Raw genomic sequence first — 55707 nt, 5'->3', positions numbered from 1 at the left:
ACCAGCGCGAAGAGCGCAAGGGCGCAGAACACGGCGGCCCGCACATCCGCCGCCCAGCGCCGGTCGGACACCACACCGTCCACGCCCACGCCCACGCCCCCTCCCCGGCCCCGCAGCACGTATCCACCACCCCTGTCATGTCGCATGTGCGGCACCGTAGGACGGACTCGCCGCGGAGTCAGCAGCGTTGACGTACCGCTGACGCCCCACGTCAAAGACGCGTGAAGATCCGCACCCCACGCGCCAAGGAGCCGCCAAAAGGGCCCGCGGCCGGCTCGGGGCACACCCACGCTGGGCATCGCTCAAGCGAACGAACCCGCCTGGAGGGGCCCACCCATGACCACCGTCTCCGAGTCCCCGGACAGCCTCACCGACGTCGCCGTCGAGGAACCCCCGGATACCGGGGGCGCGGCACACCCCGAGGACCGCCACCGGCTCACCGCCGTGCAGGGCCTCGCCGCACTCTCCCTCGACGCGATGGCCTCGGTCGCCTACGGGCCCGAGGCCATCGTCCTGGTCCTCGCGGCGGCCGGCGGCCACGGGCTCGGGTTCACCCTGCCGGTGACCCTGGGAATCGCCGCGCTGCTCGCCGTGCTCGTCGCCTCCTACCGCCAGGTCATCGCCGCCTTCCCCGACGGCGGCGGCAGTTACGCCGCCGCCAAGACCCACCTGGGCCGCAGGGCGGGCCTGGTCGCGGCGGCTTCGCTCGTCCTCGACTACGTCCTGAACGTCGCCGTCGCCGTCACCGCGGGCGTCGCGGCGCTCACCTCCGCCTTCCCCGAGCTGTACGGCGACCGGGTGTGGATCTGCCTGGCCGTCCTCGTCCTGGTCACGGCCGTCAATCTGCGCGGCATCGTCGACTCGGCGCGCGTCTTCATCGCCCCGACCGCGATATTCGTCGGCGCCATCCTGACCATGATCGTGGTCGGTCTGTTCCGCGAGGGGCCGGTCAGCACGGCCGCCGCCGAGGGCCACGCCTCGGTCCTCGCCTCCAACGCCACGACCGTCGGCGCGCTGCTCCTCCTGAAGGCGTTCGCGTCCGGCTGCTCCGCCCTCACCGGCGTCGAGGCGATCGCCAACGCCGTGCCGTCCTTCCGCGCACCGCGCGTCAAGCGCGCCCAGCACGCGGAGGTCGCGCTCGGCGCGCTGCTGGGTGTGATGCTGATCGGCCTGTCCGTGCTGATCTCGCGCTTCGGGCTCCAGCCGGTCGAGGGCGTCACCGTCCTTGCCCAGCTCGCGGACGCCTCGCTCGGCCACAACTGGGCTTTCTACGTGGTGCAGTTCGCGACGATGGTCCTGCTCGCCCTCTCCGCGAACACGTCCTTCGGCGGCCTGCCCGTCCTCATGAGCCTGCTGGCCCGGGACAACTACCTGCCCCACGTCTTCGCCCTGAAGGCCGACCGCCAGGTCCACCGGCACGGCGTCCTCGCGCTCGCCGCCGTGTCGGCCGCGCTGCTCGTCTTCTCCGGCGGCGACACCAACACGCTCGTGCCGCTCTTCGCGATCGGCGTCTTCGTCGGCTTCACGCTCTGCCAGACGGGGATGGTGCTCCACTGGCGCGCGGCGGGCAGACCCGCGAAGGCACTCCTCAACGGCTTCGGCGCGCTGCTGACCGGCATCTCGGCGGTGGTCGTCACGGCCACCAAGTTCACCGAGGGCGCCTGGCTGATCGTGCTCGCGCTGCCCGCGATCGTGCTCTGCTTCGAGGCCGTGCACCGCGCCTACCGCCGGATCGGCGACGACCTGGGCCTCGGCCGCGTCCCGGAGCCCCCGCACCGCGACCACTCCCTGGTGATCGTCCCGGTGTCGAACCTGTCCCGCCTGACCTGCGAGGCACTGAACGCGGCCGTCTCCCTCGGCGACGAGGTCCGCGCGGTGACGGTCACCCACCAGGACGCCGACGACCGGCGCGCGTCGGAGGCGCTGCGCCGCGACTGGGAGCTGTGGAACCCGGGCATCGACCTGGTGGAGCTGCCCTCGCTGACGCGCACGGTCGGGCGCCCGGTGTCGGAGTACGTGCGGAGGATCTACACGTACCACCCCACCACCCGTGTCACCGTCCTGATCCCCGAGGTGGAGCCCGCCCACGTCTGGCAGCGCCTGCTCCAGAACCAGCGCGGCTCGGTCCTCGCGCACGCCGTACGCCGGGACACGGACGCGGTCATCTGCCGCCTGCGGTTCCGCCTTGCGGCGGGGCGGAGCCGGTCCTAGCGTCGGCGCCATGAGGTCCACGAGGACCACGCCGGCGACGGCTGGTACGCCCAGTCCGACGTACGCCGCCGCCGGCTCCCCGGCGTCGACTTCAGGTGGCGGCGTACAAGGTGTTCCGGCGGGAACGCCTGACCGAGCTCAAGTCGCTGCTGGAGCGTTCCGGCCCGTCCGGCGTCTGAGGACGGCTACGCCCGCACCTCGAACCGGTGGAGCGAATACCCGTACGTCGTCTGGCGCTTCACCCCCGACATACGCACGTGCCGCGCCGCCACCGGTTCGACGACGACGGAGTCGACGCCGGCCGTGGTCCGCCCCCTGCGTTCGGCGACCGTCCGCCACCCCGACACGCCGTCCGCGTCCTCGGTGACCTGGATGTCGTAGTCCCGCCCTGCCGCGGCCTCCCAGTCGAGGAGCACGCGCCGCACGGTGCGCACCTCCCCCAGATCGACGGCGAGCCACTCGCCGTCGGTGTACTTCGAGGCCCACCGCGTGGCCGAATCCCCGTCGACGGCGTTCTCGGGACCCAGTGACGCGGTCTCCGCGGACGATGCCGTCGCCTTCCTCCCCCGCGCCAGATCAGGGGCGTCGAAGACCTGCGCCGACCACAGCGTCCACCGAACGCGCCCGCTCTCCCGCCCGCGCACCCGCACAAACCGCGCCTTGGCGGCACTGAACTCCAGCTCGTCCCAGCCGGGTTGGGCGCGTCCGCGTCGGGAAGCGACCTTCCGCCAGCCCGCATCCCCGGCCCCGTCCTCCGACACCTCGATGTCGTACGAACGCCCGTGCTCACGCCCCCAGTCGAGCCGCACCCGCGCCACGTCCCGCACCTCCCCGAGGTCGACCCGCAGCCAGGGGCCGCCCCGTTCGAGGCCGCTGGTCCAGGCGGTGACGGGGTTGCCGTCGGACGCGTACGAGGCGTGCGCGCCGGAGGACGCGGTGGCGGGGGCGCCGAAGGCGAGCTGGTCGGGCTCGGCGAGGGTGGGGGTGACCGTCGTCAGGCCGGGCCCCAGCGAGCCGCGCCGCAGCAGCGCGGTGAACTCCCCGTACGCCAGGCCCTGTCCGGCGCCGCTCCACATCTTCTGGGCGAGGGTGCCGTACGTCGTCTCGATGAGCCCGTGGACGTCCTGCTGGGTGTACGTGGCGTGGACGAGGTCGTTCCAGACGGCGGACATCGCGCCGCGCAGGGCGGGGTCGCCGGGCGCGAGACTCTCCTTCCCCGGGAAGACGTGCGGCTCCCAACTGTCGTACAGATAACGGCCGTCGAGCCCGTGACCGTGGTAGTAGTCGGCGAACGGGACGACGTACAGCAGCCCGTCGTTCGTGTTGACGATCTCGTATCCGTCGGCCTTGGCGGCCTGCGGCCCGTACCAGCCGTTGTTCCAGCTGTGGACGGTGACGTCCCGGTCGTACCCCTCGGCCGATCCGGCCATCTCGGTCAGGCTCCCCCAGGCGCGCGGATGCTTGCCGAGCGAGCGCACGTGGGCGGCCATGTCGTTGAAGTAGGCGCGGTACTGGGCCTCGGGTCCGGTGTACTCGTCGGCCCCGTAGTGCACTTCGGGGCTGCGGAACCACGGCACGAACTCCTCGAAGACCTCCTTCATGAAGGCCGTCGTCTCGGGCTTGGCGAGGTCGAGGTGGTCGGAGTTGCCGCCGTCGAGCCCGAGGGAGGGGCGGAAGCGCACGAAGGAGCGCGAGTGCGCCGGGGCGTCGATCTCGGGGGTGAGCTGGACGGCGTGCAGGGCGGCGGTGTCCTCGAAGGAGTCCCAGTCGGCACGGGAGTACGACCCGTCGGGCGCGGCGAGCCCCGCCCACTCGGGGGCGTCGCTCCGCAGCCGGAAGGCGTCGTAGGCCTTGCTCCAGTCGCCGTCCGGGGCCTTGATCTCGTTGTCGTTGAGGTGCAGCTGGAGGTCGTTGAGCTTGAACCACCCCATGATGCGGAGGTAGTCCCGCACGAAACCGGGCGTGAAGAAGCGCCGCCCGACGTCCAGCATGAAGCCGCGCAGCCGGTAGTTGGGCCAGTCCTGGGCGGTCCCGGCAGGCACGCGGGAGCGCTGCTCGTCGTGGAGGAGGATCTGGAGGAGGGAGCGGGTGCCGTAGTAGGCGCCGCTGTAGGCGGGCGCGGTGACGGTCACGGACGCGCCCGTGACGGCGAGCTCGTACCCCTCGCGAACGTAGAGCGCACCGCCCTTGCCGTGCCGGGCCGCCGGGTCGAGCCGCAGCAGGATCTCGCCCTGGGCGGCCCGGGAGCGCCGGGTGGTGCGGGGCGGGGCGATGGTCACTCCGGTGACATCGGTGATGTCACGGCTCAACTGCCGGGCAAGAGGGAGGAGTTGGTCAGCATCCCGGGCCAGGACGACGACACGTGAGTCCTGGGTGAGCCGATACGCCCCGTCGCCGCCTTCCCACTCCTGGAGGGCGGGGATGACGGTGGGGCGGGGATTGCCGCGGGCGGCCGCATGGGCAGTTTCCTGGGCAGCCGCCTGAGCGGCCGACGGCAGGCGCAACGGCAGGGCGACGGCGGCTCCCGCGACAGCTGTCGCGGTGATGAGAGTGCGACGGGAGAGGTTCGTCATGGCAGTGGACTACACCACTCGACTCCCCAACCTCACAAGAGAATCAACAGAATCAACCGCCGACGCCGGCCCCCGAGTGGCGCACCCCGGTCGACGGGCAGACGATGGAGTGAAGGGGTCGGCTGGTGATGACGTCGGCCGTGGACCCCGCGGCGACGACTACTGACTCCGAGATCGTGGGCAAGGCCCGGACGGAGGAAGTCGTCATGATCGAGGTCAAGGCGGTCGAGAAGCCGGACGAACGACGTGATTTCCCTCGAGGTCACCTCGAGGCCGTCCATCTCTCAGGGCTGGACTTCGCCGTGGGCACCTTCGAGCCAGGCTGGCGCTGGTCCGAGTCCGTGGCCCCGCTCGCGGGGACCGAGAGCTGCCAGATCCACCACAACGGCTATGTCGTCGAGGGGCGGATGCACATCCGCATGGACGACGGCGCCGAGTCCGAAGTGGGGCCGGGCGATGTGTTCGTGTGCTCGCCCGGACATGACGCGTGGGTCGTGGGTGACGAGCCGGTCATCGTGTACGACTTCGCGGGCGGCATGGCACAGGAGTACGCGAAGGCGGCGGAGGGATGACGACTCAAGCGTGACGGGTCGACGGGCACCAGGCACCAGGCACCTGCGGCGGAACATCGACGTCGAGACGCTGGACGGATTCTCCAACTCGGCATAGGAATAGCCTGGTTCACCCACGCAGGGGGGCACGAAGCCATGCCGTCGAACTCCAAGATCCTCGTCGTCGACGACCATGAGGACACCCTCTTCGCCCTGGAGAGCGCACTGGCCCCTCTCGACTACCCACTGGCATGTGCGACCAGCGGTGACGACGCCCTGAAGCAGATACTGCGCGGGCAGATCGGGCTCGTCCTGCTCGACTTACGCATGCCGGACGTCAGCGGCCTCGATGTCGCGCGCTACATGCGCGGCCTGGACCAGACGCGTTCCATCCCGATCGTCCTGCTGACCGGGTACGACGTCAGCCGCGAGTTGGCCGCCACGGCCTTTCTGCTCGGAGTGGCCGACGTCGTCCTGAAGCCCATCGACCCGCTGACCCTGCGGACCAAGGTCCGCTACCTCTTCGAGACCCATCAGCGACTGCAGTCGATGCAACAGGAGATCGACGAGCTGCGCGCCCAACTGAAGGGCGGCTCCGTAGTCCCCATGAACAGCAGACTTCCAGCCCCACAACGCACACACGACAAGCGCGGCCACCCCTGACAGACTGAACAGATGATCGATGACCTTCCCGCCGGCCTGACGGCTCGGCACCTTGCAGGCGAAGACCATCTCCGGGTGCTAGCCGTACTGGACACTTGGTGGGGTGGCCTGAAAGGGAAGGCAGGGTCGACGGAACGGGCGCTGCTTCTGCCCCGGTTGTACTTCCAGCACTTCACCACGACCAGTTTCCTGGTCGAGCGCGACAGTGGAGAGGTGGCCGCCTTCCTGGTCGGCTTCCTGTCGCCGACCCTGCCCGACACCGCCTATGTGCACTTCGTCGGCGTCGACCCGGCACTGCACGGCCACGGCATCGGGCGCACCCTCTACCGGGCCTTCTTCGGACTCGCCCAGTCCCATGGGCGGCGTTACGTGCACTGCATCACCAGCCCGGAGAACGCCGCGTCGCAGGCGTTTCACGCTCGGCTCGGCTTCGAGGCCTCAGCCGTGCAGCCGGACTACGACGGCCCCGGACTCGACCGGGTGGCGTTCACCCTCGACCTCTGCGCTGATCCGGCGGCCACGCCCTAGCGGGACGATCGCGCCTTACGCGGTCGGTCTCATGCCCACGGATCAGTGAACGACCGTCCGGGCACCGGCTTGGCGATGAGCGCTACGGGAATGAAGAAGTTGACCTGGCCGATCGCGAACATCAGCGTGGCGAGCGCCTTGCCCTCATAGTGGGCGGCTGCCTGCGCATACAGCTCATCGGAGACCCTCTCGCCGCTTGCGGACGGCTGAAGCGCGGCTTCCACCAGTGCCAGCGCGGCACGCTCGGCACCGGTGAAGTACGGCGAATCCTGCCAGGACGCCACCGACGTGATCCGCTCCTCCGGCTCCCCGGCCTTGCGCAGGAAGCCCGTGTGCAGAACGGTCAGGTAGGTGCTGCCGACGATCTGACCGGCACGCAGCTGGACCAGGCTGATCGTGGAGCGCGGTACCGAACCGTTGCCGGTGACCCTGAACAGCGCCGCCGAAACCTCCGCCAGCTCGGGGACGAGCTCCGCGGGGTCCTCGGGCATGCGCGGAACCATCGGGATCTCCGCCGTGATCGAACGTGTTTCCATCGTCGTCTCCTCCACATCGCGGGCGGCCTGCGCGCTTGTCGCGCGGGCCCGTTGACGTCAGTCACTGCGTTGACGGATCGCGGCGCGAGGATGTGACAGGTGAGCGAGAACGAATTTCCGGCACAGGAGCCCGTGCGGCAGGCAGGCCCACTGTCAGCCGAGTAGTCACCGGTGGCGGGGGGCGCAAGAAACCTGCAAGTAGGGAGGAAGCGATGACCATGCATTCCGATGTGGCCGAGTTGCTGGCGGAGGCCGGCATCATCGACGTGGACGTCGACGAGGCAGTCGCGGACGATCACGTCCGAACATCCGTGTACCTACGCGTCCTCTCGGTGATCGCTTCCTCCCGGAGCCGCGACCGGGACCGTGCGATCGTGGCCACGATCCTGCGCGACCCCGACGAGTCGGGGGCCAAGACGGCGGTGGTCGCCCTCGTGGACGAGATCGCGGGCAAGGTGACCGGCCCTGCCGAGTTCCGGCGGTGGTCGGCCGAACTGCTCCCGGAGGTCGACCGGCTCAAGACAGAGGCGTTCCGCGAGTTCATCCGCCGCCGCGTCGACGACTGGCTGCTCCAGCTGTCCGTCGAGGACGGTCACGTGCCGACACCGGCCGAGCTGGCGGGGGTCACGGACTGGATGCAGCGCCACCTCGCCGAGTGGTCGAGGTCGCCGGCGGTACTCGCCGTGGTCGCCGATTCGGCCCGCACCAAGAAGACACGCAACATCGCGAAGAACCGGGCAGGAAGCCGCGAGCTGAGAACGGAATGAGCCGGTAGCGGCCGTCGGCAGGCTCCACCGACCATGACCGAAGGGGCAGCTCCCCCGCACAGGGAACTGCCCCTTCTTGGTGAACCGGAGCCGATGCCGCATCGGTGAGGGTCGGGGACACGGCGTCGGCCCCGGAGTTCAGCCGGTGGCCCGAGGGCCTACCGGTGGTCGCTGCCCGCCGACTCGGATGCCGCGCGGCCTGCCTCAAGGCGGGCCACCGGGATCCGGAACGGGGAGCAGGAGACGTAGTCCAGGCCCACCTCGTGGAAGAAGTGGACGGACTCCGGGTCGCCGCCGTGCTCGCCGCAGACGCCGAGCTTCAGGTCGGGGCGGGTGGCGCGGCCGGCCTTGACGGCGTCCTTGACCAGCTTGCCGACGCCGTCCTTGTCGATGGTCTCGAAGGGGGAGACCCCGAAGATGCCCTTCTCCAGGTACGCGGTGAAGAAGCTCGCCTCCACGTCGTCCCGCGAGAAGCCCCAGACCGTCTGCGTGAGGTCGTTCGTGCCGAAGGAGAAGAACTCGGCGGCCTCCGCGATCTGGTCCGCCGTCAGGGCGGCACGCGGCAGCTCGATCATGGTGCCGAGCGCCAGCTTCAGCGCCACGCCGGTCGTCGCCTCGACCTCGGCGATGACCTGCTCGGCCTCCTCGCGGACGATCTCCAGCTCCTGGACCGTGCCGACGAGCGGAATCATGATCTCCGCGCGCGGGTCGCCCTTGGCGTTCTTGCGCTCGGCCGCGGCCTCGGCGATCGCCCGTACCTGCATGGTGAACAGGCCGGGGATGACCAGGCCCAGGCGTACGCCGCGCAGGCCCAGCATCGGGTTCTGCTCGTGCAGGCGGTGCACGGCCTGGAGGAGGCGCAGGTCGTTCTCGTTGGAGTCCTTGCGGGACTCGGCGAGGGCCACCCGGACGGACAGCTCCGTGATGTCCGGGAGGAACTCGTGCAGCGGCGGGTCGAGCAGACGCACCGTCACCGGGAGCCCGTCCATGGCCTCGAACAGCTCCACGAAGTCGCGCTTCTGGAGCGGGAGCAGCTCCTTCAGGGCCTCCTCGCGTGCCTCGTCCGCGTCGGCGAGGATCAGGCGCTCGACCATCTCGCGGCGCTCACCGAGGAACATGTGCTCGGTGCGGCACAGGCCGATGCCCTGGGCGCCGAAGCGGCGGGCGCGCAGTGCGTCTTCCGCGTTGTCCGCGTTGGCGCGGACCCGCAGGCGGCGTACCCGGTCCGCGTACGCCATGATCCGGTGCACGGCGCCGACCAGTTCGTCGGCGTCGTCGGCACCCGCGTGCATCCGGCCCTCGAAGTACTCGACGACCGGCGAGGGGACCACGGGCACCTCGCCCAGGTAGACCTTGCCCGTCGAGCCGTCGATGGAGACGACGTCGCCCTCCTCGACGACGGTGCCGCCCACGGTCATGCGGCGCCGCTTGGTGTCGACCTCCAGGTCCTCGGCGCCGCAGACACAGGTCTTGCCCATGCCGCGGGCGACGACGGCGGCGTGCGAGGTCTTGCCGCCGCGGGAGGTGAGGATGCCCTCGCAGGCGATCATGCCGTCGAGGTCGTCGGGGTTGGTCTCACGGCGGATGAGGATGACCTTCTCGCCGGAACGCGACCACTTGATGGCGGTGTACGAGTCGAAGACCGCCTTGCCGACCGCGGCACCGGGTGACGCGGCGATGCCGCGGCCGAGCTGCGTCACCTTCGCGTCCTCGTCGAAGCGCGGGAACATCAGCTGGGCGAGCTGGGCGCCGTTGACGCGCTGGAGCGCCTCGGCCTCGTCGATCAGGCCCTGGTCGACGAGCTGCGTCGCGATGCGGAAGGCGGCACCGGCGGTGCGCTTGCCGACGCGGGTCTGGAGCATCCACAGCTGGCCGCGCTCGATGGTGAACTCGATGTCGCACAGGTCCTTGTAGTGCGTTTCGAGGGTCTCCATGATCTGCATGAGCTGGTCGTACGACTTCTTGTCGATCTGCTCAAGATCGGCGAGCGCGACGGTGTTGCGGATGCCCGCCACCACGTCCTCGCCCTGCGCGTTCGTCAGGTAGTCGCCGTACACGCCCTGGTGGCCGCTGGCCGGGTCGCGGGTGAACGCGACGCCCGTGCCGGAGTCCGGGCCGAGGTTGCCGAAGACCATGGAGCAGATGTTGACCGCGGTGCCCAGGTCGCCGGGGATGCGCTCCTGGCGGCGGTAGAGCTTGGCGCGGTCGGTGTTCCAGGACTCGAAGACCGAGCGGATCGCGAGGTCCATCTGCTCGCGCGGGTCCTGCGGGAAGTCGCGCCCGGCCTCGGTCTTGACGATCTTCTTGAACTTGGTGACCAGCTTCTTCAGGTCCGCGGCCTCCAGGTCGGTGTCGACCGTGACCTTCTTGGCGGCCTTGGCGGCCTCCAGGGCGTCCTCGAAGAGCTCGCCGTCGACGTCCATGACGGTCTTGCCGAACATCTGGATGAGGCGGCGGTAGGAGTCCCACGCGAAGCGGTCGTCGCCGGACTGCTTGGCCAGGCCCGTCACCGACTTGTCGGAGAGCCCGATGTTCAGGACGGTGTCCATCATCCCGGGCATCGAGAACTTGGCGCCCGAGCGGACCGAGACGAGCAGCGGGTCATTGGCCTGACCGAGCTTCTTGCCCATCTTCTGCTCGAGGGCGTCGAGGTGCGCACTGACCTCGTCGCGCAGCTCGACCGGCTCCTCGCCGCTGGCGAGGTAGGTCTTGCAGGCCTCTGTGGTGATCGTGAAGCCCGGAGGGACGGGCAGCCCGAGGTTGGTCATCTCGGCGAGGTTCGCGCCCTTCCCACCGAGAAGGTCCTTGAGGTCCCTGTTGCCCTCGGTGAAGTCGTAGACGAACTTCACGGCCGCATCGCTCTGCGCTACGTGGGGATCTTTGTTTTCCGACACGGGTCTCGACTCCTCGAGGACTCGGTGGCTGCCCTGACGGCGAGGAACATACCCAGATCGAAGGCGCCTGGGTACGTCCACTTGTGCGTCATACGGCTGTAACCACCCGTCCGCCAGTAGATCGAAAGTAACTCGGTGGTAGCTCGACGCGAGGCCATTCGTTCAACTCTTGAAGACGCAACCCCCGTAGACCCGGTGATTCGCTCGAATGAGCGGCCCATACTCAGATGTGAGTTCACCTCATGAATGATCGAGCAGTGGCACTGAGTGCCACCCCTTGGAGAAGTGCAGTCGCCCTCGATCCGCTCATCTGAGCGCAACCCCTATCAGGGGTGGCGAGAATCACGCCGTTTGAAGCGGCCGGATGTCAGTATCCGGACGCGCAACGAGACGGTCGCACGCCCGTCACACGCCGAGCGCGGCGAGCCGCTCCTCCGCCCGCCTGGGCGCGTACAAGTGCTCCACCACGAGTGTTCCCGCACCTATGAGGGCCGCGCGCTCGCCGAGCCGCGAGGTGACGACCTCCAGATGAGCGGTGGAGCGGGGCAGGGCCCGCTGATAGAGCAGTTCGCGCACCCCGGTCAGGAAAGGTGTTCCGGCCAGATCTCCGGCGATCATGAGAACGCCCGGATTCAGGAGCGTGACGACGGTGGCGAGGACCTCGCCGACGTGCCGCCCCGCCTCGCGCGCGAAGCCCGTCGCATCGGGGTTCCCCGCCTCCAGGAGCCGCCGCACATCCGCCCCCGACGCCGCGGGGACGCCCGCGTCCGTCAGCCGGCGGGCCACCGCACGGCCGCTGGCCACGGCGGCGAGACAGCCGTAGGAACCGCACTTGCACAGGGCCTCCGCGCCCTCCGGCACCCTGATGTGGCCGATGTCCCCTGCGCCGCCGTCGATGCCGCGGTAGACCGCGCCGTCGACCACGACGCCCGCGCCGATGCCGGTGGAGACCTTGACCAGGGCGAAGGCCGAGCACTGGGGATACGCGGCGCGCTGTTCGCCGTACGCCATGAGGTTCGCGTCGTTGTCCACCAGGACCGGGATGCCCGCGGGGCCGCCCGTCCGCTCGGCGAAGGCGCGGCGCAGGCGGCCTCTTATGTCGTAGCCGTCCCAGCCCGGCATGATCGGCGGCTGGACGACGCGGCCCGTCTCGCTGTCCACGGGGCCCGGCACCGCGAGCCCGATGCCGCAGACCGACTCGGGGGCGCGGTCGGCCTTGCCCAGCAGCTCGGCGAAGCGGACGCCCAGTTCGCCGAGGACCGCGTCCGGGCCCTCCTCGATCGCCAGGGGGCCCGCGTGCTCGGCGACGATCTCGCCGGTGAGGCCGAGCAGGGCGGTGCGGGCATGCCGGGTCTCCAGGTCGGCGGCGAGGACGACCGCGTGGGCGTCGTCGAACTCCAGACGGACGGCCGGGCGCCCGCCGAGCGGTGAGCCCGCCCTGTCAGGGGCGCCTCCCGCACCCTCCCGCAGCCAGCCCGCGCGGAAGAGCCGGTCGAGGCGCTGGCCGACCGTGGCGCGGGAGAGACCGGTGGCCTGTTGCAGGGCGCCGCGCGTGGTGGCCCGCCCGCTGCGCACCAGGTGGAGCAGGTCGCCTGCACCGGCGTGCTGACCGCCCACGCGCCCGCCCGTCGCCTGCTCGTCACGATCCAGTCCGTCCGGCATCCACTCTCCCCTTGCGCTCATCAACTCCACGTTACATATTGAGTTTTGCGTGTTAAGTAGGCGTAACCCTAAGGTGGATAGCACCGAACTGACAGGGCGTCGAGGCCCTCGGGGAGAACCGCGTGGACCGCACGAACGTGGGCCGTACGGCCCAGCTGACCGCCCGCCGCGTCACGACCTCGCTGCGCGAGCGTGCCGCCGAGGCCCTGCGGGCCAACTGGACGGGCACGTCGACGGTCCCTTCCCGGCAGCTCTATCCGCACCAGTGGTCCTGGGACTCGGCGTTCATCGCGATCGGGCTGCGTCATCTCTCCCCCTTACGGGCGCAGTTGGAGCTGGAGACGCTCTTCCGTGCCCAGTGGGGCGACGGCCGCGTCCCGCACATCGTGTTCAACCCTGCCGTCCCCCTGGACGCCTACTTTCCCAGCCCCGACTTCTGGCGCTCCACCACGGCAGGCCGTGCGGCCGGTGCACCCGGTGCCGTGCAGACCTCCGGCATCGTGCAGCCGCCGGTCCACGCGCTCGCCGTCTGGCTGGTCCACCGCGCCGACCCCGGCCTCTCCCGCGCCCGTTCGTTCCTGGCCCGCGCCCACCCGCGGCTCGCCGCCTGGCACCGCTATCTCCTTGACCGCAGGGACGCGGGCGGCGCGGGACTCGCCTCCGTCGTCCACCCCTGGGAGCAGGGCATGGACAACAGCCCTTGCTGGGACGCCCCGTTGAGCCGCGTGACGCCGACGGACCCGGCCGCGTACCGCCGCGCCGACCTGGACCACGGCGCCCCGGAGGATCGGCCTACCGATCTCGACTACGGCAGATATGTGCGCCTCGCCGCCGCCTACCGGGATCGTCGGTACGCCGACGGGGCGGGCGAGTTCGCCGTCGAGGACCCCTCCTTCAACGCGCTCCTGATCTCCTCCGAGTACGCACTGGCCCGTATCGAGGCCGAGTTGGGCCTGCACGAGGCGTCCAGCGCGCGGGAGGCCCGAGCGCAGGCGCTGACGTGGACCCTCGTGGAGCGCCTGTGGGACCCGGCGGAGGGGCTCTTCTTCAGCCGTGACCTGCGGTCCGGGCACGGAGACGGGGAGCTGGTGCCGGAGCGCGGGGTCGGCGGCCTCGTCCCACTGATCCTGCCCGCACTGCCACACCGCGTCGCCACCGCACTCGTACGGACCGCGTGCGGACCGCACTTCGGCCTCGGCGGCCCCGCCCGGCTCGTGCCGAGCTACGACCTCACGGGCAGCGCCTTCGACCCGCGCCGGTACTGGCGCGGGCCCGCGTGGTTCAACACCAACTGGCTGCTGGAGCGGGGACTTCGGCTGCACGGCGAGCGCGCGCGGGCGGACGGTCTGCGCCGAGCGCTGCTCGACGTGGCCGGTGAGTCCGGGTTCGCGGAGTACGTGGACCCGTACACAGGGCGGGGCTGCGGTGCGCGCGGCTTCGGCTGGAGCGCCGCGCTCGCCCTGGATCTGCTGCTCGACGATCCCGCCGGGCGTGACGAGGAGCCGCACGGGAGGTCCGCTGACGTGGCTTCCGTGGCGGTGAAGAGGGAGGGGTTCAGGGATGTCTGATCGGCGTCAACCACTGGTGCGGGGCGGCACGTTCGCGGCGATCGGCTCGGGCGGCGACATCAGCGGGGTGCGCGGCGGCACGGCCCCGGACGGCCTGTTCGTGCGCGACGCACGGCACCTGAGCCGCTGGCAGCTGACGGTCGACGGGGCAGTGCCGGAGATCCTCGCGCCGGTGTCGGACGCCGACGCGGACGCGGGCGTGGCCCGGTGCGTCCTCGTCCCGCGCGGCGGCAGGCAGGAGCCGGCCTCCTGCACGATCTTCCGCGAACAGGCCGTCGCAGAAGGCGCGTTCGTGGAGTCGCTGCGCGTCACGTGCAATCGCGTGGTGCCGACGACCGTGCTCATCGCGCTGACCGTGGACGCCGACTTCACCGACCAGTTCGAGCTGCGCTCCGACCACCGTACGTACGCGAAGACGGGCGCCGTCAGGTCGCGCAAGGTCATCGGCGGCGGTGAGGGCGAGGAGATCCGGGGCATCGAGTTCGCCTACCGGCGCCGCGAGTGGTGCTCCCGCACGACCGTGACCGCCGAGCCCGCCCCGGACGCGGTCGAGGAGACCGGGACAGGGGCGCGGCGGCTCGTCTGGACCCTCGACCTCGACGCGCACGGCACGGCGGAGGTGGCACTGCGTGTCGCGGCGCACCCGCACGGCGCGCCGGAGCCACGAGTCCCTGCGGGCCCGGCGGAAGCAGCCGAGCAACTGGCCGCCCTGGAGAGCGAGTTCGCATCGGGCATCGAGATCCCCGGCGGCTGGCCCGAGCTCGCGGCGGCGTGCGAGCGGGGCCTGGCGGACCTCGCCGTGCTCCAGGTGCCCGCGACCGGTCCTGACGGCGAGACGCTGAGCGTCCCCGCGGCGGGCGTCCCCTGGTTCGTGACGCTCCTGGGCCGCGACGCCCTCCTGACCTCGCTCTTCGCCCTGCCCTATCTGCCGCGCCTGGCAGCGGCGACGCTGCCCGCACTCGCCGCCGCCCAGGCGACGGAGGCCACCGAAGGGGCGGTCGCCCAGCCGGGCAAGATCGTGCACGAGGTGCGGCACGGGGAGCTCGCCCACTTCGAGCAGGTGCCGTACGGGCGCTACTACGGCTCGGTCGACGCGACCCCGCTCTTCCTCGTGCTGCTCGGCGCGTACACGGAGCAGACCGGCGACACGGCCCTGGCCCGCCGCCTGGAGCCGCACGCGCGGGCCGCTGTCGGCTGGATCCTCGACCACGGCGGCCTCACCTCGCGCGGCTATCTCGTCTACCGCGCGGACGAGGGCGGCCTCGCCAACCAGAACTGGAAGGACTCCCCCGGCGCGATCTGCTCCGCCGACGGCAGCCGCGCCACGGGCCCCGTGATGGCGGCGGGCGCGCAGGGCTACGCGTACGACGCCCTTGGCCGTACGGCGTGGCTGGCGCGCACGGTCTGGGGCGACACGGTGTACGCCGACCTCCTGACGCAGGCGGCGGCCGACCTGCGGGACCGCTTCCAGCGCGACTTCTGGATGCCGTCACGGGGCTTCCCCGCGCTGGCCCTGGACGGCAACGGCCACCAGGTCGACGCGCTCGCCTCGGACGCGGGGCACCTGCTGTGGTCCGGGCTCCTGGACAAGGAGTACGGGGAGACGGTGGGCCGCCGCCTCCTGGAACCGGACTTCTTCTCGGGCTGGGGAGTCCGCACCCTGGCCGCGGGCCAGCCCGCGTACCACCCGCTCTCCTACCACCGGGGGTCGGTGTGGCCGCACGACAACGCCCTGATCACCCTGGGCCTCGCACGCTACGGCCTGCACGACGAGGCGCGGGCGGTGGCGAGGGGCCTGGTCGCGGCGGCGTCACGGGGCGGCGACCGCCTGCCGGAGGTGCTCGCGGGCTACGGACGGGAGTCCTACCCGGGCCCCGTCCCCTACCCGCACGCGTGCGTACGGGAGTCACGGTCGGCGGCGGCGCCGTTGGCGTTGCTGAGTGCGGTGGGGGGATAGCGGGGTTCGGCGCTCCGGGGCTCCGGGGCTCCGGAGCTCCGAGCCCCGTCTACACCTGCTGAGTGCGTCCGCACCCTCCCCCAAGCTCTCAAAGAGCAGGGAGGGACCCCCACGACGGGCTGAGGTCCAGCCCGTCCGGCAGCTCCATCAGATCCGCCCGGTAACGCCCGGCCAGCGCGACGGCCTTGGAACCTCCCAGTGCGACGACCCCCACCAACCGCTCGCCCCCGTAGTACCCGTACACCACATCCCCCTCCACCGACTCCGCATCCCCCTCCAACAGCTCCGCCCGGTCCCCCACCCCCGGCAGCCCGAACGACTGCACCCGCAGATCGAACTGATCGCTCCAGAAGGACGGCAGCGGCGCGAACGGCGCCAAGCCGTGGGCCTCGCCCCGCAGCCCCGCCACCAGCACCCGCGCCGCATGCCGCGCACAGTCCGCCGGCATCGACCAGTGCTCGACCCGTCGCGCGAGCGCCCCGTACCGAGGGTTCGGGAAGCGTGCCACGTCCCCCACGGCCACCGCGTGCGGCAGACCCCCGATGCGCAGATGCGCGTCGCAGAGGATGCCGTCCGTCAGGTCCGGGCCGAGGCCTGGGGTGCCCCCCTCGCTCGCCCCCAGCCACTCCACATTCGGCAGCGAGCCGACCGCCTCGACGACGACATCGGCGGCGCACTCGCTCCCGTCGTCCAACACCGCGCACTCGTCGCCCAGTTCCGCCACGAGCCGCCCCATCCGGAACCGCACGCCCCGCGCCTCGTGCCGCCGCCGCAGCGCCCGCCCCAGCTCCTCCCCCACGGCGAGCGTCATCGGCTCGGCCTCCGGTGCGACGACCGTGACCTCGCAGCCCACCTTGCGGGCCGTGGCCGCCACCTCGCAGCCGATGAAACCCGCGCCGATCACCAACACCCTTACGCCGTCACCCAGTTCGGCGCGCAGCGCCACCGAGTCCTCCAGCGTCCGTACGACATGCCGTGGCGGACCCCCTGGCAGCGGAAGCCTGCGTGGTCGCACCCCTGTGGCGGCCACCAAGCCCTCGTACGCGTGGACCGAACCGTCGGCGAGCGTCAGCGTGCGTGCGGTCAGGTCGGCGGATTCGACCGCCGCGCCGAGCCGCCAGGTGACGTCGTCGATGCTGGGGCGGTGACGCAGCGCCGTGGCGGCGGCGGTGGCCTCGCCCGCGAGCACCTCCTTCGACAACGGGGGGCGGTTGTAGGGGCGGTGGGGCTCGTCCCCGTACACCGTGACGGGCCCCTCCCACCCCGCCGCCCGTAGCTGTTCCGCCGCCCGCAGCCCGCCGAGCGACGCGCCGACCACTGCGATTCCGGCCGATGCCTCCGATGCCGCCGATTCCACTGATGCCATGCCCGGTCAGCCCTCGACCCGGATGGCCTGCAGCGGGCAGACGTCGGCGGCGTCCTCCGCGTCGGCCCGCAGGGCTTCGTCGGGCGATGCGACGTATGCGAGACGGCCGTTGTCGTCGAGCGTGAAGACGTCAGGCGCGGCGAAGACGCACTGCCCGTGGTCCTGGCAGACGTCCAGGTCGACGGTGACCTTGAGCATGTGAACTCCCTTGGCGAGTGGGGGACTCAGCGGCGCGGTGCCCGGACTCCACGGAACTCCCAGTCGCCCCCGAAAGCCGTCGAGACGACCTCCTCGGACTCCGTGGGCTGCGCGCCGATGTCGGGGCGGATGGCCGTCGGTCCTGTGACGATGTGGTTCGTGAGGCGGCCGAGACCCTCGGCCTCGACCTCGACGACGTCTCCCGGACGCACGGGGCGCGAGCCCGCGGGGGTTCCGGAGAGGAGTACGTCGCCGGGCTCCAAGGTGATCGTGCGGGCGATGTCGGCGACGAGATAGTGCATGTCCCACTCCATCTCGTCCGTCGAACCGTCCTGCACCAGCGTCCCGTTGACGTACGTCCGCAGGTACTTGGCGCGGAAGTCCCACCCGGTGACGAGGCCGGGACCCAGCGGGCAGAGCGTGTCGGAGCCCTTGACCCGCAGCATCGAACCGGCGTCGGTGTCGCGGAAGTCGTGCAGGCCGTAGTCGTTGGCGACGGTGTAGCCCGCGATGTACGCGGCGGCATCGGCCGGGGCGATGTTGCGGCAGGTCCGGCCGATGACGATGCCGATCTCGCCCTCGTAGTTGAGGTACTTGCAGCCCTCGGGGCGGACGACCGCACCGCCGTGCGCGTTCAGCGCCGAGACCGGCTTGTGGAAGTAGGTGGGCGCGGGCGGCAGGGAGACTCCGAACTCGGCCACTCTGCTGCGGTGGTTGAGGTGGACGGCGATCACCTTGGAGGGCCGTACGGGAGGGAGATGGCTCGCCTCCGCCGCCTTCACACGGCGTCCGTCCGCGGCGACGAGCTCGTCCCCCTCCCGCACGACCTGGACTGCGGCGCCTTCGAGGAGGATGCGGCGGTATTCGACGGTGGATGTCATGCGAGGGAGGCCTCACTCCTGTCGGGCGTGGCGGTCCAGCCATCGGCGGGGCGGTCGAACCACAGGTGCATCTGGCCGGTGCCGACCGAGTTCTCGTACGAGCTGTAGGCGCGCCCCGGCGCAGAGCACCGCTCTTCTCCGAGAGCACCGATCATCATCAGATAGTGGCCGAAGCGGGCCTCGGGCTTGTGGGTGAGGAACTCCGGCATCGTGCGCAGGACTTCGGCGTGCTCTCCGCGTTCGAGCCGCTCGACGCACTCCTCGTCCGCGGCCCGCGCCTCGGGCGTACGGATGTGGGACGGCTCGCTCGACTCGTGGGCACGCAGCTGCCGCAGCGGCCAGAAGGTGTGCGAGAGCGCGCCGGACGCGACGAGGACGACCTTGCGGTCGGGCAACGCGGCGATCCCGTCGGCGAGCGCGCGGCCGAGCCGCAGGTGGTCCTCGGTGTCGCCGGTCTGGCAGACGCCGATCGAGAGCCACTTCTTGTCCGGGAGGCCTTCGCCCAGGTACTTCCAGAGGTTGATCGTGGCGTAGTGGACCGGCAGGTACGGGTCGTCGATCGGAGTGATCCATGTGCCGTGCCGATCGCCGAACTGTGCGATGGCGGAGGCGAGTTCGGGGTCGCCGGGGTAGTCGTACGGCATCCGGCACATGCCGCGCGGCAGCTCCTCCGAGGTGAAGAGCCCGGCGCGGCGCGCGTGCGCGGAGACGACGAACTCGACCGTGGTGGCCCAGTGCGAGTCGAGGACGACGACGGTGTCGTGGTCGAGCGTCTCGAAGATCTCCTCGCGCAGCCGCCGCAGCCCGGGCACCAGGCTGATCTCGCGGCCTTCGTTGAGCTCTTTGCGGGTCTCTTCGGGCAGCACGATGGTGGGCACGTGGGCGAGGAGTCCCGCCCCGACGATCTCACCCATGGCGGGCCCATCCCTTCGGCGCGGTCACGGTGTTCTTCAGGTCGCAGTAGAAGTCGAAGGACCAGTCGCCGCCCTCGCGCCCGATGCCCGACGCGCGGGAGCCGCCGAAGGGCGCCGAAAGGTCGCGTACGAAGAAGCAGTTGACCCAGACCGTGCCGGCGACGAGCCGTGCGGTGACCCGGTCGGCGCGCTCGCGGTCGCCGGTGGCGAGGGTCGCGGCGAGGCCGAAGCGGGTGTCGTTGGCGAGGCGCACGGCCTCGTCCTCGTCGCCGTCGGGGAAGGTCTGGAGGGTGAGGACGGGCCCGAAGACCTCTTCCTGCACGATCTCGGAGTCCTGGGCGACGTCGGTGAGGAGGGTGGGGAGGTAGTAGTTCCCACCGAGCCCACCGAGCCCACCGAGCCCGCCGAGTCCCGCGAGTCCGGCGAGTCCGGTGTTGCGGCCGCCGCCGGTGATCGCCGTGGCGCCCGCGTCCAGGGCGCGCCGCACGAATCCGTCGACGCGCTCGACGTGCCGGGGGTGGATGTTGGGCCCGATGTCGGTGGCTTCGTCGCGCGGATCTCCCTGGGTCAACTTCGCCACCCGGTCGAGAAAGTGACCGAGGAAGGCCTCCCGCGCCGACTCCTCGACCAGGATCCGGGTGGCGGCCAGGCAGACCTGCCCCGCGTTGTCGAACTGCTCGACGGCGAGGTCGGCCGCAAGCTCCAGGTCGGCGTCCGCGAAGACGAGCAGCGGGGACTTGCCGCCCAGCTCGAAGCTGCACGGCACGAGGTGCGCGCCCGCGGTCGCGGCGATCCGCCGCGCGGTGGGCACGGACCCGGTGAAGCTGATCCGCCGCACGTCGGGATCGGCGACGAGCGGCTCGCCCACCTCCGCCCCGTACCCCTGCACCACGTTGAGGACCCCGGCGGGAAGCCCCGCCTCGTGCGCGATGTCCGCGAAGAGCGACGCGGTCAGCGGGGTCCACTCGGCGGGCTTGAGGACGACGGTGCTCCCGGCGGCAAGGGCGGGTGCGATCTTCCAACTGGCCAGCATCAGGGGCGCGTTCCACGGCGTGATGAGCACGGCAGGCCCCGCCGGGTCCCAGGTCACGTGGTTCGTGTGGCCCCGGGTCTCGAAGTCGTCGTGGGCCAGGGCGAGGAGGCGGTCGGCGAAGTAGCGGAGGTTGTGGGCGACGCGGGGCATGACGCCGCGGCGGTGGGAGCGCAGGAGTGCGCCGTTGTCGGCGGTCTCGACGGCGGCGAGGTCCTCGATGCGGGCCTCGACCCCGTCGGCGACGGCGTGCAGGAGCCTGGCGCGCTCGGCGGGCGGGGTGGCGGCCCAGGCGGGAAAGGCCGCGCGGGCCGCGGCCACGGCCGCCCGCGCCTCCGCGGCGCCGCCGCGGGCGATCTCGGCGAGCGGGGCTCCGTCGAGGGGTGAGTGGTCGGTGAAGGTGGCGGCGGTCGCCGACGCGGGGGAAGCGGCGGAGGCGATGCGCTCTCCGCCGATCCAGTGCCGGGTGTCGACGGGGACACCGGCGACGGTCGCGGTGTGCGGGGGGTGCGACGGTGGCGCGGGGGCGGGGGGAGCCATGACTTCCTCCAGTTCGTTTGAACCCAAACAATATTATGAGCGGCGAGGCAGTGGGGTCAACCCCTCGATGGGACCGCCTCGTTCGGCTACCGTTTGAACTCAAACAAAATCTTGAGCACCGTCGTTCGCGAGACGCCCGGCGGCACCCCAGGAGGCATCCATGCCGGACGACGCCCTGGCCACCAGCAGTCATCACGCGGACGACTCGGGGACCCGTCGGCCGTTGATCGCCTTGCCGCAGCGGTACTCGGCGGCGACCTCCGCTCTTCGGTACGAGGCCGTGGTGACGGCCCGTGCGCTGGCGGAGGCGGTGTTCCGCGCGGGCGGAGAGCCGTTCATGATGCTGCCGGGCCCGGCCGACGAGGCCGCGGCGCGGCTGGCGCGGTGCGACGGGCTGCTGCTGCCCGGGGGCGGTGACCTGGCGCCCTGGCGGTACGCGGGGAACGGCTCCGAGGTGCACGGATCCGTGTACGACGTGGATGACGCCCAGGACGCGTTCGACCTCGCCCTCGCGCGGTGCGCCGTGGGACAGGGACTGCCGGTGCTCGCGGTGTGCCGGGGGCTACAGGTGGTGAACGTCGCGCTGGGCGGGTCGCTTCGGCAGGACATGGGCGGTCCGGAGTCGGAGCATCGTCACAAGGTGCACCGGGTGCGGGTGGACCCCGGCTCCGTGGTGGCCCGCGCGCTGGGCGCCCAGTCGACGTCCGTCTCCTGCTTCCACCACCAGTGCGTGGAGAGGCTCGGGCGGGGGCTCGTGGCCACCGGGTGGGCGGAGGACGACGGAACGGTGGAGGCGCTTGAACTGCCGGGTGGGGGTGGGTGGTTCGCGGCCGTGCAGTGGCATCCGGAGGACACGGCCGGCTCGGATGCGGGGCAGCAGGGGCTGTTCGGGGGGCTGGTTCGGGCGGCTGGTTCGGGCGACGCAGCCGATGGAGTTCAGCTGGTCCGGCGACGCACTCGGCGAAGCACTCGGCGAAGCCGGTGACCAACGGCGCTCAAGGCTCCGGCTCGCCCCTCTCAGCCCTTGGCCCGCCTGCCACTCCGGCGAGGAGCAGGCTCGGCGCCGTCCAGCAGCTCGACCCTCCGCTCCTCACCCTTCTCCTCCGTCTGCACCACGATCTTCCGCAGGAGATCGGCCAGCGTCCGGCACTCCTCGTCCGTCAGGCCGTCGGCGACGAACGCCTCCTCCGCGTTGAAGGCGGGGAACACCTTCTCCATCAGCCGCTCCCCCTCCCCCGTCAGACGCAGCAGCGCGAGCCGCCCGTCGTCCGGGTGGCCGCGCCGCTCCAGCAGGCCCCGGCCCGCCAGCGTCCGGGCGACCCCGGTCAGCGTGCCCTTGGAGATGCCCGCCTCCTCGGCGACGTACCGCGTCTCCATCTCTCCCCAGATCCAGACCACGTAGAGGACCACGAACGACGTCCACGTCAGCTCGGCCCCGCGCAGCACGGAGTTCTCGAAGTGCTGCCGGACGGCGGACGCCGCGCGGTAGATGTTCGAGACGGCGGCCATCTGCTCGTACTTGACGGGGGTGCCGCCGAGCTTGGCCCGGACCGCCTTCTCGGTCTCGCGGATGGAGCGGTAGCCCGTCACGTACATGTCCCCTCGTTCTCGTGTGTCCGGCCGTCGTTCCTGTGGTTCCGGTCGGCGGGTCCAGTCTCCCAAGACCTTGCCGGGGCGCATACGCGTCCGTACCATCAGCGCCACTCGAATTTCGTACGGGCTCAAACGATAACGCGTTTCCAGTGGATACGCCCTCCCTCTCCGGAGTCCCGGCATGACCATCGACCACCCCGGCACGCCCACGCCCGCTCCCACTCCCACTGCCTCTCCCGTGGCGCACCTCTCCTCCGCCGCCGCGCCCGAGCGCCGCATCGGCGTCACCGGCATCGTCTTCTTCGTCGTCGCGGCATCGGCCCCGCTGACCGTGGCCGCCGGTGGCATACCGCAGTCCCTCGGCGTCACGGGAATCCTCGGCATACCCCTCCTCTACCTCCTCGTCGGCGTCGTCCTCGCCCTCTTCAGCGCGGGGTACGCGGCGATGAGCCGGCACATCACGGGGGCCGGGGCGTTCTACGCGTACACCGCGCAGGGGCTCGGCCGCACGGCCGGTGTCGGTGCGGCCTTCGTCGCGCTGCTCGCGTACAACGCCATGCAGATCGGCATCGCCGGGCTCTTCGGGGCGACGACCGCGCAGTTCATCGAATCCAAGACCGGTGCCGACATCCCCTGGTGGGCGCTCGTGTTCGCGTGCACGGCCGTCGTGGGCGTGCTCGGCCATCTGCGCGTGGACCTGGGCGTGAAGGTGCTCGCCGTGCTGCTCGTGCTGGAATTCGGCACCGTATTCGTCTTCGACATCGGCCAGTTCGCCGACGCCCCGCAGGGCATCTCCACCACGCCCCTCACCTGGGGCGCCGCCACGGACGGCTCGCTCGGGGTCGCGCTGTGCTGCGTGTTCGCCGCGTACATGGGCTTCGAGTCGGCGGCGCTCTACAGCGAGGAGTGCCGGGATCCTCGCCGTACCGTGGCGCGCGCCACCTACATCGCCGTCGGGCTCATCGGTGTCTTCTACGCTGTCACCGCGTGGGCGATGATCAGCGGGGCCGGGACGGGGCGGGCCACGCGGGTCGCCGCCGAGCAGGGACCGGAGATGCTGTTCTTCCTCAGTGACCGGAGCAGCGGCCTGGGGACCGCCTTCTCCGACTTCGCCCAGCTCTTCCTCATCACCAGCCTGCTGGCGGCGCTGCTCTCCTTCCACAACGCCGTTGCGCGGTACGTCCGTTCGCTGGGCCGGGAGGGTGTACTGCCGCGCGGACTCGGGGCGCTCCACCCGCGGTACGGGTCGCCGTATCGGGGCTCGCTGCTCCAGACGGTGGTTAGCGTCGTCGTCATCGGGGTGTTCGCGCTGGCGGGGCGCGATCCGGTGATGGACGTCTTCACGTGGCTGACCAACCTCGGCGCACTCGGCGTGATCCTGCTTCTGCTCGCCACGTCGGCGTCGGTCATCGCCTACTTCGCGCGGCGCGGTGAGATGGACGAGGAGGCGGTCGAGTCTGTGTGGCACCGGCTGATCGCGCCGCTGCTCTCGGGCGTCGCGCTCGCGGTCTTCTTCTGGCTGGCGCTGACCAACTTCAGCGTTCAGTTGGGGGTTTCGGAGGGCAATCCGCTGCGGTGGGCGCTGCCTTGCCTCATCCTCATCGCGGCTGCGGCGGGTGTGGTGTGGGGGCTTTGGCTGCGGAGGGCTCGGCCGGAGGTCCATGCGGGGATCGGATCGGCGGCGGGGAGCTAGCCGCCGCCCCCCGCGCGACGCTCCTGCGCGATGCCCCTGCGCGATGCCCCTGCGCGCCCCGCCCCTACAGGCCCGTCTCCAGAAGGGTCCCACCATTCCACGTCACGCCCACCTGGCGGTAGTACGCGCCGATCGGCTCCTCGATCGTCAGCGCGGCCAGCTCTTCCGTGGGCGCGTCGAAGAGGTCGAGGTCGGCCTCGCCCGACCAGGCCTGGCCCCCCTCGAAGGAGGCGGCACCGGACGCGACGAGCTCGTCGAGAGCCAGGCCCTTGCCCTCGATGGAGGGGAGTTGACGATGATGGGCCATGGGATGGGCGTTGACGAAGCCGTTCGTCTCGGAGGGTTCGCGCAGGGTCACCACGGCCTGGGCGATGCGGCGGTCGGCGGCGGCGAGCGTGGCCCCGAAGGCGGCGCCCTGCGCGATGCGGGGCGCGGGGCCGTAGGGGTGCGGCCGGGTCATGTGGATGGACCCGAGCTTCTTCGGATAGCCCTGGTGGATGCCGCGGGCGATGGCGAAGTCCTTGTCGACCCAGATGTAGACGCAGCGCGAGTAGGTACGGCCACGGTGACCGCAGCGCACGACGGCGAAGCACTCCTTGTACTGGGCCCGGACAGGATCGAGCAGCTCGGCCTTGCCGCCCGAGCAGGACTGCCAGTCGGCCCAGATGAGGGCGACGGCGCCGGGGTCGTCCGCCGCCAGGTCGAGCGGGGCGGGGAGGAGTTCGCGGACGCGGGCGGGGTCGGTGCGGTACTCGACGGTGAGCAGGTCGCCCGAGTAGTGCCAGGGCGGGGCCGGGATGAGGGAGGAGCGGCCCGTCGCGGTCCTGGGCGGGAAGAATCCTTGAACTCCGGTCATGGCCTGACTCCTTCGGCGACGGACGGCTCCGCTTTTTCTTTCGTTTGGGTCCGTACGATATGCCCCACGCGACGGGACCGCTACGGGCCGGGGCGGGGCCGGGGCGGTGCAGGGCGGGACTGGTCCGTCCTGGGGGCGGGGCCGCGCCGGTATGTCCGTCCTCGCTATCGTCCGGTGACCGCGGTGCTGCTGCGCCGCCGGAGCGCCGCGAACCGTGCTCCGGGCGGACATACCGGCCCGTCCCCTCACGAGCGCTGCCGACTACAGGTAAGCGAGGGCCGAGCTCCCGAGGCAGGATCGCGTCGCACCTCACCCACCCTGGCCTCCACGGGTCACCCACCCCCATCGCCACACTCACCCCCGCCCACGCCACCGCGCGGATCCCCCACCCATGCCCGTTCCCACCCCACCCGCCTTCGGTACGGAGCCCCACCCCCACCCCCACCCACTCTCATCACCACGAGGCAATCGGGCGGGTGAGCAGGAAAGGCCTGTTCGGGCAGGGTCGGATGCGGGGTTGCGGGCGGGTGGGCGGGAGAGGCCTGTTCGGGCAGAGGCGGATGCGGGGTGACGGGCGGGTGGGTGGGAGGGGTCCCTGCGGGAGTCAAGGCCGAGCGACACCAAGCCAGTTACCCCGCAATACCCCCCGTAGGGCTTGCGCAGCCCCCAAGAGCTTCCTATCGTTTGGTCTCAAACGATAACCCCGATCCGCCCCGCGGAAAGGCTGGAACCCGGGTGACTGAAGCACGCGCAACCCCGAGGAACGACCAAGCCGCAGAGACAGTCGAAGCCCTGCGAACCCAAGGCACCGACGTGGTCCGCGTCATCTACCCCGACCTCATCGGAGCCGACCGCGGCCGGGACATCCTCGTAGGACACCTGCCGAGCGCCTGCACCCACGGCCTCTCCTTCTGCCGCGCCGTCTACCACACCAGTCCCCAGGGCGACGTGGTCCCCGTCGCAGGCGGCCTCGACGCCGGGCTCCCCGACGTCTCCGTACGGCCCGATCTGTCCACCCTCCAGGCGCTGCCCTGGGAACCCGGCGTCGCCTGGTGCCTCGGGGACACCTTCGATCCCGCCACCGGCGAGCCCGCCCCGGAGTCGCCACGCGCCCTGCTGCGGCGGGTACTTGCGCGCGCCGAGGAGTACGCCGGCAGCCCCGTCACCCCTGTCGTCGGCCCCGAGCTCGAGTACTTTCTGTGCGAGGCCGACCCCACCACCCCCTCGGGGTGGTCCCTGTACGGCGGCGCCACCGGCAACGTATACAGCGCGGGGCGACGCGGCGACCCGGACGGCCACCTCCTGCGCACCCTGCGCAGCCTGGACGGTCTCGGCATCGGCGTCATCGCGGGCAACCACGAATTCGACGGCGGGCAGTTCGAGATCAACCTCGGCCACTCCGACGCCCTGGACGCCGCCGACCGCGCCTTCCGCTTCAAGGCCGCCGTCAAGGAGACGGCCCGCCGCGAGGGGCGGCTCGCGACCTTCATGGCCAAGCCGTTCAACGGACTCGGCGGATCCGGCTTCCATCTGCACATCTCACTGGTCGACGGCGCCGGACTCAACGTGTTCGAGGACCCGGGGGCATCCGACGGTCTCTCCGCCACCGCTCGGCACGCCATCGCCGGACTCCTGCGGCACGCGCCCGCGCTCAGCGCCCTGCTCAACCCCACCATCAACTCCTACAAGCGCTTCGGCCCCGACACCCTCGCCCCCTGGCTGATCGACTGGGGGCTGGACAACCGCAGCGCCATGCTCCGGATACCGCCCGAGAGGGGCGCCGGGACCCGGCTCGAACTGCGGCTCGGCGACGCCTCCGCCAATCCCTATCTCGTCGTCGCCGGGACCGTCGCCGCCCTGCTCCTCGGCATCCGCGACAAGTCGGAGCCGCCCGCCCCGCTGGAGGGCTACGGCTACCAGGAGGACTCCGCGCCCCGCCTCCCCGCCACGCTCGGCGCCGCGCTCGACGCCCTGGAGGCCGACGAGGCGCTGACCGGGCTCCTGGGCGAGGCGTTCACCGACGCCTTCCTCACGTACAAGCGCAACGAGATCGAACGCTTCCAACAGCACGTCACCGACTGGGAGTTCACGGAGTACGCCTTTCTTATCTGATGCCTCAGAGGAGTACGTCCCATGAGTACGGTCACGGGCCCCGCGGCCCTCTCCCTGGCCGAGGTCGACCTCGCCGACAACGACAAGTTCACCGACGGCACGCTGCCCTGGCGGATGTTCGACGTGCTGCGCCGGGAGGACCCCGTCCACTGGCAGCCCGAGCCCGCGCCCAACTCCGGCTTCTGGGCGGTCACCCGGCACGAGGACATCGTGCGCGTGGACCGCGACCCGGAGACCTTCACCTCGATGCGGTTCACGAATCTCGAAGAGGTCGACGAGGACTACATCGCCCTGCGCCGCTCCCTCCTGGAGACCGACGGCATGCGGCACCGGGCGATGCGGCTGATCCTGCAGAAGCAGTTCACTCCGCGCGCGGTCGCGACGTACGAGACGTTCCTGCGTGGGCTGACCGCCCGCACCCTGGACGCGGCGCTCCCCAAGGGCACCTTCGACTTCGTGAAGGAGGTCTCGGCGGACTTCCCGATCAACGTGCTCGCCCGGATGCTCGACGTCCCCGAGGAGGACACCCAGCAGCTCATCGACTGGGGCAACCGCATCATCGGCAACACGGATCCCGACTACGCCGATGTGCTCCTTGAGAGTGCGGAGAGCGAGCAGTATCGCGATCTGCCGTTCCGTTCGCCCGCCGCGCTCGAAGTCTTCGAGTACGGGCGGAAGTTGGCCGCCAAGCGGCGCGGGGGCGGCGGGACCGACCTCGTGAGTACGTTGGTCAACAGCTCGCCCAGGGACGGTGTCCCGCTCTCCGACACCGACTTCGACAACTACTTCCTGCTGCTCGTCGTCGCGGGCAACGAGACGACACGCCACGCCATTTCGCACTCCATGCTCGCGCTGATCGACCACCCGGACGAGCGCGCCAGGCTCACCGCCGATCCCTCGCTCATCCCCGGCGGCGTCGAGGAGTGTCTGCGCTGGGCCTCGCCCGTCTACCACTTCCGGCGGACGGCGACCCGTGACGTATCGCTCGGCGGCAAGCTGATCAAGGAGGGCGACAAGGTGGTGCTGTGGTTCGCCTCGGGGAATCGTGACGCGGACGTCTTCCCGGATCCGTACCGCTTCGACGTGACGCGCGAGAACATCGACCACGTCACCTTCGGCAAGGGCAGCCCACACTTCTGCCTGGGCAACTCCCTGGCCCGCCTGGAGATGCGGATCATGTTCGAGGAGCTGCTGCCGCGGCTCGCGGACATCCGGGTGGCCGGTGAGGTGCGGCGCGTCCGCTCCAACTTCGTGAACGGGATCAAGGAGCTGCCAGTCGCAGTGACGCTGCGGTGAAGGTCAGCCGCCGGAGGTGTCCAGCTCCGCGTCCTCGCTGATGCCCGCACAGTCGTAGGGGTCCTTCAGCCAGCCGTCCGGCAGGACCACGCGGTTGTTGCCCGACGTACGGCCGCGCGGTCCGTCCGCGCCCGTCGGCCATCCCTGGTCGAGGTCCAACTCGCCGAGCCCGTCCTCCAGTTCGGCCAGGGACGAGGTGATCGCGAGGCGCTTTCGCATCTCGGAGCCGACCGCGAAGCCCTTCAGGTACCAGGCCACGTGCTTGCGGAAGTCGATGACACCGCGCGCCTCGTCGCCGATCCACTCGCCGAGCAGTGTCGCGTGGCGGATCATGACCTTGGAGACCTCGCGCAGGTCCGGGGCCTTGGGCGCGCCCGTGCCCTCGAACGCGGCCACCAGGTCGCCGAAGAGCCAGGGGCGGCCGAGGCAGCCGCGGCCCACGACGACTCCGTCGCAGCCGGTCTCCTTCATCATGCGGACCGCGTCGGCCGCCGACCAGATGTCGCCGTTGCCGAGCACCGGGATCTCGGGGACGTGCTCCTTGAGGCGGGCGATGGCGTCCCAGTCGGCGGTGCCGCCGTAGTGCTGGGCGGCCGTGCGGCCGTGCAGCGCGATGGCCGTGACGCCCTCCTCGACGGCGATGCGGCCCGCGTCGAGGAAGGTGATGTGCTCGTCGTTGATGCCCTTGCGCATCTTCATCGTGACCGGCAGGTCACCGGCCCCGGCGACCGCCTCGCGCAGGATCGCGCGCAGCAGGGGCCTCTTGTACGGGAGCGCGGAGCCGCCGCCCTTGCGGGTGACCTTGGGGACGGGGCAGCCGAAGTTCAGGTCGATGTGGTCGGCGAGGTCCTCCTCGGCGATCATGCGGACCGCCTTGCCGACCGTCGCGGGGTCGACGCCGTACAGCTGGATGGACCGGGGCTTCTCGGTCTCGTCGAAGTGGATCAGCTGCATGGTCTTCTCGTTGCGCTCGACCAGGGCGCGCGTCGTGATCATCTCGCTGACGAAGAGGCCCTTGCCGCCGGAGAACTCCCTGCACAGGGTGCGGAACGGCGCATTCGTAATGCCCGCCATGGGGGCGAGCACGACGGGCGGCCGCACGGCGTGCGGGCCGATCTGAAGCTGGGGCTCCATGGCGCGGGATTCCTCCGGGACGAGTGGGGCTGAGGCGGGGGCAGACCTCCTATTGTCCCCCATCCGCGCGACTGCCCACGCGCCCGGCTCGTCCCTCGTCCCCGCGACTGCCCACGCGCCCGGCCTTCACCAGGCGGTGCAGCTCCTCCGTGGCCGCCTGCGAGCGCGCGTCCGCCGGGACGTACGTACCGAGGCGCGGGCCCTCGGCCGGGCCGAGCCACAGCCCGTGGTACGTGAAGTGCAGCGGGCCCACGAGCGAATTGTTGAACCGTTTCGACTGGTCCACCGCCTGCATGACCTCGTGCCGCTCCCACAGTTCGCAGAAGGTGGGCGATGCCTTGCGCATCCTCCTGAGCAGCGTCTTCCACGCCGGGTCCGCGAGATGCCCGGCCATCCGCGCCCGGAACCTCGCGACCATCCGGCGCATCGTCTCCTCGCGGTCCTCCATGGCGGCCTGCCAGGCGGGGTGCGTGAAGGTCAGCCACATGCAGTTGCGGTCCTCGGGCGGCAGCACGTCGAGGTCGGTGAGGAGGTTGCCGTACGTCGCGTTGTAGGCGAGGACGTCGTAGCGGGAGTTCTGCACGCACGCCGGGTACGGCTCCAGCTGGGTGACGATCCGCAGCAGGCCCTGCGGGACCGACGCGATCTCGGCGGCCGGTGAGGGGTCGGCGGTGCCCGCGAGCTGGAAGAGGTGGGCGCGCTCACCTGCGTCCAGCATCAGGGCGCGGCAGAGCGCGTCGAGCACCTGGGCCGAGACGTGGATGGCGCGGCCCTGCTCGAGCCACGTGTACCAGGTGACGCCGACCGTCGAGAGGTGCGCGACCTCCTCGCGGCGCAGGCCGGGCGTGCGGCGGCGCGGGCCGCGGGGCAGGCCCGCCTGCTCCGGCGTGATGCGCTCGCGGCGGCTGCGCAGGAAGTCGGCGAGCTCACTGCGTCGGATACGGTCGGTCTTCGCCGGCGCTGCGGTGTCCATGGGACCAGCTTGCCCGTACGCCGACCCTGTTTCCAGGTAGTACGGGTACCAGGATAAACAGACTCTGGTACCTGGCTGATGGTTCGACGACCGTCGTACTCGTGAACCTCACAAACTCCACGGCCAACGTCCTCAAGCCCACATCAGCCACATCAGCCACATCGGCCACGGCAGACACGGCGGACACCGGGGCCGGGTCCGGCCCCCCGGTCCCTGCCGCCCTGACCCCGCTCGGCCTCGTCACCATCCTGCTCGGCGCCGCGCTCCCGATGATCGACTTCTTCATCGTCAACGTCGCCCTGCCCAGCATCGAACACGACCTGCGCGCCTCCCCCGCGACCCTGGAGATGGTCGTCGCGGGCTACGCCGTCGCGTACGCCGTGCTGCTCGTGCTCGGCGGACGGCTCGGCGACACGTACGGGCGCCGCAGGCTCTTCCTCTGGGGCGTCGCCGCCTTCGGCGTGACCTCGCTGGCCTGCGGGCTCGCGCCCGGCGCCTGGTGGCTGGTGGCCGCGCGCGTCGCCCAGGGCGCGGCATCGGCGCTGATGCTGCCGCAGGTGCTCGCCACCATCCACGCGACGACGCGGGGCGAGCGGCGGACGAAGGCGGTCGCCCTCTACGGCTCGGTGGGCGGCATCTCCATCGTCCTCGGCCAGGTGCTCGGCGGGGTCCTCGTCTCCGCCGACCTCGCGGGCACCGGCTGGCGCGCGGTGTTCCTGGTGAACGCGCCCGTCGCCGTCGCCGCCCTGCTCTGCGCGGTGCGCTCCGTGCCGGACAGCCGCGCCGAGCAGCCGGGCCGCAGCGACATCGGCGGCGCGCTCCTGCTCGCCGCGTCCCTCATCGCGCTGCTGCTGCCCCTGACCGAGGGACGGGCGGCGGGCTGGCCCCTGTGGTCGGTGCTGCTCCTGGTCGCCTCACCGTTCCTGGCCTGGGCGTTCGCCCGCGTCGAGCTGCGCGCCGAACGCACCGGCGGCAGCCCGCTGCTGCCTCCGTCGCTGCTGCGCGAACCCGGCGTACGCAGGGGGCTGACCATCGGCCTGCCCATCTTCACCGGCTTCGCGGGCTGGATGTTCGTCAGTGCGGTGACGCTCCAGCAGTGGCTGGGATTCAGCCCCTTGAAGTCCGGGCTGACCCTGATCCCCATGGGCGTCGCGCAGTTCGCGGCGTCGATGCTCGCCCCGCGCCTGGTGACGTGGCTCGGCAGCCGCGCGCTGACGGTCTGCGCCCTGGTGCACGCCGTCGGCCTGGCGATCCTCGCGCTCACGGTGCTGTGGACGCCGTGGTCGGCGCTGAGCCCGCTCGTCCTGGCTCCCGGCCTCGCCCTGTGCGGGCTCGGCCAGGGTGTGCAGCTCGCCCTCTACTACCGCATCGTGCTCGCCGCGGTGCCGGCCGCGAAGGCGGGCGCGGGCAGCGGTCTCGCGGCGACGGTCCAGCAGTCCTGCCTTGCCATGGGCGTCGCCACGCTCGGCTCGCTCTTCCTGGCCATGGTGCCGGGCCTGGGCATGCGGAACGCGTTCGCGATCGCCCTCGCGGTGCAACTGGCCGGGCTCGTCGGCCTCGGGCTGCTGAGCCTGCGGCTGCCGCGCAGGCTCGGCTGAGGGGCGGGTGGGGCGAGTGGGACGAGCGGGGCCCGGGGGGGCGACCGCAGGAGCACCGCCGTACGCCCCGCGGCCCACGGGAGCGACGCACAGCCCACGCCCCACGACCCACGCGACCCCCACGGCCCCCAAAGCCCCCACAGCCCACAGGAGCGACCCACAGCCGACCGGGATACCGTCGAACCCATGCCCCAGCAAGAGCTGACGCACCGCCGACGCATGCTCGTCCTCGCGATCTGCTGCATGAGCCTGCTCATCGTCAGCCTCGACAACACCGTCCTGAACGTCGCCCTGCCCACCATGGCGCGGGAGTTCGACACCAGCATCTCGGGCATGCAGTGGACGATCGACGCCTACACCCTCGTCCTCGCCGCGCTCCTCATGCTCGCGGGGTCCACGGCGGACCGCGTGGGGCGCCGGAAGATCTTCAAGGTGGGCCTGGTGATCTTCACGGTCGCCTCGGTGGCCTGTTCCCTCGCGCCCGATCTGGAATCCCTCGTGGCCTTCCGGATGCTCCAGGCGGTCGGTGGCTCCATGCTCAACCCGGTCGCGATGTCGATCATCACCAACACCTTCACCGAGCCCGCCGAACGCGCCCGCGCCATCGGTGTCTGGGGCGGGGTGGTCGGCATCTCCATGGCGGCGGGCCCCTTGATCGGGGGCCTCCTGGTGGACACCGTCGGCTGGCGCTCCATCTTCTGGATCAACCTGCCGGTGGGCCTCGCGGCGCTGCTCCTCACCATCCGGTACGTCCCCGAGTCCCGCGCCCCCAAGCCGCGCCGCGCCGACCCCGTGGGCCAGCTCCTGGTCATGGTGCTGCTCGGCGCCCTGACGTACGCGATCATCGAGGCCCCGACGGCGGGCTGGACGTCCCCGCTGATCATCACGTTCGCGGCGGCGGCGCTCCTGACCCTGCTCGGCCTCCTCGCATACGAGCCGCGCCGCACCGACCCCCTCATCGACCTGCGCTTCTTCGGCTCGGCGCCGTTCAGCGGCGCGACGGTGATCGCGATCAGCGCCTTCGCCGCGCTGGGCGGCTTCCTCTTCCTGTCCACGCTCTACCTCCAGAACGTACGGGGCCTGAACGCCCTGCACGCGGGCGTCTGGATGCTGCCGATGGCCGCGATGACGCTGATCTGCGCCCCGCTGTCGGGCCGCCTGGTGGGCAGCCGGGGCCCGCGCCTTCCGCTCCTGGTCGCGGGGGTCACGATGACGGCGTCCGGAGTCCTCTTCGCCGCCTTCGACGCGGAGACGACGAACGCGACGCTGCTCCTCGGCTACGTCCTCTTCGGCCTCGGCTTCGGCTTCGTGAACGCCCCCATCACCAACACCGCCGTCTCCGGGATGCCGCGCTCCCAGGCGGGCGTCGCCGCAGCCGTCGCCTCCACGAGCCGCCAGATCGGCCAGACCCTGGGCGTCGCGGTCATCGGCGCGGTCCTGGCATCGGGGGTGGGCTCTTCGTCGTACGCGGCCGTCTTCACCGAGGCGAGCCGCCCCGCCTGGTGGATCATCGCGGGCTGCGGCCTCGCGGTCCTGCTCCTCGGGGCCCTGACCAGCGGCCACTGGGCGAGGGAGACGGCACGGCGGACGGCGGAGCGCCTTGAGGCCATGCCGCAGGGACCGCGCGCGGACACGGCACGCCCGGACCGGCGCTCGGCACGGCCCTGAATTCAGGCGGCACCCGCCCGCCGCCGGAAACTACCCTCACGCCATGACTGCGACTTGGGCCCCCACCGCATCAGGCGTACTACGCCTCCCCTCGGGCCGCCTCATCCGCGGCCGAGGCCTCCGCCACCCGCTCCCGGAAGGCCCGACCCCGGACTTCGCCCTGTACCTCCTGGGCAAGGAACCCCCCGCCGTCGACTGGCAGTCCCAGTGGATCCACTGGCCGGACTTCCGCCTCCCCAAGGACCGCCGGGCGACGGCCACCGCCCTGCGCGAGGCGCTGGAGCGATCGGAGAAGGAACGGGTCGAGATCGCATGCGGCGGCGGCCTGGGACGCACGGGCACGGCACTGGCCTGCATGGCGGTACTGGACGACGTGCCGAGCACCGAGGCGGTCGCGTACGTCCGGGAGCACTATGCGCCACGGGCGGTGGAGACACCGTGGCAGAAGAGGTTCGTGCGGCGGTTCGCGCCGGCGCAGGGCGCGGAATGACGGATCTACGGCTGATCACGGGGGCTCCGGGCGCGGGCAAGTCGACGCTCCTGGCACACCTGCGTCACGGCCGTCACGGCCCTTTCACCGTCGTCGACTTCGATGAACTGCCCGATCCCGACGGCCACTTGCTGGGCATCGAGATCACCTCCCCTGCCGCGAGCGCCGTATGGCCGGCCTACAACCGCCTGTGGGTGCGCGTCGCGAGCATGCTGACGCGTGGCGGCCGACCCGTCCTGGTGACCTGCCCGCTCACCCCGGCCGAATGGGAGGCCGCGGCAGCAGGTGTGACCGATGCGCCCAAGCCCCAGTGGGCGCGCCTGGACTGCGAGGACCGGGACCGCCGCGCACGTCTGACGGCCCGCGGCTGGCACGACGCGGAGATCGAGGAGGCCCTCCAGGACGCGCGGGAACTGCGCGACCTCATCGGCACGGAGTTCTCCACCTCCGGCCGGGCCCCGTCCGACACCGCATCGGCTGTCGCGGCGTGGCTCAGGGACGGGTCCGCGCCGTGACGAGCTCGCCACGATCATCCAAGGGGGCGCCACCCAGGGCACGTTCACGACAGTGGTCGACCTGGTCGTACGCGGTCTGCGCCGCTAGCAGGGCGTCTCCTGCTGCTCCTCTGCCTGCTGCTCCTCTTCCTGCTGCTCCTCCGCCTCGTCCGCCCGCGTACGACGGCTGCGGAGGCGTTCCAGGACGATCGTGCCGAGGAGTACGAGGCCGATGGCGACGATCTTGCTGCTCTGGTAGCCCGCCATCGGGCCGCCCGCGACGCCGGACCCCAGGAACGCCCACAGCGCCCAGGCGATCCCGGCGGCGATGAGAAGGACGGCCCCGGCCGGTCCCATGCCCCACCACCACGGCGCCTGGGGGTGATGGGCGGGCCGGTCGCGTTCGTCGTCGTGCGCCAAGGCTGCTCTCCGGGTCATGAAGCGGGGGACGGTGCCCGACGCCGTCACGGGCCGGGGAAAGGAGAGACGGTGGCGCGGACCACCTGGTTGCCTGCGGCGCGGATCCGTCCCAAGTGCCGCCGCGGACCGCGGGGTTCAGGGCACCGAGGGATCCACCGTCGCCTGGTGCTCCTCGGCGAGATGTTCCTCCGCCTTCAGCCACGGCAGGAACTGCACCCGCTTCCTCCAGTCGCACGTGTCGCAGCTCAACTGCCGCTGGACGCCTGACTTCTGCACGTGCACGACATGCTCGCGCCCGTGCTGGTCCCATCTAGAGACCTTGCTCGTGGTCATCGAAGGCATGGCGAACAGTGTGCAGCAGAAGCCCCCGGATCCGTATGCGGATCCGGGGGCTTCTTTCAAGCTTCACTCAGCCAACGCCGAGCGGGGGCAGCGATCAGCAGCCCACCAGGCGCGAAGCGAGGTAGCCCTCGATCTGGTCGAGGGAGACCCGCTCCTGCTTCATCGAGTCGCGCTCGCGCACCGTGACCGCGTTGTCGTCCAGGGTGTCGAAGTCGACCGTCACGCAGTACGGCGTGCCGATCTCGTCCTGGCGGCGGTAGCGGCGGCCGATGGCACCCGCGTCGTCGAAGTCGATGTTCCAGTTCTGCCGCAGGGCCGTCGCGAGGCCCTTGGCCTTGGGCGAGAGCTCCGGGTTGCGGGAGAGCGGGAGCACCGCGACCTTCACCGGCGCGATGCGGTGGTCGAAGCGCATGACCGTCCGCTTCTCCAGCTTGCCCTTGGCGTTCGGGGCCTCGTCCTCGATGTAGGAGTCGAGCAGGAACGCCAGCATGGTGCGGCCGACGCCCGCCGCGGGCTCGATGACGTACGGAGTCCAGCGCTCGCCGGCCTCCTGGTCGAAGTAGGACAGGTCCTGGCCCGAGGCCTTGGAGTGCGCGGAGAGGTCGTAGTCCGTGCGGTTGGCGACACCCTCCAGCTCGCCCCACTCGCTGCCGCCGAAGCGGAAGCGGTACTCGATGTCAGCGGTGCGCTTCGAGTAGTGGGAGAGCTTCTCCTTCGGGTGCTCGAACCACCGCATGTTCTCCTCGCGCAGGCCCAGGCCGGTGTACCAGTTCCAGCGCTGCTCCATCCAGTACTCCTGCCACTTCTCGTCCTCGCCCGGCTTGACGAAGAACTCCATCTCCATCTGCTCGAACTCGCGGGTCCGGAAGATGAAGTTGCCGGGCGTGATCTCGTTGCGGAAGGACTTGCCCATCTGCGCGATGCCGAACGGCGGCTTCTTGCGCGAAGTCTGCTGGACCTGGCCGAAGTTGGTGAAGATGCCCTGCGCGGTCTCGGGGCGCAGGTACGCGATGGAGCCGCTGTCCTGCGTGGGGCCGAGGTGCGTGGAGAGCATGCCGGAGAACTGCTTGGGCTCGGTGAACTGGCCCTTGGTGCCGCAGTTGGGGCAGTTGACGTCGGCCAGGCTCTCGGGCGGACGGTTGTGCTTGGCCTCGTACGCCTCTTCCAGGTGGTCGGCGCGGTGGCGCTTGTGGCAGGACAGGCACTCGGTCAGCGGGTCGGAGAACGTCGCGACGTGACCCGAGGCCTGCCAGACCTCCGTGGCCAGGATCACCGACGAGTCGATGCCGACTACGTCCTCGCGCGAGGTGACCATGTAGCGCCACCACTGGCGCTTGAGGTTCTCCTTGAGCTCGACGCCGAGCGGCCCGTAATCCCAGGCGGCACGCTGGCCGCCGTAGATCTCACTGCACGGGTAAACAAAGCCACGGCGCTTGCTCAGGCTGACGATGCTGTCGATCTTGTCGGCGGCCACGGTGCTCTCTTCATTACGACGGTGGGCGAAGCGAATGCTTCAGGTTACCGGCGGCCTTACCCCCCTAATCAAATCGGTTCCCGGTCCGCCCCGGATCCGCGGCGCATCCACCGCACATCCAGCACAGATCGGACGACTAGTTGACAATCGTTTCCAGATTTGTTGAAAATGAGTGTCATGAACGTACGTCGCCTCATACCCACCGCCGCCGTCGCCACCGCCACGGTTCTCGGCCTCACGGCCCTGTCCGCCTGCTCCTCATCCAGTGCCGCGGACAAGAACGGCGACGGCAAGCTGAACGTGACGGCGTCGTTCTACCCCATGCAGTACCTGGCCCAGGAGATCGGTGGGGACCACGTCTCCGTGGACACCCTGACCAAGCCGGGCGTCGAGCCGCACGACCTGGAGCTCAGCCCGAAGCAGACCGCCCATCTCGGCGAATCGGACTTCATCCTCTACCTCAAGGGCATCCAGCCCGCCGTCGACGACGCCATCGGCCAGTCCGGCGTGAAGAACACCGTGGATGCCGCGACCCTCACCAAGCTGGAGAAGCACGGCACCGGGGTCGGCCACGACCACGGCCACGACCACGGGGACGAAGAGCACTCCGAAGAGGGCGAAGCCGGTGCCGACCCGCACATCTGGCTCGACCCGGTGAAGTACGCCGAGGTCGCCGAGGGCGTCGGCAAGGCGATGGAGAAGGCCGACCCCGACCACGCGGCGGCGTACAAGAAGAACACCAAGGCCCTGGTCAAGAAGCTGGACGCCCTGAACACGAAGTTCGAGGACGGCCTGAAGGACACCAGGACCAAGACCTTCATCACCACGCACTCCGCCTTCGGCTACCTCGCCGAGCGCTACGGCCTTGACCAGGAGGGCATCGCAGGCGTCGACCCCGAGTCGGACCCGAGCCCCGCCCGCATCAAGGCACTTCAAGACATCGCGAAGAAGGACGACGTCTCCACGGTGTTCTTCGAGACCCTCGCCAGCGACAAGACCGCCACGACGCTCGCCACCGACGCGAACCTCAAGACGGACGTCCTCGATCCCCTGGAGGGAATCACGGACAAGTCCAAGGGCGATGACTACGTAGGGGTCATGGAGTCCAACCTCGCCGCGCTCGAGAAGGCCCTCGGCGCGAAGTGAACGCACGGCTAGCAGCATCGGAGGCGCACGCCATGGGAGCCATGGAAGCCACGGACGACGCGGGGTCCGTCCCGCCCGTCATATCCGTGAGGGCGGCCACGGCCACCCTCGGCGCGCGCCCGGTGCTGCGCGGCATCGACCTCACCGTCAAGCGCGGTGAGGTCGTCGCCCTGCTCGGCGCCAACGGCTCGGGCAAGTCCACCGCCGTCCGCTCCGTGATCGGCCAAGTCCCCCTGACCGGCGGCGACATCAGCCTCTTCGGCACCCCCCTCAAGCGCTTCCGCCAGTGGGCCCGCATCGGCTACGTACCGCAGCGCACGACGGCCGCCAGCGGCGTCCCCGCGACGATCCGCGAGGTCGTGTCGGCAGGCCGTCTCTCGCGTACGAAGCTGTCGAAGCTGGGCTGGACGACCAAGGCGGACCGCGCGGCGGTCGACCGGGCGATCGGGCTCGTCGGCCTCGGCGACCGCGCCAAGGACTCCGTGAGCGCGCTCTCCGGCGGCCAGCACCAGCGCGTGCTCATCGCCCGCGCGCTCGCCTCCGAGCCCGAGCTGCTGATCATGGACGAGCCGATGGCGGGCGTCGACCTGGCCAGCCAGGAGATCCTCGCCCAGACCCTGCGCGAGCAGGTCGCGGCCGGCACGACCGTCCTGCTCGTGCTGCACGAGCTCGGCGCCCTTGAGCCGCTGATCGACCGCGCGGTCGTCCTGCGCGACGGCTGCGTGACGCACGACGGTCCGCCGCCCAAGGCCACGGGACAGCACGCGCTGCCCGGCCACGACCACGTACATCCGCACTCGGCCGACGAGCCGATCCGCACGGGACTGCTGACCTGATGATGATGGAAATCTTCCAGACCGAATTCATGCAGCGGGCGCTGATCGCCGCCGTCCTCGTCGGCATCACGGCCCCGGCCATCGGCATCTACCTCGTCCAGCGCCGCCAGGCCCTGATGGGCGACGGCATCGGCCACATCGCCATGACGGGCGTCGGCCTCGGCTTCCTGCTCAATTCCAGCCCCGTATGGATGGCGACGCTGATCGCCGTCGTCGGCGCGGTGACGATGGAGCTGATCAGGGCGTACGGCAAGACGCGCGGTGACATAGCGCTCGCGATGCTCTTCTACGGCGGCATGGCGGGCGGTGTCCTGCTGATCAACCTCTCGGACACCGGCTCGAACGCGAACCTCTCCTCGTACCTCTTCGGCTCGCTCTCGACGGTCTCGGACTCCGACGTCACGGCGATCTGCCTGCTCGCGGCCTTTGTGGTCCTGGTCACGGTCGGCCTGCGCAAGCAGCTGTTCGCGGTGAGCCAGGACGAGGAGTTCGCGCGGGTGACCGGGCTGCCGGTCCGGGCCCTGAACCTCCTGATCGCGGTCACGGCCGCGGTGACGGTCACCGTCGCGATGCGCGTCGTCGGCCTGCTCCTGGTGAGCGCGCTCATGGTGGTGCCGGTCGCGGCGGCCCAGCAGATCACCCGCTCGTTCAAGGTGACGTTCATCCTGTCGGTGGTCATCGGCACCGCCGTGACACTGTCCGGCACGGTCACGTCGTACTACGAGGACGTGCCGCCCGGAGCGACCATCGTCCTGATGGCGATCGGCGTCTTCGTCGTCCTGACCGCGCTCGCGACGCCTCTGGCACGGCGGCGGGCACGGGCCGTGGCGGCCGCCGACGCGACCTGCACGGCGGACGTCCCCGAGGCGCGGCGCCCGGCGGACGAGGTCACCGTCTGAGAGCGAGCTGGCACAATGGCCCGACGGGATATGACAGATGTGCGGGCGATCGTGCGAGTTTTCAGTTGAGTCAGTTGAGGAGGCACCTGTGACAACGGCTGCGGGACCCCCGGTACGAGGCCGATCCACCCGGCAGCGCGCCGCTGTGGCGGCGGCCCTGGGCGAGGTGGACGAGTTCCGCAGTGCGCAGGACCTGCACGACATGCTCAAGCACAAGGGCGATTCGGTGGGCCTGACCACGGTCTACAGGACGCTCCAGTCCCTCGCCGACGCCGGCGAGGTCGACGTGCTCCGCACCGACGAGGGCGAGTCGGTCTACCGCCGCTGCTCCACCGGCGACCACCACCATCACCTGGTCTGCCGGGTGTGCGGCAAGGCGGTCGAGGTCGAGGGCCCCGCGGTCGAGAAGTGGGCCGAGGCGATCGCCTCCGAGCACGGGTACGTGAACGTGGCGCACACGGTGGAGATCTTCGGGACCTGTGCGGAGTGCGCGCAGAAGTGACGTGAGCTGAACGCACGGTGGGCCCGCACCGGATTCGGTGCGGGCCCACCGTGCGTCCGCGTCAACTGTTCGCGATCTCTTCCTCGTTCGGGATCGCCCCGCCGAACCGGCGGTCGCGCCCGGCGTACTCCAGGCAGGCCCGCCACAGGTCGCGCCGGTCGAAGTCGGGCCAGAGCACGTCCTGGAAGACCATCTCGGCGTAACTGGACTGCCAGATCAGGTAGTTGGAGGTGCGCTGCTCGCCGCTCGGGCGCAGGAACAGGTCCACGTCCGGCATGTCCGGGTAGTACATGTACTTGGCGAAGGTCTTCTCGTTCACCTTCGACGGGTCCAGCTTGCCCGCCGCGACATCGCGCGCGATGGCCTGCGCGGCGTCGGCGATCTCGGCACGGCCGCCGTAGTTGACGCAGAAGTACAGGGTCATCGCGTCGTTGTCGACGGTCTGCTCCTGGGCGATCTGGAGCTCCTGGACGACGGACTTCCACATCTTGGGCATGCGCCCCACCCAGCGGATCCGGATCCCGAGCTCGTTCATTTCGTCCCGGCGCCTGCGAATGACGTCGCGGTTGAAGTTCATCAGGAAGCGGACCTCGTCGGGCGAGCGCTTCCAGTTCTCGGTGGAGAAGGCATACAGCGAAAGGTTCTTGACGCCCATCTCCAGGCAGCCCTTGAGCACGTCGAGGACGACGCCCTCACCGACCTTGTGCCCCTCGGTGCGCGGCAGTCCCCGATCCTTGGCCCAGCGTCCGTTGCCGTCCATGACGCACGCCACATGCTGCGGCACCAGCTCACCGGGGATCTTCGGCGGCGTGGCGCCCGAGGGGTGCGGCTCGGGGACCTTGTACTCACGGCGGGACCGTCCGAGGATTCCGCGTCGTGCCATGGGGGGCTCTCTCCTACCTAGCTGTTCTCTGTACGTGACGTGCTGACGTGCTTACGTGCTCTTCTCGACATACCGCAACGAGCGGAGTCCGCGCTCCAAGTGCCAGTGCAGGTAGGCGGAGACGAGCCCGCTGCCCTCCCTGACATGCCGCGCCTCGCACGCGTCCGCGGTCTCCCAGTCCCCGGTGAGCAGCGCACCGAGCAGGCCGAGGGCTTCCGACGAGGGTACGACGCTGCCGGGCACCCGGCAGTCGACGCAGACGGAGCCGCCCGCGGCGACGGAGAAGAACCGGTTCGGACCGGGCATTCCGCACTTCGCGCAGGAGCTGAAGCTGGGTGCGTAGCCGTTCACGGCGAGGGAGCGGAGCAGGAACGCGTCGAGGATGAGATGCGGCTCGTGCTCGCCGTTGGCGAGGGTGCGCAGACCGCCCACGAGCAGCAGATACTGCTGCACGGCGGGCTCGCCCTCATGGTCGGTGAAGCGCTCCGCGGTCTCCAGCATGGCCGTGCCCGCGGTGTAGCGCGCGTAGTCCGTGACGATCCCGCCACCGTACGGAGCGATGGTCTCACTCTGTGTGCACAGCGGCAGGCCGCGCCCGATGAGTTCACTGCCGCGTGCGAAGAACTGCACGTCGACGTGGGAGAAGGGTTCGAGCCGCGCCCCGAACTTGGACTTGGTGCGCCGCACGCCGCGGGCGACGGCGCGGACCCGGCCGTGGCTGCGGGTGAGCAGCGTGATGATGCGGTCCGCCTCACCCAGCTTCTGGGTGCGCAGCACGACGCCGTCATCACGGAACAGGCTCATGCGCCCATTCTCGCGTACGGGGCCGACAGCCGTGGCCGGGGTGCCCGATCGCCCCTACTGCCGGCTGATCGCCCGCGTGACGCCCGCCGCGATGGTCGTGGCCAGGGTCCAGGGTCCAGGGTCCAGCCGGTGACGATCAGGGCGTACGAGAGCGTCTGGTACGCCCCTTCAGCGGCGTACGCCTGCTCCTGCCCGAGCCGCCCGCTGATCCGCGCCCCGGTGACCCGGAGCACCGGGGTCTCGCCCTCCTGGCGCTCCCCGCCCGGGTGTCAACTGCCCTTCCCCTTGCGCCCGTTGCCCCGCACCCCCTGGACGAACCACTCACACCTGTCAAAATGCCCGCATGAAGAGTGATCTGTTCTCCACGGAGCACATGGCGCAGCAGTCCGTCGTCCCCGGGATGACCCTGCACAACGCCAAGTCCATCAAGTACGCGGTCAACGGCGAGATGCACGCACGGCAGGGCGCGATGATCGCCTACCGCGGCGACCTCCAGTTCGAGCGCAAGGGCCAGGGCGTCGGCGGCATGCTCAAGCGGGCGATGACCGGTGAGGGGCTTCCGCTCATGGCGGTGCGCGGCCAGGGCGAGGCGTGGTTCGCGCACGAGGCGCAGAACTGCTTCATAGTCGACATCGAGCCGGGCGACGTCCTCACCGTCAACGGCCGCAACGTCCTGTGCTTCGACTCGACACTGTCGTACGAGATCAAGACGGTGAAGGGCGCGGGCATCACCGGCGGCGGCCTCTTCAACAGCGTCTTCACGGGAGCCGGGCAGCTCGGCCTGGTCTGCGAGGGCAATCCGCTGGTGATCCCGGTCTCGCCCCAGCAGCCGGTGTACGTCGACACGGACGCGGTGGTCGGCTGGACGGCGAACCTCGACACCACACTCCACCGCTCGCAGTCCATCGGCTCGATGATCAGGGGCGGTTCGGGCGAGGCGGTGCAGCTGATGCTGCGGGGCGAGGGATACGTCATCGTGCGGCCGAGCGAGGTGACGCCGCAGAAGCCGCAGCAGCACTAGTCCCCAGGGCGGGGCCCGGCCACGTCAGTATCCGATGGCCTCTCGGAGGAGCAGCACGGTGCCGCGCCCTGGTCGGGGTTCCGCGTTGAGGATGAGCAGGCGGTTGACGGCGCTGGGCATCCCGTACGCCGCCTGGGCGCGGGCGTTCTCCAGCGGGAGGGCGTGCTCCTCGACGCGGCGCAGCGCTGTGTTCAGGTCGGGCACCACCTTCTGAGCGCCGATGATCCAGACCGCGTGGGCGGCACCGCCCGCGTTGGCGGGGAGTTGACTGCCGCTGCCCGAGGCGAGAACGAGCGAACCGGTCTCGGTGACCGCGGCGACACTGTTGACGACGAATTCGGGGCAGGCGACCAGCCTGCGGATCTCGTCGGCGCCGGTGGCACGGTCGATGGCCAGGATGCGTGGCCGGATGGCGTCGTACTGGCCGCCGGCGTTGATGTCCTCGTCGATGCCGGACAGCCGGAGCGTCTCGCTGGCTCCGGTGAGCACGCCGACGCCCTCGGGGATCAGTTCCTTCACACGGACGCGCGCGGCCGCGGCGTCGTCGAGGATCTCGGCGGCGAAACCGCCCGCACGCAGCGCGGCGGCCGCCCTCTCCAGTTGTCCGGCCGATGCCGGGTCGGCGAAGGACGCGGCCGGAGCCGGGGTGGCCGTGGCGGCTGCCGAGCTGGTCACGGAGCCTTGCGCCGCGTGGGGCGCCGTGCCCCCCAGCGGGGAGGTGTCGAGGTACCTGACCTCGTACACCCGCTCGGCGAACTTCCAGCCCTCCGCGGTGCGTTGGTAGCGGTCGTGGTAGACGGCGTAGTTCAGACCCTGGCGTCCGTCGAGGGTGCGCGCGAGTTCCTGGATGTAGGCGCGGCCGGTCGCGGTGTCGCCGTCGAGCAGGATCGTGCCGGGGTGCGTGGTCTGTACGAAGAAGTCCCACTGGCTCTGCAGCAGCTCGCCCCCGGCGCGGATCTCCTCACGGCCGACCTGCTCGACGGGGATGTCGGGCATGCGCAGGGCGCCGTCCGGTGTGAACAGCGACGCCAGGCGTGGCCGGTCGCGCATCATCGCCGCGTCGGTGAACTCGCCGCGCAGTGCCTCGATCTCGACGCGGTCCGCGATGGCCTGGAAGTCGTTCATCGTCAGTCCCCTCTCCCTCTTGCTGTCGGCCTTGCTGTCGGCCTTGCTGTCGTCTTCACCGGTACGACAGCGCAGCCCTTCGGAATGTGAGGCGGATGCGTCGGCCTCACATTCCGGTGCGCTGTCCTGTCGTAACGGGTAGAGGCACGGAAGCGAGCGAGGGAGACGGTCGGACCATGACCAGCAGAGCCGAGCCCGGCGACGAACAGAGCGATCCGGGCCTCAGCGCGATCATGCGCGAGCGGCGCCGGCTGACCAACCTCGCCTATCGGCTCCTCGGGTCCCTTGCCGACGCCGAGGACGTCGTGCAGGAGACCTACACGCGCTGGTACGCCATGTCCGCACGGGAGCAGCAGGCCATCGAGTCGCCCGGCGCCTGGTTGATGAAGGTCGCCGGCCGCATCTGCCTGAACCTGCTCGGCTCGGCGCGGGCCAGGCGGGAGACGTACGTGGGCGCGTGGATCCCGGAACCGCTGCCCGAGCCCGCGGAGTCGGTCCACGGGCTCTCCGGGGTCGGCGTCATCGACCCCGCCGACCGGGTCACCCTCGACGAATCGGTGACGATGGCCTTCCTGGTCGTCCTCGATTCGATGACCCCGGCCGAGCGCGTCGCGTTCGTCCTGCACGACGTCTTCCGCTACCCCTTCGGCGAGGTCGCGGAGATCGTCGGCCGCACTCCGGCGGCGTGCCGCCAACTGGCCACGTCCGCCCGCCGTCGCATCCGCACCGCGCAGACCCCGGCGGGCCCGGGTGCCGGCCAGGCCGCCGTCGTCAGGCGGTTCAAGGCGGCGTGGGAGGCCAAGGACATCGATGCCCTGATCGGCCTGCTCGACCCCGACGCCACCGCGACCGCCGACGGCGGCGGTCTCGCCGTCACCCACCTGCACCCGATCCTGGGCGGTGAGCGGATCGCACGTGCCTACGCCAGGATCGCGAGCAGGTCGGGTGACCGCACCACGTTCCTGGAGTGCACGGTCAACGGTCTGCCCGGCTTGGTGGCGTGGCAGGACGGCGAGCTCGCGACCGTCTTCGCGTTCGAGATCGTGGGTGACCGGATCAGGAATATCTGGGCGGTGCGAAACCCCGAGAAGCTCCGCCGCTGGCGGATGGGCTGAGGAGCGCTACGGAACACCGCGGCGTGACGCGCTATCGGGCGGTCCTGGACCGGTCGGGGTGGCTGATCGCTTCCCAGGGGGCGAGGTTCCAGGGGCTCGTCCGGTTCGCCGGGTCCAGGAGCGACTGGAGGTGGGCGTCGGACGCGGCCTGGGGTGCGGGGAAGCTCTCGTCCTGGGTGCCCCTGAGGCTGTCCTTCCAGACCTGCCTGCCGAGGAGGTAGTGGTCGGCGTACTCCTTCCAGGAGGCGTACGTCCCCGCGACCGTCGGCACGATGTTCTTGAGCCGGTTCCAGGTGTCGGCCTCGCTCAGCATCCCGCAGGCGAAGCCGCGCCGCGCGATGTCCACGTAGAGCGCGATGTCCCAGGCCAGCGGTGCGATGCCGAGGCGCCGCTGGGCCATGGCGCGGTAGCCGGTGTTCGCGAGTCCGCCCAGGCGCCCGAGCAGCTGCTCGGGCGCGGTGATCTCCCACTGGTCGGCCAGCCACTTCTGGGCCTTGCCGTCGTCGACGCGGGTGAACGGATACAGGGTCGTCCGGGACGCGTCCTTGTCCCGGCTCACCGGCGCGCTCAGCGACACCATCCACAGCTGGTGCATGGTGAGCGGTGTCGGGTACCTGGACTCGACCTTCGGCTTGCTCCACTTCCATATGGCCATGGCGCCGCACCTTACGTCACGCCCTACGTCACGCCCTACGTCCTACGTCACGGCACTTCACCCCGGCTTCGGGCATTGGCATAGGCGGTCGCGGCGCGCAGGCGCTCCGAGTCGGTGGCGGTTCTGAGTGCGTCCGGGGCGCAGTCCCACTCCCGTCCGCCGCCGAAGGGACGGAGCTGGATGTAGGGCCCTTCGTGGCCCATGACCCTGCCGACCTGGCCGGTGCGGGTATCTACTGCGTAGGCGCCGATGGGCAGATACAGGTTCATGCCCTCCCTCCGCCTTCCAATTCAATGAGTGGACAGGGGGCCTCGCGGGTCAAGGATGTGGGGTCGATCCGCAATGACGGAAGAATAATTCCGGCCCGCGCGAGTGCGGCGCGCAATTCCTTCATGGTCTCCTCCGCTTCTTCGACGCATAGCGTCAAGTACGCCTTGCTTTCAGCCATGACGTGGATCCCCTTTCCCATCGGATTTCACGCTTCGTGTCTCGATGGTGACGGGTCCGACCTACACTCGGCAGGAGTCTGTGCGCTACAACTGCTGCGCAGTGGAGGGTGGTTGGCCATGGCCAATGGTTCGCGACAGGCGGCTTGGGAGTTCTTCGGGGCGGAGTTGAAGCGGCGGCGGGAGGATGCGGGGCTCACGCAGTCTGCACTGGGGGTGCAGGTCTTTGTATCCGGCGGATACATCGGCCTATTCGAACAGGCCATTCGGAAACCGCAGTTGGATGTGGCGCAGCGACTGGACGAGGTTCTGCAAACCGATGGCCTTTTCGAGCGGATGTGGCGCAAACTCATCAAGGATCAGCCGTTTACGGAGTACTTCGCGCATGCTGCGGAGCTGGAGCGGCTCGCGACGGAGATCAGCGACTTCGCACCGGCGGTGGTCCCGGGGCTGCTGCAGACCCCCGAGTACGCACGAGCGGTCTTCCTCGGCAGCAACCCGTTCGCCACCGACGAGTACATCGAGGATCTGGTCCGAGCCCGAATGGATCGCACGCTGCTCCTCAAGGACGCGGCACGACCCGTGTATTGGGCGATCCTGCACGAGACGGTGCTGCGCATGCCGGTCGGCGGGCCCGCGACGATGGCCCGGCAGCTCGATCACATCGTGGCGATGGCGCACGAGCGCAAGGTGCAGGTCCAAGTGCTCCCGTTCGCGGCTGGGGCGTACTCGCCGATGGGCAAGATGATGTGGCTCATGGAGTTCGAGGACGCACCGCCAACTGTCTATACAGAGGCGGTGTTTTCGGGGAATTTGCTGGACGATCCGGCTGTGGTGAAGCGGACGCAGGCGTCTTACGATCAGCTCAGGGCCGTCGCGTTGTCGCCGGAGGCGTCCCTGGATCTGATCGATTCGGCGTCGGAGGAATTCAGACGATGCGCGAGTACGACCTGAGCAACGCCAGCTGGCGCAAGAGCAGCTACAGCGGCGGCGACGGTGGTGAGGCTTGCATAGAGGTCGCCTACGACTTCGTGGGCGCCGCCCAGTGGCGCAAGAGCAGCTACAGCAACGGCGAGGGCGGCAACTGCGTCGAGGTTGCCGACGGAGTCCCCGGCATAGTCCCGGTACGGGACAGCAAGAACCCCGAGGGCCCAGCCCTGCTGCTCGGCTCCGAAGCCTGGTCGGCGTTTGTGGCGGACGTCCGCACGGTCAACTGACAGGCAGGGTGCCCCTGGCCAGAGGCGGAGGCTTCGGCGGCCCAGCGGTGAACAGGGCGCCGGGGCCGCCCGGTTGTCCCGAGGTTGGCGGTTCCGGGCCGGGAGTCAAGGGCGCTCCTGCGTCGCGTCGGCTGCGCCGATTCCGCTGCGCTCCACCCTTGACACCCGTCCCTCCACCGCGCGAGGGAAGACGACCGGACGGCCCGAGGGGCGGGACTCTCGACCACGGCCGTGGGGCCATCACCCTCTCGCTGCCGGGTGCGGACCGGATCTTCCGGCGTGACCCTCACGCGGAGAAGGGGCGGGCGCCCGGCCCGCAGCCGCTCCGGGAATCGGTGCCGGTCTCGTCAAGCGACTGCGGCCTGGTTCCTCCGGCGTGACCGTCACGCGGAGAAGGGGCGGGCGCCCGGTCCGCGATCGCTCCGGGGATGGGCGCCGGTCTCGTCAAGCGACTGCGGCCTGGTTCCTCCGGCGTGACCGTCACGCGGAGAAGGGCGGCGCCCGGTCCGCGATCGCTCCGGGGATGGGCGCCGGTCTCGTCAAGCGACCGTCGACCGGTTCTTCCGGCGTGACCGTCACGCGGACAGAGGCCGGGCGCCCGGTCCGCGATCGCTCCGGGGATGGGCGCCGGTCTCGTCAAGCGACCGTCGACCGGATCTTCCGGCGTGACCGTCACGCGGACAGAGGCCGGGCGCCCGGTCCGCGACCACTTCGGGAATGGGCGCCGGTCTCGTCAAGCGACTGCGGGCTGGTTCCTCCGGTGTGGCCGTCACGCGGAGAAGGGCGGGCGCCCGGTCCGCGACCACTTCGGGAATGGGCGCCGGTCTCGTCAAGCGACTGCGGGCTGGTTCCTCCGGTGTGGCCGTCACGCGGAGAAGGGCGGGCGCCCGGTCCGCGTCCGCTCCGGGAAGCGGCACCGGCTCGTCAAGCGACCGTCGGCCGGATCTCCTGGGGCGGCCGTCAGCGGTACGGGTGGGTGCCTGGGCCGCAGCCGCTTCCGGGGAGGGGGGCCGGTCTCGTCAGGCGACAGCCGACCGGGTCTTCCGCCCGTGGCCGTCACGGGGTGAGGCGCGCGGGCGGTCGGGGGTGAGGCCGTTCTTGCCGAGCGGGCTGCCGCCGGGCGCTGGGAAGGGGTTCTGTAGGCGGGGCGGGGAGCCGATTGCAGGAAAGTGCCACGCCAGCCCGTGTATTGGAGGCACATGGGTGGGAATTTTCTGCAATCCGCTCGCTCGGGGTGTGCTTTGGCCGCCTTCGGGGTCGGCTCCCCGCGAAACGGTGCGTGATGCCCTCACCACTCGCCACCGACATCTCGGTGCCGGGGCTCTTCAGGGCGATGCGGGTGGTGTGGCGCACCTACTTTGGCAAAGTTGTGTTCTGGCAGAAGGGGGGCGCGCGTATTGCGTAATGCGCCTTCTCGGAATTAGGTGCCGGACCCCCCACCCTCTCGGAGTCGACCGGCCCGCGTCAGCCGTGACCTGCACACCCCGGCCCGCGTCCGGTCGGCAGGCGCGTGACGAAACCCGCGCCCTTCAGCAGGCCTTCGTCTGCCCCTCCACCTGGCGGCCACCCCGGAAGACCCGGCCTGCTGTCGCCTGACGAGACCGGGACCCATTCCCGGAGCGGCTGCGGACCGGACGCCCGCACCTTCTCCCCGTGACGGCCACCCCGGAAGACCCGGCCTGCTGTCGCTTGACGAGACCGACACCCCTCCCCGAAGCGGCTGCGAACCGGGCGCCCGCACCTTCTCCCCGTGACGGCCACCCCGGAAGACCCGGCCGACGGCCGCCTGACGAAACCGGCACCCACCCCCGAAGCGGATGCGGACCCGGCGCCCGCCCCTCCTCCGCGTGACGGCCATCCCGGAAGATCCGGTCTGCTGTCGCTTGAGGAGACCGGCACCCATCCCCGGAGCGGATGCGGACCGGACGCTCACCCCTTCTCCCCGTGACGGCCACCCCGGAAGATCCGGCCGACGGCCGCTTGACGAGCCGGTGCCGCTTCCCGGAGCGGATGCGGACCAAGCGCCCACCCACTCTCCGTGTGACGGCCACCCCAGAAGATCCGACCGACGGCCGCTCGATGAAACCCGGCACCCCCCACCGGAGCAATCGCGGACCGGGCGCCCGCCCGTCACCGTGACTGTCACGCCGGAAGAACCAGCCCGCAGCCGCTTGACGAGACCGGCACCCACCCCCGAGCCGGATGCGGACCGGGCGCCCGCCCTACTCCCCCTGGGGGTCACCCGCAATGAGCCGGGCCGCACCCGGCAGTGAAAGGGTGATGGCCTGACGGGAGTGGTCGAGAGTCCCACCCCGTGGCCGCCCGGTCATATCGCTTCGCGCGGTGGAGGGTTGGGTGTCAAGGGTGGAGCGCAGCGGAATCGGCGCAGCCGACGCGCAGCGCAGCGGAGCGCCCTTTACACCCGGCCCGGAACCGCCAACCTCAGGACAACCGGGCGGCCCCGGCAACCAACACCACCACAGGCCCAGCAACGCCCCCGTCACCCGAACCACAAGGGACCTCAGCCCGGCAGGACCTCCCGGAAGTAGCGCACCTCCGTCCGGCCCTCCAGGGGCAGCTCCACCTCCCCCACCACCACGAACCCCGTACGCTCAAGCACGGCACGGGACCGAGCGTTGTCCGCGTACGTCGCGGCCCGCATCGCGGTCAGCCCGTAATCGGCTTCGGCCAGCTCGCACAGCCGGCGTACGGCATCGGTGGCCAGGCCGCGCCCCGCCGCCCGCTCGGCGACGCGATAGCCGAGCTCGGGCTCGCCGTCCGCGACGTCGACGAGATTGACCCGCCCGAGAACCGCACCCTCCCCATCCACCAACAGGTGGAAGTGGCAGGTCCCGGCGGCCTGTTCGGCGAGCAGGGCCGCATGCCAGGCGGCGAACTCGGCGAAGTAGGCGTCGCCACGGTCAGGCACGGACCGGGCGAAGTACCCGCGGTTCTCGCGCTCGAAGGCGAGCAGGGCGGGAGCGTGATCGGCGCGCAGACGCTGGAGTTCGGGCATGGCGGAAACTTAACCCTGCCGCTTCTGCTGCCGCACGGGAAATACTGGCGCAGGTCAGCCCACGTCGCGGTGAAGCGCCCCGCTCCCGTCATCCAACCTTCCGCAGCTCCCCGTCGCCGAACACCGCGACCATCACCAAGCTGCCGCCCAGCGCCTCGACATAGCGCGCCACCACATCCGTGCCGGACACCTGGCCGCTCTCGATCTGGGAGACCCGGACCTTGCTGACGCCCATGCGCTCGGCCACTTGGGCCTGGGTGTACCCGCGCTCCTGGCGCATCTCGGCCAGCCGCCACGCGCGAGCCTCGGCAAGCATGCGTTCAGCGCCTTCGAGGAACGCATCACGGTCCCCCGCCAGTTCGCCGGGCCACCCCAGTCCACCAGGCCACTCGGAGGAACTCAGCCCCTGATCACCACAACGGAGTTGTCCCGCGCGTCCATCCGCACATGCAGCCTCTCCCCCGCCCCCGTGACCCGCGTCCGCACCTGCACCCCCTCCGGCAGGTCCGGGAGAGTCGGTTCCACCCCGCACTCCGACCGCACCCTGTCGAGGAGTTCCCGCATCTCCTTGGGGGCGGGCCGCGTGCCCAGGTACCAGGCGACCCCCTCGCCGTACGCGTGGCGCGTCACCGCAGGGGCGCCTCCGCCCGGGAACGTGCTCACCGCCTCCGCGCCCTCCAAGTGGATCTCCTCCGCCCACGTGCCGTCCGGGCGCGGGTCGAACTCCTCCACGCGGAGACCGAGCAACTCGCGGAAGGGGGCCGGGTAGCCGCCCAGGTGGACGCGGTCGTGTTCGTCCGTGATTCCGGAGAAGTAGGACATGACCAGGGTGCCGCCCTCACGTACGTACGCGCGGATTCGTTCTGCGGTCTCCTGTGAGACCGAGTAGAGGTTGAGGATCAGGAGCAGGCGGTACTCGGTCAAGTCCCCGTCCACCGGGACCACGTCGCAGGCCACCGACGCCTCGTACAGCGGCTTGTGGTGGGCCAGGGCCGCCTCCAGGAGCGTCACGTCCTTGCTCGGGTGCGCGTCCAGTTCCAGGGCCCACCAGCTCGGCCAGTCCAGGAGCAGCGCCGCGTCCGCCCGCTCGGGGCGTGAGCCCAGCAGGGCGGGGTGCGCCGCCAGTTCCGCGCCCAGTTCACTTACCTCCCGGAAGATCCGCGTCTCGCGGCCCCCGTGCGGCACCATCGCCGAGTGGAACTTCTCCGCTCCCCCGCGCGACTGCCGCCACTGGAAGAACAGCACCGAGTCCGCCCCGTGCGCCACCGCCTGCCAGCTGTCCAGGCGCATCCGGCCCGGTGGCTTCCTGCCGTTGCGCTCGCGCCAGTTCACCGCCCCCGGCGCCTGTTCTAGGAGCAGCCACGGCCGGCCGCCTTTCAGGCCGCGCATGACGTCGTACGAGAAGGCTGTTCGGTGGAGCGCATCCGGATCGTGCGGGTCCGGGTACGAGTCGTACGACACCACGTCCAGGTGTGGCGCCCAGGCGAACAGGTCGAGTGTCTTCGCCACCGGGACGAAGTTCGTCGTCACCGGTACGTCCGGTGTGATGCGGGTCAGGACCTCCTTCTCCGCCAGGTAGCACGCGAGGAGCTCGTCCGAGGCGAAGCGCCAGTAGTCCAGTTGCTGGGACGGGTTGCGGAACGACGGGGCCTTGCGCGGGGTGTGGATCTCCTCGAACGTGCCGTACCGCTGCGACCAGAAGTCCGTCGACCACGCGTCGTTCAGCGCCGCCACCGTCCCGTAGCGCTCGCGCAGCCAGGTGCGGAACGCCGCCGTCGACACCTCGCAGTGGCAGTGGCGTGAGATGTGGCAGCCGTATTCGTTGCCGATGTGCCAGAGCGCGAGGGCCGGGTGCGTGCCGTAGCGCGTGGCCAGGCGTTCCGTCAGGCGCACGGCGTATCGGCGGTACACCGGGCTCGACGGGCACCAGTGCTGGCGGGAGCCGGGGTGCAGGCGGACGCCGTCCTCCGTCACGGGGAGGGTCGAAGGGTGCAGGCGCGTCAGCCACGGTGGCGGGGACGCCGTCATCGTGGCGAGGCTGACCGCGACGCCTGTCTCGGCCAGGCGGTCCATGTGACCGTCCAGCCAGGTGAAGTCGTACGCACCCGGGGTCGGCTCCGTCTTCGCCCAGGAGAAGATCCCTAGCGTCACGAGGTTCACGCCCGCCTCGCGCATCAACTCGGCGTCCTCGGCGTGGACTTCCGGGCCCCACTGCTCGGGGTTGTAGTCGCCGCCGTAAGCCAGAGACGTAACCCGGTCATAGAAATAACTCAGTCTCATCCGACCCCCCTCGACTCCTGGCCCGACCGCGCCTCGATCCCCCTGAAATGATCCGCCATCGCCCGCTGAGCCCCCTCCACGTCCCGCGCCCGCAGCGCCGTCACGATGTCCCGGTGCCTGCTCACCGTCACGTCGGGCGCCGGATCGCGGGCCCACCCGCGCACCCCCGCCACCCGGTTGAAGACGTTCCAGAACGCGCCGAGCAGCTGCGGCACCAGCTCGTTGCCCAGGGAGCGGTAGAGCGTCTCGTGGAACTCGCGGTCCAGCTCCGGGAAGGCCCCACCCGCGTCCGCCGCCTCCTCCATCTTCCGGACAAGGGCCTCCAGTTGGCTCAGCTCCTCGTCCGTGAGCAGCACCGCGACGCGCCGCACCAGGCCCTCCTCAAGGACCTCCCGCACCTGGAGGATCTCCTCCAACGCGCGGGTGTCGTCGGCTAGTTGAACCAACGTACGGAACGTGAGGCCGTCGGCCAGCGGGGTCAGTGACGCCTGGCCCACGTACGTCCCGTAGCCGTGTCTGATCTCCACGATGTCCAGGGCCTGGAGCGCCTTGAGCGCCTCGCGCACCGAGTTCCTGCTGACCCCCAGCTCTTCCATCAGCTCGGCCTCGGTGGGCAGCAGCGCGCCCGGCCGGAGCCTGCGATCGAGTATCAACTGCATGACTTCGCGCTGGACTTGGCTGCCCACGCGCCGTTCGCGGACTGGCTCCTGAGGCATGCGGCACATCGTAGGCACGGATGACATCCCACGTCCCACCTCCGGACCAACATCGTTCGGGACGGCCCGCATGCGGCCCGGATTCGGATCCGTGCGCGATCTCTTGACCGGCCTTCGCGGCGCTCTTATGGTCGCCACGCCACCACGACGTAGGACGTGGGATCTCTCAAGGGAGACACAGTGAGCGACCAGAAGACCCGCACCGGCTCCACCGGGCCCCTCGGGCCGATCGGCTCCACCGGACACACCGGGCCCGCACCGGACCGCCGGTCCTTCCTCAAGTACACCGGTGCGCTGGGCGCGGCCGCCGCCATCACCACCACGCTCTCCGCCTGCTCGTCGGGACCCGAGTCCACGAACGACGCCGGAGGGGGTGGCGGGAAGGGCGGAGACTCCACCCTCACCGCCGTCATCGGCTATGGGAACGACGGCAGTTGGGACCCGACGCAGACCGCGTCCGCGTTCGCGATGGCCGGCAACGAACACATCTACGAGGGGCTGCTCAACACCGACCCCATCACCCGCGAGCCCTATGCCGCGCTCGCCACGGAGATCCCCACCGACGACAAGGCCACCACCTGGAAGTTCACGTTGCGGCCCGGCGCCAAGTGGCACGACGGGAAGCCCGTCACCGCCGACGACGTGGTCTTCGTCTTCGACCGCATCCTGGACCCGAAGACGCAGACCCTGGCCAAGGGCTTCTTCGAGAGCTGGCTGAAGGAGGTCAAGAAGGTCGACGCGACCTCCGTCGAGCTCGTCCTGAAGTTCCCGTTCCCGGACGGCCTCGCCCGCCTCTCCCTCGCCAAGATCATGCCGAAGCACGTCTTCTCCAAGCCCGGCGCCTGGGACGACGCGACCAAGGGCAAGGCAGTGGGCTCGGGACCGTACAAGCAGGCGTCGCACGCCCCGAAGTCCAACACCACCTTCGAGGCCTTCGACGACTACAACGGCCCCCGCAAGGCCGCCTTCAAGAAGATGAACTGGCTGACCATCGTGGACGCGGCGCCCCGCGTCGCGAAGATCTCCGGCGGCAGCGCCGACTCGGAGATCGCGGACAACATCCCGTACGCCAACATCGAGCAGCTCAAGAAGGGCGGGCTCACCGTCGAGGGCGGGGCGGGGATGAACAACCTGTTCCTGATGTTCAACACCGCGCACAAGCCCTTCGACGACGTGCGCGTGCGCCAGGCCCTGCACTACGCCATCGACACCGAGAAGATGATCGAGGTCGCGCTCAAGGGCCACGGCAAGGCGTCGACCTCGTTCCTCAACGAGTCCAACCCCGCCTACCGGCCCGCGAAGACGGTCTACGCGTACGACCCGAAGAAAGCGAAGGCGCTCCTGAAGGAGGCCGGGGTCAAGGATCTGTCGATCAACCTCATGGCGGTGAACGTGAGTTGGATCGTCGACTGTCTGCCGACCATCAAGGCCTCGTGGGACGCGATCGGCGTCAAGACGACGCTCGACCCGCAGGAGACCACGGCCGTCTTCACCAAGATGGACCAGAAGAAGGACTACCAGATCGTCGCGGCAGCGTCGAACCCCAACCAGTTCGGCATCGACCCCGACCTGATCATGCACTACAACTACGGCCCCGAGAACCTGTGGATGGGCTACGCCCGCTGGGCGGACAACTCCACCGCCAAGAAGCTCTTCAAGGACATGGACCAGGCGACGCGCGAGCCCGACGCCACCAAGAAGAAAGCCATGGTCCAGGACTACATCGACATCGTCGCCGAAGAGGCGGTGATCTACCCGGTCGTCCACAACGAGCTGATGACCGCCTGGGACCCGAAGAAGCTCACCGGCATCAAGGCCCAGCCCTATCCGGGCATCAACCTCCTCCAGGCCAAGTGGGCCAAGTAGCCCTTTCAGCACTGTCGTTGGGAGTCACACAGACGTGACCGCGATCGTCAGAATTCTGGCCCGCCGCCTCGCCCTGCTCATCCCGCTGCTGCTCGGCATCGTCCTGTTCGTCTTCCTCGTGATGCGGTTCTCGGACATCGATCCGGCGTCGGCCTTCTACCAGGGCGCCAATCCGACCGAGGAGCAGCTCCAGCAGTT

General features: G+C 70.5%; 52 protein-coding genes (2 of these 52 only partly in view). 25 read left to right on the top strand and 27 right to left on the bottom strand.

Features of this window, described 5'->3' with window-relative positions; translation table 11 throughout:
- A protein-coding gene (locus M4V62_RS28445) for a hypothetical protein (RefSeq protein WP_249590043.1) crosses the window boundary here: on the bottom strand, positions 1–146 show its 5' end (the start). It extends 421 nt beyond the left edge of the window; the window shows 146 of its 567 coding nt (coding positions 1–146); its start codon is at positions 144–146; its stop codon lies beyond the left edge, outside the window.
- A gap of 190 nt (positions 147–336) precedes the next feature.
- On the opposite strand from M4V62_RS28445, the gene M4V62_RS28440 reads away from it, so the two are divergent.
- A complete protein-coding gene (locus M4V62_RS28440) occupies positions 337–2211 on the top strand; it encodes an APC family permease (protein ID WP_249590042.1) in 1875 nt (624 codons plus the stop codon).
- A gap of 185 nt (positions 2212–2396) precedes the next feature.
- Here the strand turns inward: M4V62_RS28440 and M4V62_RS43620 are convergent, their stop codons facing one another.
- Positions 2397–4784 carry a glycoside hydrolase family 20 protein gene (locus M4V62_RS43620; protein ID WP_283779114.1) on the bottom strand — a complete coding sequence of 796 codons (2388 nt, stop codon included), beginning with the start codon at positions 4782–4784 and terminating at the stop codon, positions 2397–2399.
- 206 nt (positions 4785–4990) lie between these two features.
- Between M4V62_RS43620 and M4V62_RS28420 the strand changes: the two genes are divergently transcribed.
- The 3 genes from M4V62_RS28420 to M4V62_RS28410 all read left to right on the top strand — a co-directional run bounded on the left by M4V62_RS28420 (position 4991) and on the right by M4V62_RS28410 (position 6526).
- Entirely contained in the window at positions 4991–5356 is a 366-nt protein-coding gene (locus M4V62_RS28420; RefSeq protein WP_249593041.1) for a cupin domain-containing protein, read from the top strand.
- Positions 5357–5491: 135 nt separating this feature from the next.
- The gene (locus M4V62_RS28415; protein ID WP_249590041.1) at positions 5492–5998 is read left to right on the top strand and encodes a response regulator; all 507 of its coding nucleotides are present in this window, start codon (positions 5492–5494) and stop codon (positions 5996–5998) included.
- 75 nt (positions 5999–6073) lie between these two features.
- Entirely contained in the window at positions 6074–6526 is a 453-nt protein-coding gene (locus M4V62_RS28410) for a GNAT family N-acetyltransferase (protein ID WP_249590040.1), read from the top strand.
- A 29-nt stretch (positions 6527–6555) separates the two neighbouring features.
- On the opposite strand, the gene M4V62_RS28405 is transcribed toward M4V62_RS28410, so the two are convergent.
- Positions 6556–7062 carry a carboxymuconolactone decarboxylase family protein gene (locus M4V62_RS28405; RefSeq protein WP_249590039.1) on the bottom strand — a complete coding sequence of 169 codons (507 nt, stop codon included), beginning with the start codon at positions 7060–7062 and terminating at the stop codon, positions 6556–6558.
- A 212-nt stretch (positions 7063–7274) separates the two neighbouring features.
- Between M4V62_RS28405 and M4V62_RS28400 the strand changes: the two genes are divergently transcribed.
- Positions 7275–7829, top strand: coding sequence for a hypothetical protein (locus M4V62_RS28400; RefSeq protein ID WP_249590038.1), 555 nt, complete (start codon positions 7275–7277; stop codon positions 7827–7829).
- 158 nt (positions 7830–7987) lie between these two features.
- Here the strand turns inward: M4V62_RS28400 and ppdK are convergent, their stop codons facing one another.
- Both ppdK and M4V62_RS28390 read right to left on the bottom strand, forming a co-directional pair.
- Positions 7988–10723 (bottom strand): pyruvate, phosphate dikinase, encoded by a 2736-nt coding sequence (ppdK, locus tag M4V62_RS28395; protein WP_249590037.1) that lies wholly within the window; start codon positions 10721–10723, stop codon positions 7988–7990.
- A 405-nt stretch (positions 10724–11128) separates the two neighbouring features.
- Positions 11129–12385 carry an ROK family protein gene (locus M4V62_RS28390; RefSeq protein WP_249593040.1) on the bottom strand — a complete coding sequence of 419 codons (1257 nt, stop codon included), beginning with the start codon at positions 12383–12385 and terminating at the stop codon, positions 11129–11131.
- Between the two features lie 137 nt (positions 12386–12522).
- Here M4V62_RS28390 and M4V62_RS28385 point away from each other — a divergent pair, with 137 nt between their 5' ends.
- Together M4V62_RS28385 and M4V62_RS28380 are read left to right on the top strand one after the other, a co-directional pair.
- Complete coding sequence (locus tag M4V62_RS28385) at positions 12523–13953, top strand: MGH1-like glycoside hydrolase domain-containing protein (protein WP_425575087.1); 1431 nt, start codon at positions 12523–12525, stop codon at positions 13951–13953.
- On the top strand, positions 13946–15910 hold the full coding sequence (locus M4V62_RS28380; protein ID WP_249590036.1) for an amylo-alpha-1,6-glucosidase: 1965 nt from the start codon (positions 13946–13948) through the stop codon (positions 15908–15910). The genes M4V62_RS28385 and M4V62_RS28380 overlap by 8 nt, the downstream gene beginning before the upstream one ends.
- Positions 15911–15998: 88 nt before the next feature.
- Here M4V62_RS28380 and M4V62_RS28375 read toward each other — a convergent pair whose 3' ends face one another.
- Genes M4V62_RS28375 through M4V62_RS28355 form a run of 5 tightly spaced genes read right to left on the bottom strand, consistent with a single transcriptional unit; the run spans position 15999 to position 20839 of the window.
- Positions 15999–17276 carry an NAD(P)/FAD-dependent oxidoreductase gene (locus tag M4V62_RS28375; RefSeq protein ID WP_249590035.1) on the bottom strand — a complete coding sequence of 426 codons (1278 nt, stop codon included), beginning with the start codon at positions 17274–17276 and terminating at the stop codon, positions 15999–16001.
- Between the two features lie 6 nt (positions 17277–17282).
- Entirely contained in the window at positions 17283–17474 is a 192-nt protein-coding gene (locus M4V62_RS28370) for a ferredoxin (protein ID WP_249590034.1), read from the bottom strand.
- A 26-nt stretch (positions 17475–17500) separates the two neighbouring features.
- Complete coding sequence (locus M4V62_RS28365; RefSeq protein WP_249590033.1) at positions 17501–18355, bottom strand: fumarylacetoacetate hydrolase family protein; 855 nt, start codon at positions 18353–18355, stop codon at positions 17501–17503.
- Complete coding sequence (locus M4V62_RS28360; protein ID WP_249590032.1) at positions 18352–19269, bottom strand: DODA-type extradiol aromatic ring-opening family dioxygenase; 918 nt, start codon at positions 19267–19269, stop codon at positions 18352–18354. Before M4V62_RS28360 ends, M4V62_RS28365 begins: the two co-directional genes overlap by 4 nt.
- A complete protein-coding gene (locus tag M4V62_RS28355) occupies positions 19262–20839 on the bottom strand; it encodes an aldehyde dehydrogenase (protein WP_249590031.1) in 1578 nt (525 codons plus the stop codon). The genes M4V62_RS28360 and M4V62_RS28355 overlap by 8 nt, the downstream gene beginning before the upstream one ends.
- A 160-nt stretch (positions 20840–20999) precedes the next feature.
- Here M4V62_RS28355 and M4V62_RS28350 point away from each other — a divergent pair, with 160 nt between their 5' ends.
- Positions 21000–21824 (top strand): gamma-glutamyl-gamma-aminobutyrate hydrolase family protein, encoded by an 825-nt coding sequence (locus M4V62_RS28350; RefSeq protein WP_249590030.1) that lies wholly within the window; start codon positions 21000–21002, stop codon positions 21822–21824.
- A gap of 32 nt (positions 21825–21856) precedes the next feature.
- On the opposite strand, the gene M4V62_RS28345 is transcribed toward M4V62_RS28350, so the two are convergent.
- Positions 21857–22429: a MarR family winged helix-turn-helix transcriptional regulator gene (locus tag M4V62_RS28345; protein WP_361057949.1), complete on the bottom strand. Its 573-nt coding sequence runs from the start codon at positions 22427–22429 to the stop codon at positions 21857–21859.
- A gap of 184 nt (positions 22430–22613) precedes the next feature.
- Between M4V62_RS28345 and M4V62_RS28340 the strand changes: the two genes are divergently transcribed.
- Positions 22614–24125, top strand: a complete 1512-nt coding sequence (locus tag M4V62_RS28340; protein ID WP_249590028.1) for an APC family permease — start codon at positions 22614–22616, stop codon at positions 24123–24125.
- 64 nt (positions 24126–24189) lie between these two features.
- Here M4V62_RS28340 and M4V62_RS28335 read toward each other — a convergent pair whose 3' ends face one another.
- On the bottom strand, positions 24190–24981 hold the full coding sequence (locus M4V62_RS28335) for an acetoacetate decarboxylase family protein (RefSeq protein ID WP_249590027.1): 792 nt from the start codon (positions 24979–24981) through the stop codon (positions 24190–24192).
- Between the two features lie 813 nt (positions 24982–25794).
- Here M4V62_RS28335 and M4V62_RS28330 point away from each other — a divergent pair.
- On the top strand, positions 25795–27093 hold the full coding sequence (locus tag M4V62_RS28330; RefSeq protein ID WP_249590026.1) for a glutamine synthetase family protein: 1299 nt from the start codon (positions 25795–25797) through the stop codon (positions 27091–27093).
- A gap of 21 nt (positions 27094–27114) precedes the next feature.
- Entirely contained in the window at positions 27115–28389 is a 1275-nt protein-coding gene (locus M4V62_RS28325) for a cytochrome P450 (protein WP_249590025.1), read from the top strand.
- Positions 28390–28392: 3 nt separating this feature from the next.
- Here the strand turns inward: M4V62_RS28325 and dusB are convergent, their stop codons facing one another.
- Positions 28393–29523, bottom strand: a complete 1131-nt coding sequence (gene dusB, locus M4V62_RS28320) for a tRNA dihydrouridine synthase DusB (protein WP_249590024.1) — start codon at positions 29521–29523, stop codon at positions 28393–28395.
- A gap of 49 nt (positions 29524–29572) precedes the next feature.
- Complete coding sequence (locus M4V62_RS28315) at positions 29573–30496, bottom strand: helix-turn-helix transcriptional regulator (RefSeq protein WP_249590023.1); 924 nt, start codon at positions 30494–30496, stop codon at positions 29573–29575.
- Between the two features lie 101 nt (positions 30497–30597).
- Here M4V62_RS28315 and M4V62_RS28310 point away from each other — a divergent pair, with 101 nt between their 5' ends.
- From M4V62_RS28310 to M4V62_RS28295, 4 genes are all read left to right on the top strand, one after another.
- Entirely contained in the window at positions 30598–32094 is a 1497-nt protein-coding gene (locus M4V62_RS28310; protein WP_425575070.1) for an MFS transporter, read from the top strand.
- A gap of 186 nt (positions 32095–32280) precedes the next feature.
- Entirely contained in the window at positions 32281–33762 is a 1482-nt protein-coding gene (locus M4V62_RS28305; protein ID WP_249590022.1) for an MFS transporter, read from the top strand.
- 43 nt (positions 33763–33805) lie between these two features.
- Entirely contained in the window at positions 33806–34252 is a 447-nt protein-coding gene (locus tag M4V62_RS28300; protein ID WP_249590021.1) for a protein-tyrosine phosphatase family protein, read from the top strand.
- Complete coding sequence (locus M4V62_RS28295) at positions 34249–34767, top strand: DEAD/DEAH box helicase family protein (RefSeq protein ID WP_249590020.1); 519 nt, start codon at positions 34249–34251, stop codon at positions 34765–34767. Before M4V62_RS28300 ends, M4V62_RS28295 begins: the two co-directional genes overlap by 4 nt.
- 84 nt (positions 34768–34851) lie before the next feature.
- Here M4V62_RS28295 and M4V62_RS28290 read toward each other — a convergent pair whose 3' ends face one another.
- The 3 genes from M4V62_RS28290 to M4V62_RS28280 form a co-directional block, all read right to left on the bottom strand.
- Positions 34852–35184, bottom strand: coding sequence for a hypothetical protein (locus tag M4V62_RS28290; protein WP_249590019.1), 333 nt, complete (start codon positions 35182–35184; stop codon positions 34852–34854).
- A gap of 117 nt (positions 35185–35301) precedes the next feature.
- A complete protein-coding gene (locus M4V62_RS28285; protein ID WP_249590018.1) occupies positions 35302–35508 on the bottom strand; it encodes a hypothetical protein in 207 nt (68 codons plus the stop codon).
- Positions 35509–35602: 94 nt separating this feature from the next.
- Complete coding sequence (locus M4V62_RS28280; RefSeq protein WP_249590017.1) at positions 35603–36982, bottom strand: glycine--tRNA ligase; 1380 nt, start codon at positions 36980–36982, stop codon at positions 35603–35605.
- A 177-nt stretch (positions 36983–37159) separates the two neighbouring features.
- Here M4V62_RS28280 and M4V62_RS28275 point away from each other — a divergent pair, with 177 nt between their 5' ends.
- The 4 genes from M4V62_RS28275 to M4V62_RS28260 are packed head-to-tail and all read left to right on the top strand — an operon-like array spanning position 37160 to position 40365.
- Positions 37160–38128: a metal ABC transporter substrate-binding protein gene (locus M4V62_RS28275; protein WP_249590016.1), complete on the top strand. Its 969-nt coding sequence runs from the start codon at positions 37160–37162 to the stop codon at positions 38126–38128.
- Between the two features lie 32 nt (positions 38129–38160).
- Positions 38161–38964, top strand: a complete 804-nt coding sequence (locus M4V62_RS28270; protein ID WP_425575069.1) for a metal ABC transporter ATP-binding protein — start codon at positions 38161–38163, stop codon at positions 38962–38964.
- Positions 38965–38969: 5 nt separating this feature from the next.
- Positions 38970–39863 carry a metal ABC transporter permease gene (locus tag M4V62_RS28265; protein ID WP_361057979.1) on the top strand — a complete coding sequence of 298 codons (894 nt, stop codon included), beginning with the start codon at positions 38970–38972 and terminating at the stop codon, positions 39861–39863.
- A 37-nt stretch (positions 39864–39900) separates the two neighbouring features.
- On the top strand, positions 39901–40365 hold the full coding sequence (locus M4V62_RS28260) for a Fur family transcriptional regulator (protein ID WP_249590014.1): 465 nt from the start codon (positions 39901–39903) through the stop codon (positions 40363–40365).
- 61 nt (positions 40366–40426) lie between these two features.
- On the opposite strand, the gene M4V62_RS28255 is transcribed toward M4V62_RS28260, so the two are convergent.
- Together M4V62_RS28255 and recO are read right to left on the bottom strand one after the other, a co-directional pair.
- Positions 40427–41248: an isoprenyl transferase gene (locus tag M4V62_RS28255; RefSeq protein WP_249590013.1), complete on the bottom strand. Its 822-nt coding sequence runs from the start codon at positions 41246–41248 to the stop codon at positions 40427–40429.
- Positions 41249–41299: 51 nt separating this feature from the next.
- The gene (gene recO / locus M4V62_RS28250) at positions 41300–42052 is read right to left on the bottom strand and encodes a DNA repair protein RecO (RefSeq protein WP_249590012.1); all 753 of its coding nucleotides are present in this window, start codon (positions 42050–42052) and stop codon (positions 41300–41302) included.
- A 343-nt stretch (positions 42053–42395) separates the two neighbouring features.
- Between recO and M4V62_RS28245 the strand changes: the two genes are divergently transcribed.
- Positions 42396–43073 carry an AIM24 family protein gene (locus M4V62_RS28245; RefSeq protein ID WP_249590011.1) on the top strand — a complete coding sequence of 226 codons (678 nt, stop codon included), beginning with the start codon at positions 42396–42398 and terminating at the stop codon, positions 43071–43073.
- Between the two features lie 24 nt (positions 43074–43097).
- Here M4V62_RS28245 and M4V62_RS28240 read toward each other — a convergent pair whose 3' ends face one another.
- Positions 43098–44198, bottom strand: a complete 1101-nt coding sequence (locus tag M4V62_RS28240) for a nuclear transport factor 2 family protein (protein WP_249590010.1) — start codon at positions 44196–44198, stop codon at positions 43098–43100.
- 176 nt (positions 44199–44374) lie between these two features.
- Here M4V62_RS28240 and sigJ point away from each other — a divergent pair, with 176 nt between their 5' ends.
- Positions 44375–45313: an RNA polymerase sigma factor SigJ gene (gene sigJ, locus M4V62_RS28235; protein WP_249590009.1), complete on the top strand. Its 939-nt coding sequence runs from the start codon at positions 44375–44377 to the stop codon at positions 45311–45313.
- A 31-nt stretch (positions 45314–45344) separates the two neighbouring features.
- On the opposite strand, the gene M4V62_RS28230 is transcribed toward sigJ, so the two are convergent.
- The 3 genes from M4V62_RS28230 to M4V62_RS28220 are packed head-to-tail and all read right to left on the bottom strand — an operon-like array spanning position 45345 to position 46416.
- Positions 45345–45968: a DUF1266 domain-containing protein gene (locus M4V62_RS28230; protein ID WP_249590008.1), complete on the bottom strand. Its 624-nt coding sequence runs from the start codon at positions 45966–45968 to the stop codon at positions 45345–45347.
- 47 nt (positions 45969–46015) lie between these two features.
- Entirely contained in the window at positions 46016–46237 is a 222-nt protein-coding gene (locus M4V62_RS28225) for a hypothetical protein (protein ID WP_386545179.1), read from the bottom strand.
- The gene (locus M4V62_RS28220; protein WP_249590007.1) at positions 46234–46416 is read right to left on the bottom strand and encodes a hypothetical protein; all 183 of its coding nucleotides are present in this window, start codon (positions 46414–46416) and stop codon (positions 46234–46236) included. Before M4V62_RS28220 ends, M4V62_RS28225 begins: the two co-directional genes overlap by 4 nt.
- 118 nt (positions 46417–46534) lie before the next feature.
- Between M4V62_RS28220 and M4V62_RS28215 the strand changes: the two genes are divergently transcribed.
- Complete coding sequence (locus M4V62_RS28215) at positions 46535–47368, top strand: helix-turn-helix domain-containing protein (protein ID WP_249590006.1); 834 nt, start codon at positions 46535–46537, stop codon at positions 47366–47368.
- Positions 47350–47631, top strand: coding sequence for a DUF397 domain-containing protein (locus M4V62_RS28210; protein ID WP_249590005.1), 282 nt, complete (start codon positions 47350–47352; stop codon positions 47629–47631). The genes M4V62_RS28215 and M4V62_RS28210 overlap by 19 nt, the downstream gene beginning before the upstream one ends.
- 2521 nt (positions 47632–50152) lie before the next feature.
- Here M4V62_RS28210 and M4V62_RS28205 read toward each other — a convergent pair.
- From M4V62_RS28205 to M4V62_RS28190, 4 genes are all read right to left on the bottom strand, one after another.
- The gene (locus M4V62_RS28205; RefSeq protein ID WP_249590004.1) at positions 50153–50647 is read right to left on the bottom strand and encodes a GNAT family N-acetyltransferase; all 495 of its coding nucleotides are present in this window, start codon (positions 50645–50647) and stop codon (positions 50153–50155) included.
- Positions 50648–50735: 88 nt separating this feature from the next.
- Complete coding sequence (locus M4V62_RS28200; protein WP_425575086.1) at positions 50736–51023, bottom strand: helix-turn-helix domain-containing protein; 288 nt, start codon at positions 51021–51023, stop codon at positions 50736–50738.
- A gap of 23 nt (positions 51024–51046) precedes the next feature.
- Positions 51047–52927 carry a beta-galactosidase gene (locus M4V62_RS28195; RefSeq protein ID WP_249590002.1) on the bottom strand — a complete coding sequence of 627 codons (1881 nt, stop codon included), beginning with the start codon at positions 52925–52927 and terminating at the stop codon, positions 51047–51049.
- On the bottom strand, positions 52924–53652 hold the full coding sequence (locus tag M4V62_RS28190; protein WP_249593035.1) for a FadR/GntR family transcriptional regulator: 729 nt from the start codon (positions 53650–53652) through the stop codon (positions 52924–52926). Before M4V62_RS28190 ends, M4V62_RS28195 begins: the two co-directional genes overlap by 4 nt.
- A 219-nt stretch (positions 53653–53871) precedes the next feature.
- On the opposite strand from M4V62_RS28190, the gene M4V62_RS28185 reads away from it, so the two are divergent.
- Together M4V62_RS28185 and M4V62_RS28180 are read left to right on the top strand one after the other, a co-directional pair.
- Positions 53872–55509: an ABC transporter substrate-binding protein gene (locus M4V62_RS28185; RefSeq protein WP_249593034.1), complete on the top strand. Its 1638-nt coding sequence runs from the start codon at positions 53872–53874 to the stop codon at positions 55507–55509.
- A gap of 34 nt (positions 55510–55543) precedes the next feature.
- Positions 55544–55707, top strand: partial view of an ABC transporter permease gene (locus tag M4V62_RS28180; RefSeq protein WP_249590001.1) — the 5' portion only. Its footprint extends 796 nt past the window's final position; only the first 164 of its 960 coding nucleotides appear in the window; the start codon lies at positions 55544–55546; the stop codon falls past the right edge of the window.

This window comes from Streptomyces durmitorensis (assembly GCF_023498005.1).
Classification (GTDB): Bacteria; Actinomycetota; Actinomycetes; order Streptomycetales; family Streptomycetaceae; genus Streptomyces; species Streptomyces durmitorensis.
Note: the sequence above shows the minus strand (reverse complement) of the source record. Positions and strands in the feature narration are given on the sequence as shown.

Bases quoted from the DNA above. Each gene is read 5' to 3' on its own strand.
- M4V62_RS28440 (WP_249590042.1), top strand. From the start codon at position 337: ATGACCACCGTCTCCGAGTCCCCGGACAGCCTCACCGACGTCGCCGTC.
- M4V62_RS43620 (WP_283779114.1), bottom strand. From the start codon at position 4,784: ATGACGAACCTCTCCCGTCGCACTCTCATCACCGCGACAGCTGTCGCG.
- M4V62_RS28420 (WP_249593041.1), top strand. From the start codon at position 4,991: ATGATCGAGGTCAAGGCGGTCGAGAAGCCGGACGAACGACGTGATTTC.
- M4V62_RS28415 (WP_249590041.1), top strand. From the start codon at position 5,492: ATGCCGTCGAACTCCAAGATCCTCGTCGTCGACGACCATGAGGACACC.
- M4V62_RS28405 (WP_249590039.1), bottom strand. From the start codon at position 7,062: ATGGAAACACGTTCGATCACGGCGGAGATCCCGATGGTTCCGCGCATG.
- M4V62_RS28400 (WP_249590038.1), top strand. From the start codon at position 7,275: ATGACCATGCATTCCGATGTGGCCGAGTTGCTGGCGGAGGCCGGCATC.
- M4V62_RS28390 (WP_249593040.1), bottom strand. From the start codon at position 12,385: ATGCCGGACGGACTGGATCGTGACGAGCAGGCGACGGGCGGGCGCGTG.
- M4V62_RS28380 (WP_249590036.1), top strand. From the start codon at position 13,946: ATGTCTGATCGGCGTCAACCACTGGTGCGGGGCGGCACGTTCGCGGCG.
- M4V62_RS28375 (WP_249590035.1), bottom strand. From the start codon at position 17,276: ATGGCATCAGTGGAATCGGCGGCATCGGAGGCATCGGCCGGAATCGCA.
- M4V62_RS28370 (WP_249590034.1), bottom strand. From the start codon at position 17,474: ATGCTCAAGGTCACCGTCGACCTGGACGTCTGCCAGGACCACGGGCAG.
- M4V62_RS28365 (WP_249590033.1), bottom strand. From the start codon at position 18,355: ATGACATCCACCGTCGAATACCGCCGCATCCTCCTCGAAGGCGCCGCA.
- M4V62_RS28360 (WP_249590032.1), bottom strand. From the start codon at position 19,269: ATGGGTGAGATCGTCGGGGCGGGACTCCTCGCCCACGTGCCCACCATC.
- M4V62_RS28355 (WP_249590031.1), bottom strand. From the start codon at position 20,839: ATGGCTCCCCCCGCCCCCGCGCCACCGTCGCACCCCCCGCACACCGCG.
- M4V62_RS28350 (WP_249590030.1), top strand. From the start codon at position 21,000: ATGCCGGACGACGCCCTGGCCACCAGCAGTCATCACGCGGACGACTCG.
- M4V62_RS28340 (WP_249590028.1), top strand. From the start codon at position 22,614: ATGACCATCGACCACCCCGGCACGCCCACGCCCGCTCCCACTCCCACT.
- M4V62_RS28335 (WP_249590027.1), bottom strand. From the start codon at position 24,981: ATGACCGGAGTTCAAGGATTCTTCCCGCCCAGGACCGCGACGGGCCGC.
- M4V62_RS28325 (WP_249590025.1), top strand. From the start codon at position 27,115: ATGAGTACGGTCACGGGCCCCGCGGCCCTCTCCCTGGCCGAGGTCGAC.
- dusB (WP_249590024.1), bottom strand. From the start codon at position 29,523: ATGGAGCCCCAGCTTCAGATCGGCCCGCACGCCGTGCGGCCGCCCGTC.
- M4V62_RS28315 (WP_249590023.1), bottom strand. From the start codon at position 30,496: ATGGACACCGCAGCGCCGGCGAAGACCGACCGTATCCGACGCAGTGAG.
- M4V62_RS28305 (WP_249590022.1), top strand. From the start codon at position 32,281: ATGCCCCAGCAAGAGCTGACGCACCGCCGACGCATGCTCGTCCTCGCG.
- M4V62_RS28300 (WP_249590021.1), top strand. From the start codon at position 33,806: ATGACTGCGACTTGGGCCCCCACCGCATCAGGCGTACTACGCCTCCCC.
- M4V62_RS28295 (WP_249590020.1), top strand. From the start codon at position 34,249: ATGACGGATCTACGGCTGATCACGGGGGCTCCGGGCGCGGGCAAGTCG.
- M4V62_RS28290 (WP_249590019.1), bottom strand. From the start codon at position 35,184: ATGACCCGGAGAGCAGCCTTGGCGCACGACGACGAACGCGACCGGCCC.
- M4V62_RS28285 (WP_249590018.1), bottom strand. From the start codon at position 35,508: ATGCCTTCGATGACCACGAGCAAGGTCTCTAGATGGGACCAGCACGGG.
- M4V62_RS28275 (WP_249590016.1), top strand. From the start codon at position 37,160: ATGAACGTACGTCGCCTCATACCCACCGCCGCCGTCGCCACCGCCACG.
- M4V62_RS28270 (WP_425575069.1), top strand. From the start codon at position 38,161: ATGGGAGCCATGGAAGCCACGGACGACGCGGGGTCCGTCCCGCCCGTC.
- M4V62_RS28265 (WP_361057979.1), top strand. From the start codon at position 38,970: ATGGAAATCTTCCAGACCGAATTCATGCAGCGGGCGCTGATCGCCGCC.
- M4V62_RS28260 (WP_249590014.1), top strand. From the start codon at position 39,901: ATGTGCGGGCGATCGTGCGAGTTTTCAGTTGAGTCAGTTGAGGAGGCA.
- M4V62_RS28255 (WP_249590013.1), bottom strand. From the start codon at position 41,248: ATGGCACGACGCGGAATCCTCGGACGGTCCCGCCGTGAGTACAAGGTC.
- recO (WP_249590012.1), bottom strand. From the start codon at position 42,052: ATGAGCCTGTTCCGTGATGACGGCGTCGTGCTGCGCACCCAGAAGCTG.
- M4V62_RS28245 (WP_249590011.1), top strand. From the start codon at position 42,396: ATGAAGAGTGATCTGTTCTCCACGGAGCACATGGCGCAGCAGTCCGTC.
- M4V62_RS28240 (WP_249590010.1), bottom strand. From the start codon at position 44,198: ATGAACGACTTCCAGGCCATCGCGGACCGCGTCGAGATCGAGGCACTG.
- sigJ (WP_249590009.1), top strand. From the start codon at position 44,375: ATGACCAGCAGAGCCGAGCCCGGCGACGAACAGAGCGATCCGGGCCTC.
- M4V62_RS28230 (WP_249590008.1), bottom strand. From the start codon at position 45,968: ATGGCCATATGGAAGTGGAGCAAGCCGAAGGTCGAGTCCAGGTACCCG.
- M4V62_RS28225 (WP_386545179.1), bottom strand. From the start codon at position 46,237: ATGAACCTGTATCTGCCCATCGGCGCCTACGCAGTAGATACCCGCACC.
- M4V62_RS28220 (WP_249590007.1), bottom strand. From the start codon at position 46,416: ATGGCTGAAAGCAAGGCGTACTTGACGCTATGCGTCGAAGAAGCGGAG.
- M4V62_RS28215 (WP_249590006.1), top strand. From the start codon at position 46,535: ATGGCCAATGGTTCGCGACAGGCGGCTTGGGAGTTCTTCGGGGCGGAG.
- M4V62_RS28210 (WP_249590005.1), top strand. From the start codon at position 47,350: ATGCGCGAGTACGACCTGAGCAACGCCAGCTGGCGCAAGAGCAGCTAC.
- M4V62_RS28205 (WP_249590004.1), bottom strand. From the start codon at position 50,647: ATGCCCGAACTCCAGCGTCTGCGCGCCGATCACGCTCCCGCCCTGCTC.
- M4V62_RS28195 (WP_249590002.1), bottom strand. From the start codon at position 52,927: ATGAGACTGAGTTATTTCTATGACCGGGTTACGTCTCTGGCTTACGGC.
- M4V62_RS28190 (WP_249593035.1), bottom strand. From the start codon at position 53,652: ATGTGCCGCATGCCTCAGGAGCCAGTCCGCGAACGGCGCGTGGGCAGC.